We start from the raw sequence: 46,002 nt of genomic DNA, 5'->3' as shown, positions 1-46,002 counted from the left end.
CCCGGTCGGCGCCCATGGCAAGGGCGGTCCTCAGCGTCTCTTCGGCCTTGGCCGGACCGATCGAGACGACGATCACTTCCTCGCACCTGCCGGCTTCCTTCAGCCGCAGCGCCTCTTCCACCGAGATCTCATCGAACGGGTTCATCGACATCTTCACATTGGCAAGCTCGACACCCGTGCCGTCCGGCTTCACCCGGATCTTCACGTTGTAGTCGACGACCCGTTTTACGGGTACGAGAATCTTCATTTGCAAAACCCCTTTTATTTCCTAGACTGCCGGCCGTCAGTGCGGCCGTTCGGCAAGCAGCGCCCAGAAGGCGAAGAGCGGTGTGCCCACCGACCTCATGGCATGTTTGATTCCAGGGATATTGTAGAACGATCCGCCGATACCAGGCGAAAACCAGTCCCCTTCCCCTTGCTGAAACTCTCCCTCGGAAAGCACCAGATAGACTTCCTCGGGCGCATGGTCATGGTCCGGATAGCGCACCTGAGGCGCCATTAACGTCACACCGAGCCACAGGTCGTTCCGCTCCTCCAATCCTCCCCGGCCGATGATCATGGCATTGGCATGCCCATCGACGAAATTGTCGTCGGCCGTGTGGTCATACTTGGTGCGCCGACGCCATTCAAGCATCGGCTCGATGCCTTTGAAGGCCTCGATTAATCCCGTCAGCGAAGGATAGGACGTATCGATCGCGAGCGCCAGATCGAGGTGATGACACACCGGCAACCGGCTTCCCTCTCCCGCACGTGCGGCTCCCCGCCGTTCCAACGCCGCAAAAAACTGACCGATCGAGCGGCGTGCTTCCGGCGCCTTTGCGAATTGGTCGAAAGCGGCAGACGCCGCATCCACGAAAAGCTGCAGGCTTTCTCCGCGTAAACTCATGTCATCCCCCCGAAATGAGCGGCCGGCGAGCGGCCCCTCTTGCGATCATATATCCTTGGCGATGCGCAGGCCGTCATAGATGGCGGCATGCGTGTTGCGCGCAGCGACAGCATCGCCGATCCGAAACAGCTGGAACTTGCCCTCGGGATTGCGAATGACGGATTGAGGTTCCCCGGAAAGAAGCTGGTCGTGCGACATCTCGCCGAGATTGCTCGAGCTGGGTTTCAGCTCGAAATAGAGCTCGTCGAGCGGGATGGTCCCATGGTTGACGACGATCTGGTCGAAGCTGTGCTGCCGGGCAATCCCGCCATAATCGCTGCCGACATGAGCGACGAGCTGATTGCCGCTTTTCTCGACAGCTTCCAAGCGATAGGTGACGGTGAAGGTCACGTCGTGCTTCTGAAGCGAGCGCATATAGGGCACCAGGTTCATGGCCATAACTTCGGGCGCGAAGGACCGGTCCGGCGTCATGATCTCGACCTTGGCGCCGGCCTTGGCCAGAAACTCCGCCGCCTGAAGGCCGGCATGGTCGCCGGCATCGTCGAAGATCAGCACGTTGGTTCCAGGCTTCACGTCGCCGGAGATGATGTCCCATGACGAGACCACCAGCTCGTTGCCGCTCGAGAGAACCTCGGTATGCGGCAAACCGCCCGTCGCGATGATGACGACATCGGGATTCTCGGCTTCGATCGAGTGAGCTTCCGCCCAGGTGTTGAAATGGAAGGTGACGTCGTATTTCTCGCACTGGCTCATGCGCCAGTCGATGATGCTTATCATTTCCTTTCGGCGCTCGCTCTGGGCGGTGAGCCGGATCTGGCCGCCGGGATTGTTCGCCGCTTCGAAAACGACCACCTGGTGGCCGCGTTCTCCGGCAACGCGCGCTGCTTCCAGACCGGCCGGGCCGGCGCCGACGATGACGACCTTTTTCCTGGCGTCGGCCTTCGCCACCTTATGCGGCATGGTCAGTTCGCGGCCGGTGGCGGCATTGTGGATGCAGTAGGCGGCCCCGCCTTGATAAATGCGGTCGAGACAGTAATTGGCGCCGACGCAGGGACGAATGTCCTCTTCCCGCTTCTCGATGATCTTGCGGACGATGTGCGGGTCGGTCATGTGGGCGCGGGTCATGCCGATCATATCGACCTTGCCGGAGGCGATCGCATGGCGCGCGGTGGCGACATCAGGGATCTTCGCGGCGTGGAAAGTCGGGAAGTCTGTCGCGGCGCGGATTTCGCCGGCGAAATCGAGATGCGGCGAATTCGCCATGCCCTGGATCGGGATCACGTCGGTCAGGCCAGCGTCGGTATCGATGTGACCGCGGATTACGTTCAGGTAGTCGATAAGGCCGCTGTCCCTGAGGCGCCTGGAGATTTCGATGCCTTCGGCCTTGCCGGTGCCGCCCGGAAGACATTCGTCGGCCGTGTAGCGCACGCCCAGGATGAACTCGTCCCCGACCCTCTGCCGGATCGCCTTGAACACATCGAAACAGAAACGCAGCCGGTTGTCGAGCGAGCCGCCATAGGGACCATCGAGCTGGTTGGTGAGCGGCGACGTGAACTGGTCGATCAAGTGGCCGTAGGCCTCGAGTTCGACGCCGTCCATACCGCCCGCCTTCATGCGTTCGGCTGCGTCGGCGAAATCCTTGATGATGCGCTCGATATCCCAATCTTCCAACTTCTTCGGAAAGGCACGATGGGATGCCTCGCGATGATGCGATGGGGCGACAACCGGCAGCCAGTCGCCCTTGTCCCAGCGTGTGCGCCGGCCGAGATGGGTGAGCTGGATCATGATCGCCGCCCCCTCTTCGTGCACGGCGTCGGTCATTTCCCTGATCCACGGAACGATTTCGTCCTTGTAAGCCAGCAGATTGTTGAAAACCGGAGGACTATCCCTGGACACCGCAGCCGAGCCCGCCGTCATCGTCAATGCCACTCCGCCCTTTGCCCGCTCCACCGTGTAGGCACGATACTTCTCCTTCGGCATACCGTCTTCGGGATAGGCCGGCTCGTGGGAGGTGACGATAATACGGTTACGCAACTTCAAGTGCTTGAGCTGATAGGGCTGAAGGAGAGGATCGTTCGACATGGGCCGCGGTTCCGATTAAAAATACCAGAGGAGACGCTAGGCGTAATGTACATATGTGTCAATATTGAAAACATTATGGTCGTTATTTTTGACACTTCTGTACATTTTTCTTGTGCGCGACCTCGGAATTTGATAGGAGATAACCTATGGATCAGGCTTTGAACGACACCGGTTGGCGCGGATCACAGGAAGGATGGCTGGAAGCAGCTTACCACTCACTGCTGGAGTCCGGCGTGGATTCGGTGAAAATTCTGCCGCTGGCGAAAAAGCTAAATCTCTCGCGCACGAGCTTCTACTGGTTCTTCAAGGATCGGGAGGAGCTGTTGAGTGCACTCGTGGCGCTATGGCGCGACAAAAACACCGGCAACATCGTCAAGCGATCTGAGGCTTATGCGGAATCGCTCGCCGAAGCGATGCTCAATGTCTTCGATTGCTGGCTCGACAACGATCTGTTCGACGCGAAGTTCGAATTTGCCGTGCGCAGTTGGGCGCTGCAGTCCGACGAGCTTCTCGCAGAGGTCCAGAAGGCCGATCAGATTCGGCTGGAGGCGCTCAAGCGCATGTTCATGCGGTTCGGGTTACCAGAAACGACATCGGATGTCAGAGCGCGTACAACTTACCTCGTCCAGATCGGATACATCTCCATGCAATCAAGGGAGGAACTCGCCGTCCGCATGAAACGGATTCCCGAATATATCGCGATCTACACGGGCGAAGTGCCGCAGCAGAGGGAGCTCGATCGCTTCTTCTCCCGGCATGGCCACAAGCCCGATTAGAGGAAAGCCGAGATGAGCGTTTCCTTGAGGATCGGTATTATTGGCGGCAGCGGCTGGCTTGGCGGAGCCATCGCCGCCTCGATCCTCGACGCGGGTTTGCTAGAGCCTCGAAAGCTCTCTCTCTCCTATCGCGGTAAACAGCCGGATCGTTTCTTGAATTCTTTCTGGACGGCCGACAATCAGGCGCTGGCCGACCGCTCGGACGTGATCTTCCTCTCAGTCCGTCCTGATGACTGGCATCCCCTTGATGTCGATGCCGGCGGCAAGCTCGTCATTTCGGTGATGGCGGGGATTGGTCTCGCCGCCCTTTCGCAACACCACAAGACCGGCCGTGTCGTCCGCGCCCTGCCGAATGCGGCTGCCGAAGTGGCTAAGTCCTATACGCCGTGGATCGGCACAAGCGAGGTCACGGAAAATGACCGGGCCGTCGTCCGCGCCATTTTCGAGGCCTGCGGATCGCAGGACGAGGTCGCAAGGGAAAGCGACATCGATTACCTCACCGGCCTTTCCGGCTCCGGACCGGCGTTGCCGGCGCTGCTTGCGGCTGCCATGATGGATGACGCCGTCGCCCGCGGCCTGCCGGCGGAGATTGCGCGCCGCGCCGTCAATACGGTGATGACAGGCGCCGGTCGCCTTTTGGAGCGCCGCGACGAAAGTCCCGAAGACGTCGTTCAGACCTTTCTCGATTATCGCGGTACGACGGCGGCGGCCATCGAAAGCATGCGCGCTGCGGGATTCGACGCGTCGATCGCCAAGGGTTTGTCGGCGGCATTTGAGAAATCGGTGAGTATGGGAAAGGTTTCCTGACGACCGTTGGGGCGGGCACTGCGGCACCCCGCTCGGCAAGACCAGCCGCTAAACAGAGGGAACGACAATGAAAAAACTACTCGCAACGACATGTCTGACATTCGGCCTGATTGGCGGAGCGTCTTTCGCCAGCGCCGCCGAATGCGGCAGCGTGACCATCGCCAGCATGAACTGGCAGAGCGCCGAAGTTCTCTCAAACCTGGACAAGTTCATCCTGAACGAAGGCTATGGCTGCAGCGCTGACATCACCGTTGGCGACACCGTCCCGACGATCACCTCCATGGCCGAAAAAGGCCAGCCGGATATCGCGCCCGAAGCCTGGATCGATCTTCTCCCCGACGTCGTCAAGAAGGGCACGGAAGAAGGCCGCATCGTTCAGGTCGGTTCTCCACTGCCGGATGGCGGCGTGCAGGGCTGGTGGATTCCGAAATATCTCGCCGACGCTCATCCCGATATCAAGACCATCGGCGACGTGCTGAAGCATCCGGAACTCTTCCCCGATCCCGAAGACGCGAAGAAGGGCGCCATCTTCAACGGCCCGCAGGGCTGGGGTGGCACTGTCGTCACCTCGCAGCTCTACAAGGCCTTCGAAGCCGAGAAGGCGGGCTTCACCCTCGTCGATACCGGCTCGGCCGCCGGTCTCGATGGTTCAATCGCCAAGGCTTACGAGCGCAAGGAAGGCTGGGCCGGTTACTACTGGGCGCCGACCGCGCTGCTCGGTAAGTATCAGATGGTCAAGCTCGAAGCCGGGGTGCCGCAGGATGCCGCCGAATGGAAGCGTTGCATCACCGTCGCCGATTGCGCCGACCCGAAGCCCAATGCCTGGCCGGTCGATCATGTCGTCACCCTGGTTGCCAAGCCCTTTTCGGAAAAGGTCGGGCCTGAGGTCATGGGCTATCTGGCGAAGCGCTCCTGGAGCAATGACACGGTCAACAAGCTGATGTCGTGGATGACCGACAACCAGGCAACTGGTGAAGACGGCGCCAAGCACTTCCTGAAGGAAAACAAGGACCTTTGGACCAAGTGGGTCTCGCCTGAGGCGGCCACGAAGATCGAAGCTGCGCTTTAACATTGACTATCGCGGTGCGCGAAAAGCGCACCGCCTCTCACAGCCGATAAAATCAAAAAGACTGCAGCGGCTCTTTGAAGAAAAAGGGGATCCGAATGGAATGGTTTTATAAATTCCCACATATGGATGACGACGCGCTTCGCAATTTGAAGAAGGCGATCGATGACGGCTTTCGCGGATTTACCCGCGCCTACGGCGACGGCATCGAAACCCTCTTCATTCCGCTGCAGCATTTCCTCATCGCCGCCGAACGGTTCATGACGCAGACGCCGTGGCCGATCATCACCGCGATCATCCTAGCCATCGCATGGCTTGGGAGCCGCAGCCTGAAGGTCGTCTTCGGCTGTCTGGTGACGCTGCTGCTGATCGGCTATTTCGACATGTGGGACGATACGATGCGGACGGTCTCGATGATCTTCGTCTGCACGGTTCTTTCCATCGCCATCGGCATTCCGATGGGAATATTCATGGCACGTTCCGACCGGCTGCAGCGCGTGATCAATCCGATCCTCGACGTCATGCAGACCATGCCCAGTTTCGTCTATCTCATCCCTGTCGTCATGCTGCTCGGCATCGGCAAGGTGCCGGGACTGATCGCCGTCGTCATCTACGCCATTCCGCCGATGATAAGGCTAACGGACCTCGGCATCCGGCTGGTCGACAAGGATGTGCTGGAGGCAGCCGATGCCTTCGGGACCTCGAGCGCGCAGAAGCTGTTCAAGGTGCAGCTGCCGCTCGCGCTTCCCACCATCATGGCCGGCATCAACCAGACGATCATGATGGCGCTGGCCATGGTGGTCATCGCATCGATGATCGGCGTCCAGGGCCTCGGCCAGCCGGTGCTGAAGGCGATTGCAAACCAGTATTTCACCCTGGGTATTTTCAACGGCCTTGCCATCGTCGGCATCGCCATCATCTTCGACCGAGTCAGCCAGGCGTATGGCAAGAGGCTCCAGAAGCATCGGGAGATTGTCCATGGCTGATCAGCGTTTCGGCGGCATCAAGATCCGCCATCTCTACAAGATCTTCGGTCCCAACCCCTCCGCGCATGTCGATGCCGTCCAGAAGGGAATGTCAAAGACCGAACTCAACGAAAAGCACGGTCACGTGCTGGGCCTGAGGGATATCAATGTCGAGATTCCCTCCGGCCGCATCCAGGTAGTCATGGGCCTTTCGGGGTCGGGGAAATCGACGCTCATCCGCCACATCAATCGTCTGATCGATCCAACCGCCGGCGAAGTGCTGGTCGACGGCGTCGATGTCGTGAAGATGAACGAGACCGAATTGCGGGCGTTTCGTCGGCACCAGACGGCGATGGTGTTTCAGAAGTTCGCGCTTCTGCCGCACCGGAATGTTCTCGACAACACCATCTTCGGCCTCGAAGTGCAGGGCGTGGAGCGCGCGAAAGCGACCGACATCGCCATGCGCTGGCTGGAGCGGGTCGGCCTGAAGGGCTTCGAGCAAAGATATCCCAACCAGCTTTCCGGCGGCATGCAGCAGCGCGTCGGCCTGGCGCGCGCCCTTTCCAACGACGCGCCGGTCCTTCTGATGGATGAAGCCTATTCGGCGCTCGATCCTTTGATCCGCACGGACATGCAGACGGTGCTTCTCAACATTCAAAAAGAGATCAAAAAAACTATCGTCTTCATCACCCACGATCTCGATGAAGCACTTCGCCTGGGCGACCAGATTGCCATCCTGCGCGACGGCGAAGTCATCCAGCAGGGCACCAGCCAGGACATCGTTCTGCGTCCGGCGGACGAATACATCGCCAACTTCGTCAAGGAGGTCAATCGAGGCCGGGTCATCCATGTCGAAGCCGTCATGACGCCGCTGCACTCCGGTGCGGCGCCGGTTGGACTGGCGATTGCGGCAGGCACGACCGTCGAAGAGGCCGTCCGAATGCTGGCATCGGCGCCAGAGGGCGATGCCAGGGTCGTTTCGCCCTCCGGGGAAACATTGGGGCTTGTCACTTTCCGGCAGCTCGCGGGCGCGATGGTGAATTCGCAGGAGGTTGCCCCCCGACGCGATAGTGCCCTGTCGGTCGCCCTCTGACGCTCCAGATGCGGCCGTCTTTCCGTTTGCTGGCGACACCGATTCAGGCACGTCGCCAGCTCATGTCGGCGCGCATGGGGATTCCGATAGCTCATACCGCTCGCATCGGTCTCCGTCCGGCTTGCCGAGCTATCACGACAGCGACGGCTCGCATGCCATGAGCGAGGCCGAGATCTGGGAAATCATCGACGGATTCGTGCAGGCTGCCCGACAGCGTGCTGGAATGGCGTCAGCCTACTCGATAACAACACCAGTGAGCATTTCTTCGAGGAAGGCGACAGCCTGGTGCTGGCCACCACCGATGCGTCCGCGAACTGGCTGGGCGAGGAATTGCGCTCGCAGAGTATCGATGTCATAGAGATCGGAGATTGCGCCGCCCCGCGCCAGGCGCCCTATGCCTTCTATGAGGATAGGCGAGCTGCCTTGGAGCTGTGACGCCCGCTCCCGCTACGCCCTAATCGACCTCTTCCTGTGTCCGCAAGCCGCGCACGAACAACCTCTCGCCAGCGCTTGCGTATACATTTTGCGCAAGGCCAGTCCAGACTGCGTCGCGAAAAGCCGCTTAGCCGACTTTATCGGGCGCCGGCAATTGCTCCATCGCCACGGAGTAATAAGATGATTTTCGACCAAACCATGATGGTTCACGGTCCCAGAGCCAAGCCCCTCCACCCATCACCCCCAAAAAAGGATGGAAGGGATCATACATACGCACCCCATCCCGTGCGTATGCCTGCATGCCTGTCTGCTTGCCGAAGGCTATAAGCGGTCCACTATAGAACCTTCGGCAGGCGACTGCGCAGATCCCGGATTGGGGCGTTTTCCATAGCTTCAGATGATGATGCGCATCAAGGCCAGACTGTAGCGTTTGTGCCTTTCGTGGCCTCACGGATACACCCTATAAAATTGCCCCTCTGCGTAATCGTTTCATCACCGGCTTATCATTATAGCAGGTGGTGCGAAGGCTTGCCTATTGTTCAAAGGTCTGCCAGTTCCTGGCTTCAGGCTGCGGAGAGCTGACCGGATTGGATCTGTCGACAAATGCATTTAACCGCTTGGTTTCCTTGACGCATGCCACGCTCGAACTCGACCTGTGTCGACTTGCACATGGTGCTGATCTCTCTGCCGATACCACGCGGATATCCACATGCTCCGCCGAGGCGTGCTGCGTTCCAGGCCCCGTTCGGCTAAGATATAGCCAAGCATCGCCCATCACTCCCGCCCGCAGGCGCTGACAAAGCGGAGGACACCGATCGATGGCGACCGGCGGGGCCAATAGAGGTACGCACATCAATCCGTCGACACGGATCGCGTGTCGCGTCGAAATCTGCGAGCGGTTGAGAAGGACAAGTCAACGCAGCCACGTTGAACAATGGGGGCAGCATGTCGGAAAATAGCGCGCCGCAATTCTCATTTCGATTTCGCGGCTCGTCCTTCGACAACATGGTCGAAACCCTCGGAGGCGCTTTTGGCGCATTCGATGCAGAGCCTGTCGGCCGGGCTCAGGAGTTCCACTGGGGATTGGATTTTGCCGCGACTGACGATGCGGTACTGCTCACCGGTTATCATGAGGCCGAGTTTCAGTTCAATATCGAGCCGACCGTCGATACGGCGGAGTATCTGTCGATCGTTGTGCCACGCAGCGGCGGTATGGGGGTCACCTATGGCCCCCGCGTCGCCGAGGCCGGGCAAGGAAAACTGCTTCTTTACAATAATTTCGAACCCAACAGCGTCATCATGCACGGGCAAGCGAACGTCATCGACGAGCTGCTGGTCAACTGGCCCGTCATCCTGCAGACGATCGGCCAGACCTTCGAGATGCCCTTCAGCGGCTCTCTCGACCTGCTGCCAGAACTCGATCTATCCAAGCCGGCCGGCCGGATGATCGGCAGCCTCACGGAAACGATCATCCAGGGCATGCGCGACGATGGCCCCTTGCTGCAGTCGCCGATTGCCATGGCGCACCTGACGCAGGCGCTGGCCGATCTGGTCGTACGCCTGGTGCCTCACCGGCTGTCGCATTTCCTGGAGAACGGGCCTGCCCTGATCGCACCCCGGCATGTCCGCAAGGCGATCGAATTCATGCACGCCAATATCGATCAGCCGATCACCATGCCGAAGGTGGCCGAAGCGGCGGGCGTATCCAGTCGGGCGCTGGAAACCGGTTTTCGTGCCTTCAGGGATACCTCTCCCGCAGCATACCTGCTGACGCTCCGTCTGCGCGCAGCGCGCCAGGATTTGCTCGATCCAGAGAGCAAGGACACCATGAAGGCCGTCTGCCTCAAATGGGGTTTCTTTCATTTCGGCCGGTTTTCCGCGGTTTATAAAACGACATACGGGGAATATCCGTCCGACACCAGGAAGCGCGCGATGCGGCGATAATGGCCGTGCATTGCCGAAGTGAATAAACCATCCGGGGCGCTGGCGCGATGGTTCGACAGAAAAAACAGGATGAGCAGATTTGGCCGCGTCCGTTGATAGAGCGGCCTAGCCAGCTTCCTTTATCTCGTGCCGTTCGCCGCTGGGCGAATGGGCCATAATGCGATTGCGGCCTTGCGTTTTGGCGTCGTAGAGGGCGGCGTCGGCCTCGGTCAGGAGACGGTTCGGGTTGGCCCGCAGGACCGCTCCCGTCGCGCAGGATACGCCGATGCTGGCCGTCACCCTTCCGAATTCGCTGCCGGAATGAACGATACTCTCTTGGGCCAGGCGACGAGCGAACTGCTCGGCAACGATCATCGCTCCTTTGGCGCTGGTGTCGGGGAGGAACACCACGAATTCCTCTCCACCGTAGCGGGCAACGATATCCGCCGGTCGGCTGACCGACTGGCGCAAACACATGCTGACGACACGCAGGCATTGGTCGCCGGCGGGGTGGCCATAGGTGTCATTATAGGCTTTGAACCGGTCGATATCGACCATCAGAAGGCTGAACGGCGTGTTCTTCCGGGCGCTGCCTGCCGTCTCACGTGCGAAAGCTTCGTCGAAGGCCCGGCGGTTGACCATGCCGGTCAGCCCATCGGTCTCGGCAAGATTTTTCAGCTGTTCCGCCGATAGCCTGAGTGCGATTTCTGCCTGCTTCGTCGCCGTGATGTCCGAGACCACAGCCATTGCCGCACCGTCTTCCGCAAGCCTTGTCCGGATGCTGCGCCAGTCGCCGTTATGAAGCTGAACTTCTTCGTCCTTGTTGCTGTGCAGTGAAGCAGTAGCAGCCTTGATCCACTCCTCCACATCCCCTTCCGGAACACCGGGCCGCTCACCGGTTTCGGCGACGCGGCGCAGGATGTCGCTGATATGGGCGCCGACCACGCGGGCCTCTCCGGAGAGCGGGAACGCATTGCGATACTGATCATTGCAAAAGAGGATAAACCCTCTGCTGTCGTACATGGCGATGCCATCGGACATGCCGGCCATCGCATGCGAGAGCAGGTTCTTGCTTTCGCGCAATTCCCGCTCCAGGGCGGTGCGCTCCGTAACATCTCGCGTTACGCCTGCGAGGCCGATCACACGCCCCTGCTTGTCCCTCAGCGGAACCTTGGAGGCGAGCAGAAATCTGCCTTCGATACGCTCGGTGGAATCGATCAGCGGCACCCCGGTGTCAATGACCTGCTGCTCGAGATGATATAATTCCTCGGCGAGTGGTCGCGACATCAGATTGAAATCCGACAATCCGATCATCTCCGCCGTCGTCCTGAAACGGAAGAGGCGGGTCATGTTTTCATTGACGGTGATGAACCGGCTGTTTCGGTCCTTCACATAGAGATAGTCGGGTGACTGCGAAAATGCGGTCACCAATATGCTTCGTTCCAACTCCCATTGCTGCGTCTTCAGGAGAACGAAACCGCCCAGAACGGTCGCCAGGCAATTCAATACGGCCAGGGGAAAACCGACGCCGGCCAGCACATGGGCATTCACCAAGGTGGGAAGCATAGCCATCGACAGGACCAATGCAAAGCCGAGTGCCAGGCTCAGCAGCGCAACATCCATCGGTCCCGGAGATCTCTTGCGGGTCCAGACATGACCGGCCAAACCGATACCGGTGGCGATGGCCATTGTGATGATCCCGTCGACCATCGCCGTACCGCCGACGGCAAAACGAAAGGCAATCGCCAGCGCTGCGGCAAAAGCCGCCGCGATCGGCCCCCCGAACATGCCGGCCAATACAAGTGGCGAAAAGCGCAGGTCGACATAGATGCCGGGATGGAATTCAACGGCCAGCAATATGGATCCGATGGAGGCGCCGCCGGCTATGATTCCGAAGGCGATTTTTTCCTGCCTGAAGGCACGGCGCTGAAACTGGATGGAAAAAAGCGCCCACAGCGAGATCGCCAGGCACACGAATGAAAGGTTGCCACCGAATTGCGTCCAATTGCCATTCACCGCGCTGGATCCACCTTCCAAGCTATGTAACGAAGCTGTCATACGACAACACTAGTTTGAGCTTCGTTAAACCGGGGCCTGTCAGCCTCATTCTTTGGCTGATGCGCCCGCGAGCCTGGCACGAACTCCTAGCGCAGCAAGGCGTCGATCTCGGCGCGCGAAGGCATGGCGGGGGCCGTGCCTGGCCGGGTCACGGCGATTGCCGCCGTCGCGCAACCGAAGCGGACGGCCTCGATCGGCGCATATCCTTCGGAGATCGCTGTCGCGAAGCCGCCCAGGAAGGCATCGCCAGCGCCCGTAGTGTCGACGACGTTGCCCGCAGAAAAGGCGGGTACAAATTCGCTCTGACCGGCCGTGTGATAGAAAGCGCCGCGTGCACCGAGGGTGATGATGACCGCTCTCGCTCCGCGATCCAGCAGGGTACGGGCCGCGGCTCGTGCCTGGTCATCCGTTTCGATCGCATGCCCCGCCAATTCGGCCGCCTCCACCTCGTTTGGAACGATGAAATCGCACAGGCCATAGATGCTGTCCGGTAGCGTGCGGGCGGGCGCCGGATTGAAAATCGTGGTGCCCCCTGCCCTTTTCGCCATCGTCAGGCCATGGACAGCCGCGTCGAGCGGTTGTTCAAGCTGGGTCATAAAAATGGCGGCGCTTTCGATCTCCGCCCGGTTCGCATCGACATCTTCTATGCCGATTAGACCAGCAGCACCCGGCGCGACGATGATGGCATTGTCGCCGCTCATTTCGTCGACGAAGATGAAGGCAGCACCGCTGGAAACGCCGTCCATCTTCATCACATTGGCTTTGACGCCGGCCGCGGCATAGGCCGCAAGGGCCATCTCGCCGAACGGGTCGTTGCCGACCCGAGAGATGAAGGTTACCGTGCCGCCGGCCTTTGCCGCGGCTATTGCCTGGTTGGAGCCCTTGCCTCCCGGCCCAAGCGTGAAGCCCGACCCCATCAGCGTCTCGGCAATATGGGGCAGGCGCTTGGCCTTATAGGCGGTGTCGGCGGCAAAAATACCCAGAATGACGATTCCGCTTTTCCCGCTCATCTGACCGCCTCCTCCGCCGGGATGACGCCCTTGGTCAGAAGGAAGCATCCATAAAATCGCAGTTCTCCCGTTGCGATCACACAATAGGCTTTTTTGGCGATGTCGTAGAACGTCATCCGCTCGACCGGATACATGGGCGATGACTTGCCTTCGGCGCGATCGACGATGACCTGGACTTCCTGTTGAATCGGCGGGATTTCGTCAGGCTTGCCGATCACTTCCATGCGCCCCGCCGAAGGCTGAATCGGGGTGTCCAGCGGGAAGACGGAGAGGACCGCATCTATCGCCTGCGGCGCGGAAATGTTTTCCATCGTCAGAAGCCTACCCAGACGCGTCTGGCGGGCGATCGAATCCGACGGAAAGTTCGTGTCGGAGATGACGAGATAGTCGCCGTGTCCCATGTTGCAAAGTGCTTGAAGAATATCGCCGTTGAGTTCGGCCCTGATTCCCTTGAGCATTCGATCTTTCCATCCCTTATAATGGCGGCAGTGCCGGCCTTGCTTCAATTTTTATGCCCGGCGACCTTGGGCTGCGCGCACGGGCCACTCGAACCCCGCACGATCAGCGATCCGTCGATCATCTCGTCTCCTTTGCCTGGCGGCTCCTCAAGGAGAAGGCTGACCGCGCGCCGTGCCAGCGTGTCGGCCGGCTGGCGTATGGTTGTCAGCCGTGGCACGACGAGGTTAGCGAGCGAAATGTCGTCGAACCCCGTCACGGACAGCTTGCGCGGCACATCGATCTTGAGGTCGCGTGCAGCGCGCAGCGCGCCGATGGCCTGCTGGTCGCTGGCAGCCGCGATTGCCGTGGGTCGATCCTGTGGTGGGCGCGAAAGCAGGTCGCGGGCAACTTTCTCACCGGACTCATAATCGAATTTGCCGTACGCGATTTCGAGTTCAACTGCCTCGCCGGTCTTTCCAAACAGGTCAATGCGGCTGACAAAGCCCTCTTTACGCATGCGCCCCGCCTCCGTGTCGGGTGGCCCAGCGATGTAGGCGATGTGGCGATGGCCCAACCCATAGAGATGGTCTGCAATTAGCGCGGCAGCTTGCGCATGGTTGGTCGACACCAAGGGAAAGGTGCCGAAGCGCCGGTCCAGCGATATGATTGGAACCGCTCCCTCCAAGGGGAGGCCCGAACCGTCGCTCGAAGCCACCACGATGATGCCGCGCACCGACCGGTCGAGGAACGCGAAAACGTGGCTCTGCTCCGCCTCGCGATCGTCATGCGAACTAGCCAGCATGAGGCTATGCCCGCATTCGAGCGCGGCGCGCTCGACGCTTGCAGCAAGTTGCGCGAAGAACGGATTGGTGATGTCGGGAACGACGAGACCAATGACGTCGGTTTTGCTGGTGCGCAACGCTCTCGCGGTCACATTCGGCCGGTATCCGAGCGCAGAAATGGCGGCGCTGACCTTTTCGCGCAGCACAGGTTTGACCGCGGCTTCGCCCGACAGCACGCGCGAAACGGTGCCCACGGATACGCCCGCATACTCGGCGACATCCTTGACTGTAGGCATCTTTGACATTTTCGAACGTCCCGCAGCTACTTTACCGCTCCCGCGGTCATCCCGGCGATGATGTGCTTTTCCAGCATGACGCCGACAACAACCAGTGGCAGGATGCCGGCGGTGGAAAGAGCCGCCATCGACCACCAATTGATGCCCTGGCTGCCCGTCTGGCTGGCAATCATCACCGGCAATGTATTGGTATTGGTGGAAGTCAGCAGCGCGGCGAAAAAATATTCGTTCCAGCACAAGATCAGCGCCAGCAGAAAGGCGGCCACCATGCCCGGCAGAACGAGCGGCACGATGATGCGGGCAAACGCGCCCCAGATCGACAGTCCGTCGACAAGCGCTGCCTCCTCGAGCTCAACCGGAACCGTGGCGAACTGGTCGCGCATGATCCAGACGACAATCGGCAGGACCATCAGTGTATAGACGGCGATCATTCCCACATAAGTGTCCAGCAGCGCCAGTTCCTTGTAGAGAACGAGGAACGGCAGGGCGAGAACGACGGGCGGCATTATGAGCTGCGACAAGAAGAAGAACGAAATGTCGGAGTTGCGCATATGGCCGAACTTGTACGAAAAACGGCTGAGGCCATAGGCCGCGAGCGATCCGAGCACGACCGCAAGAGCCGATGCCGCGACCGAAATGATGACGCTGTTCCAGAGCCTGCGCATGAACTCGTCGCGCACGGTCGAGATCTGGAAAATCGTATCCGGGGAGAGCCCGAGCGAGCGCCAGCCAAGCCAGTTGGGGGCAAAATTGAACCAGGGGATCAGGTTGCCGCGCATGACGTCAGCCGCTGTCTTGAACGAGGTCGAGACCGTCCAGAACAGCGGGAAAATGCAGACAAATGCCCAGGTGACCAGCAGGCCGTAGATGGCGAAACGCATGGCCCACCAACGAATGCGCTGACCGCGCGCGTATTTTTCGAAATCGATCCGAACCATCAGAGCCTTCCTGTCATGCGCTTCACGATACGGTCGGAAATCTTCATCAGCCCGGTCATGCCGAAAACGATGATCACCAGATAGACGAGCGCGAGAAGGGTGCCGTATCCAACATTCGAACGGTCGCGATATTCGCGATAGATGAAACTGGTGACGGAATCGGTCGCCCCGCCGGGACCTCCCGATGTCACCGTTATGATGATGTCGGCGAGCTTGAGCTTGAAGATGATGCGGATCATCACCGCCGTTACCGAAACCGGCAGCATGAGCGGGAAAATAACCTTCCAAAAGCGTTGCCACTTGGTAGCACCGTCGACTTCGGCCGCCTCCAGCACTTCCCGCGACAGGCCCTGCAGCCCGGCGAGCAGCATGATCATCATGAACGGAATGAAGGTCCAGGCATCCATAATCATGATCGAGAGCCGCGCCACGAGCGGATCGCCGAAGAAGGAGGGATTTTCCCAGCCGAGCCAGCGGGCAAACCGCGCGACCGGGCCGAAGCGGGTTTCCATCATCGACTTGCCGACCATCCAGCTCACCGCGACCGGCGATAACATCAAGGGCACCAGAAAGGTGACGCGCCAGAACTTGCGGGCAAGGATTTCCTGATTGAGGAGCAACGCCAGGCCGAACGCGATTGCGTATTCGACGACGATCGCCAGGCAATAAAGGATCATATTGAGTAGGGCATTGCCGTAGAACGGATCGGTGATCATCCGGCGTACATTGTCGAACCCGTTGAAGCGCCGCCCTGCCGAAGAGGCGAGGTTCCAATCAGAAAAGCCGATCCAGAGCGCAAAGATCAGCGGAAAGACCACCATCGACACGACGAAAAGCGCAGCCGGCAGAACAAAAAGCGCCTTCTTGCCCGACTCGCCGTAAATGACGACGCGGGTGATGCAGAGAACGGCGGCCCAGAGAAAATAGGCATAAAGTACCGGGCGCCAGTTCGAAAAACCCCAATCGGTCCAGCCCAACGCATGGGCACCCTGCAATGCAAATGATGTTACGAACCATATGGCGCTCAGCCACAGAGCCGCTTGGCCCCAGAAACGACGGCTCGCGGAAATGGAGCCGGCTTCGACCGTGTGCAGCAGGTCGTCTTCGACTGTCGACATGATATTCCTCGCCCGAACAGAAGGGGCGCTGGCGAAATCGTTGCCGATCCGCCAGCGCGCTCACAGCGCCGCGCGTCTGAAAGACGCGCAAAGAGATGCTGTACACTTTGAATTGCTGCATAATTTTATCCCCAAATCGATTCCGATCTAAGGAATTATGCAGCAGTCACCGATCAGAGCCCGAGGCTCGTCCGGTAAAGTTTCAGCTGGCTATCGCGGCCGATCTGGTCGGTGATCTTTTCCCAGGCGGCCGCAATCGCATCCGCGGTCTCCTGTGCCGATTTGTACTGTCCGGCAAAACCCTTCGCCAGTTCGTCTTCGGCGACAGAGTAATATTGGAAGATGCCGGGGATACGCGGTTCGATGGCGGCGTTCGGGTGGTTGTAGCTATCGACGTTCGAACCCAGATAGTCCTCGATATAGGCGCGGTCGTAACCTGCCTTTTCCCATTCGTCATAGTTGAAGTTGGACTGACGATAGGGTTGGAAGCCGGAGGGATAGGCCGACGTCCACAGAGACAGATCCTTGCCGCCGAGATGGGCAGCAGCAGACCAGGCCGCCTTGCGCTTCTTCTCGTCGCTGGAGACCTGCTTGGTAACGTAAATGCCCCAGCCCAGATAGGCCATGTTAGGCGCTTCGTTATACTTGTCTTCCCACTGCCCGGTCTTGCGGTTGTAGACACGGTCGGAGCCGCGGTTGATGCCGAAGCCGACCACGTCGCCGACGACCGAGGTGTCGGAGGTGCGTGCGCTGGAGCCGACATCGCCCCACCACATCAACATTGCGCCGGTGCCGGCCAGGAACTGCGAGAAGGCCGTGGTGCCGGGATCGGCATTGATCTGGTCGGCCGGATAGGCCTTCGCCGCAATCAGATCCAAGACGTCCTGGATCGCCTGAACCCATGCCGGGTTATTGACCAGCGGCTTCATGTTTTCAGGATCGAACAGCCAGGCCGGGTCGCCCGGATATTTGGCATAGGCCGTTGCGCGGTTCTCGATGAAATAGAAGCCGAAACCGCCCCATCCCTTGAGGGGATCGAGATAGCCGTAGGCTGGCTGGCTGGTCAGCGGATCGGTCTTGCCGATCAGCGCCTGGGAAGCTGCGTTCACTTCCTGCCAGGTCTTCGGCGGCTCGGCCATGCCGCTGATCGAGCCTTCGCCGAAATAATCCTTGCGGTAGGCGAAGGTGTGGCAGTCGCCATCGATCGTCACGCGATAGGTCTTGCCGCCCCAGGTGCCGACCGGTGGCTTCAGGTAGCTGACCATGTCGTCGGTCTCGATCTGCTTTGCAACCCAGTCAGGCATCTCGTCCAGAAGCCCGCGTCCGGCGGTGTCGCCCTCGAAGGGTGCACCCATCTCCAGGAGGTCGAAGTCGACCGTGCCGGTTGCGATCGACTGCTGAAGGCGAGCGTTGTAATCAGCCTGAGCAAGGTCGATCCAGTTGATCTTGGCGCCCGTATAGGCTTCCCACGGCTTCAGGAAACCGCGAAACAGGAAGTTGTGGAGGTTCTGGTTGTTAAGCCCCATGAAGGTCAGCTCGACACCGGCGAACTCGCCCTGCTTGACATTGGCCTTCGTCGGACCGAGGCAAAGCTCGCCGACCTTCTGCCAGTCTGCATCCGTTGGCGAGCCCTTGCCGACACCTGGAATTTTCAAGATCTGAGCGCGCAGATCATCGGCAGCAAACGCCGTGCCGGCAATGCCGCCCATCGCGCCAGACAGCCCGAGCAGAGCTGCAGCACTTGCCGTTCCGCGCAAGACGTCGCGGCGACTTGCCTGACGGCGCATCAATGCATCATATATTTCAACTCTCATGCTTTCCTCCTCCACGTTTCGTTGTGCTGCCGCCACCTGGCCTTGCCGGGCTGGCTCCAGTGCGATTTTTACACTGGCCTCCTGCAGAACTATCTGGTAACAAGAAAATGAAACGTTTCATATCTTGCCTGAAACCGCTCCTCCCGGTCTCGATTTCGAGAATTAGACGGCAGGTGAAAAAAGTCAACAGGAAATGAAACGTTTCATGGAGGAGGCCTGACAGGTAGTTTCAAATCGGCAAAAGGCGGCTCATCGGCCCTCTTGCAGGAAGCACCTGTCGTGAGATGCACGGCCCTTGGGGAGCGCCCGGGGGCTGGCAGAAAGCGAGCGGGAGGCACATGGCTGAGGTCAATATTTCCGGGGCACGCAAGGCCTACGGCGCCGTAACTATCCTGCATGACGTCGATATAGAAATCCGCGATGGCGAGTTTGTGGTGCTTGTCGGTCCTTCCGGTTGTGGCAAGTCAACTCTGTTGCGCATGGTCGCAGGGCTCGAAAGCATCACCGGCGGCACCATTTCAATCGGCAAAAACGTCGTCAACAATCTCCCCCCGAAGGACCGCGATATCGCAATGGTCTTCCAGAGCTATGCGCTTTATCCGCACAAGACCGTTGCCGAAAACATGGTCTTTGCGCTTCGCCTACAGAAGCAGCCAGCCGACGTCATCAAACAGCGCCTGCAGGCGGCGGCCGAAACACTCGATCTCGTGCCCTATCTCGACCGTTATCCGCGCCAGCTTTCGGGTGGCCAGCGGCAGCGTGTGGCGATGGGGCGGGCCATCGTCAGATCGCCGCAGGTATTTCTGTTCGACGAACCTTTGTCGAACCTCGATGCCAAGCTGCGCGTTCAGATGCGCAAAGAGATCAAGGAACTGCACCAGCGGCTGAAAACCACGACCATCTACGTCACGCATGACCAGGTCGAAGCGATGACCATGGCCGACAAGATCGTGGTGATGCAGGGAGGCAAGGTCGAACAGATCGGCACGCCGCTGAAACTCTACGACCGTCCCAACAACACGTTCGTGGCAACCTTCATCGGCTCGCCGTCGATGAACCTCCTGAAAGGCCGGTACAAGGCCGATGGTGCTATCTTCGTCACGGACACCGGCGACGAGATCGGACTTGGTTTCACACCCGAAGCAACAGACGGGCAGTCCGTGCTCCTCGGCGTTCGCCCCGAACATCTGTCGCTCGCCGAACGCGGCTTGAAGGCAACGGTCAGCGTCACCGAACCCACCGGCCATGAAACGATGGTGTTCCTGCGCTACGGGCCGGGCGAACTTGTCGCGGTGTTTTCGGAACGCCATGAGTTCGAGCCCGGGCAAGTCGTGACGGTCGCTCCCCGCACGGAAAAGCTACATCTATTTGATGCTGGGTCGGGCAAGACGCTGCGGCTCGATTAAGCCGCCACGCCTCCGGATAACGGACGCTTGACGGTGTATTGAACGAACAGGGATCGATGGCCTCGCAATTATGCGATGCCATCGCTTCTCTGTTCTCTCGTCACTTGCAGATCGCCGCGGCCAGGAAGCCGCGCATTGCCTCGCCGAAGGGCGGGCGCATCATATATTCCGCTTCCACCATCTTGCTCTGGTGGTAGACGGCGCGCGGATGCGAGAAGGCGAGGAAGCCGAACTTTCCGTGATAGGCGCCCATGCCGGAATGGCCGACGCCGCCGAAGGGTAGGCCTTCCGCCGTGACATGGCTCATGCAATCGTTGACCGTCATCCCACCCGAAGTCGTATTGTCGAGCACACGGCGTTCCTCTTCGCCGTCCTGGCTGAAGTAATAGAGAGCGAGCGGGCGCGGCTTGGCATTGATGCGACCGATGACGTCGGCGATATCGCGATAGGCAATGACCGGCAGCACTGGCCCGAAGATTTCCTCCTGCTGCACGCGCATGTCTTCGGTGGGATCGAGGATCAGGGTCGGCGGAATGCGATGGGCCGATTGCTGGGAGAAATTCTCCGCCGCCGGGTTGATCTCGACGATGCGGGCGCCCTTGGCCCTGGCGTCGTCGATCAGGCCCTGGACGCGGGCATGATGGCGGGCATTGACGATCGAGGTGTAATCGGGATTTTCCTTCAGCCCCGGATACATCGCTCCGACCGCCGCGATCGCATGTTCGGCGAAGGACTCGACACTTTCCTCCGGAACATAGACATGGTCCGGTGCCAGGCAGATCTGGCCGGCGTTCAGCGTCTTGACGGTCATGACACGGCGCGCCGCGTCTGCGAGATCGGCCGAGCGGCCGATGACGACGGGCGACTTGCCGCCGAGCTCAAGTGTCAGCGGCGTCAGGTTTTCCGCCGCCGCGCGCATGACGTGGTGGGCGATCGCGGTTCCGCCGGTGAAGATCAGATGGTCGAAGGCAAGTGATGTAAACGCCGTGCCCGTCGCCGGTCCGCCCTGAACGACTGATATTTCCGTTTCGTCAAAGGCGCCGGCGATAAGTTCCGCCATCAAGGAGGAGGAAGCCGGCGTCACCTCCGACGGCTTGATCATGGCGCGGTTGCCGGCGGCAAGAATGCCGGCAAGCGGCGCAAGGGCCAGCTGATACGGGAAATTCCACGGGCTGAGGATTCCGACAACCCCCTTCGGCTGATAGACCACTTCGGCCACCGCGTCGGGAAATAATGCCTCGTGCTGCTCGGGCTTCAGCCATTCGGCGAGATGGCCCTTGGCATATTTGAGCGAACCGACGCAGGTGAAGACATCGAGAAGCAGGCTCGCCTCGACGCTGCGGCTGCCGAAATCCTGCGACAGCGCCGCGGCGATCGCATCCTTGTAGTCGACGAGAAGAGCGATGACGCGATCGATGCGATCGGCACGGGTTTGGATGCTTGGTGGCCCTTCCCTCAGGAAGGACGCCCTTTGCCGTTCGAGCAGCGCCTTCATGGCATCGGGACTGGTATCGGTAGCGATTGGGGCGACGGTGTTCATTCTTTCCTCCCTTGAACGGTGTCAGACGGCCGGCTGGCGCACGACCGGTTTCAGCACGATGCCCTTTTCGGCATCCTCCACCGCCCGGTTGATGTCGGCGAAATCATAGAAGGTGACGAGCCTGTCGAAGGGGAAGCGGCCCTGTCGGTGAAGGTCGATCAGCAGCGGGATCAGCACGTCGGGATTGGAATCACCCTCGACGATGCCGCGCACCCGGCGTCCACCGGAGAGAATATGAGTGAGATCGAGCGTCAGCGTCGCGCCATGGGGCGAAGCGCCGACAATGCCGCAGGTGCCGCGCGGCGCCAGCACCCGCACGCACTGGTCGATGACGGCGGGCACGCCGGAGGCATCGATCGCATAATCGACGCCCGCGCCCGTCAGCGCCATGATCGTGGCGACGGCGTCGCTCGCTTTGCCGTTGACGATATCGGTCGCGCCGAGTTCAGCGGCAAGCGCCAGCCGCGCCTCGTTGACGTCGACGGCGATGATGCGCGAAGCGCCGACGATCCGCGCCGCCATGACGGCGGCGAGGCCCACGGACCCCATGCCGAAAACCGCAAGCACTTTTCCCGGTTCGACCTTGAGCGCATTCATGACCGCGCCGGCGCCGGTCTGGATGCCGCAGGCAAGCGGCCCGAGCAGCGCCAGATCGGCATCGCTTGGCACTTTCACGATATTGCGCTCATGACAGAGCGCGTGGCTGGCAAAGGAGGATTGCCCGAAAATATTGCCGTTCACCCGCTCCCCTCTATAGGAGAGCCCGCTCGAACCATCGGCGCGCGAACCAAAGAAATTGCGCGGGAAGAATTCGTGGCAATAGGTCTCCTCGTGATCGTTGCAGCTCGGGCAATGACCGCAGGAATTGAAGGTCATGACCACGTGATCGCCTGGCGCTACCTTGGCAACGCCCGGCCCGACACGCTCGACGATTCCAGCACCTTCATGGCCGAGCACCACCGGCTGCGGCACCGGCAGATGCTGGTCGCGCATGACGATATCGGTGTGGCAAACCCCGGTCGCGACGACGCGAACCAGGATCTCCCCCTCGCGCGGCTCCTCCAGATCGAGGCTTTCCAGCGAAAACGGCATATGCGGCGCACGCGCCACCGCGGCATGAATCTTCATGGTTTCCTCCTCCTGATGATTTGCCCGCGAACCCTCAGCGGCCGCGCTTGTAGGCACCGAGCCCCGGCTGATAGGTCTTGTCGTCGAGGAACTGCTTCAGCCCCTCGTCGCGCCCCTTGGTCTTGTCGAGAAACAGCATCTGCTCCAGCTTGGCGTAGATGTAATCGTCGGCCAGATCCCAGGGCAGGTTGCGCACGCGCTTATAGGTATCCTTGGCGGCCTTCAGCGTCACCGGGTTCTTTTCGAGCAGGCTGGCGCAGATCTTGCGGACCCGGGTTTCAAGCTCGGCCAGCGGCACGGCCTCATTGACCAGACCCATTTCGGCGGCCTTGCGCCCGCCGAACAATTCGCCGGTCATGATGTAGTAGAGCGCGTCGCGATGGCGCATCACCTCGGCGACCGCGCGGGTAACGTTGCCGCCCGGCAGGATGCCCCAATTGATCTCGGAAAGGCCGAAATTCGCTTCCTCGGCGGCGATGGCGAGATCGCAGGAAACCAGCGGAGTGAAGGCGCCGCCGAAGCACCAGCCATTGACCATGGCGATCGTCGGCTTTTCGAAATACATCAGCCGGCCCCACCAGCCGCCGGATTGGCGCCGCGCCTTCAGCGTGGCATCGCGCGGCTTGTCGTCATTGTCGCGGAAATATTCCTTCAGATCCATGCCGGCGGACCAGGACTCGCCGGCGCCGCGCAGGACGAGAACGCCGCAGCGCTCGTCGCCCTCGAGTTCATCGAGCACTTCCATCATCCGGGCGTTCAAAGCCGGATTCATCGCATTGCGCTTTTCAGGGCGGTTGAGGGTCACGAAAGCGATGCCGTTATCGAATTCGACCAGAACCGGCGATTGATTTTCAGTCATGGGTCTACTCCATTGGTTTCGGCATTGAATGCCGGGGCCGCTTCATCAGGCCTGTCGTTGAAGGGTTTCGTCGGAATGCAACCGGCGCAGAACATGTTTCTGCACCTTGCCGGAGGCGGTGCGGGGAATACTCTCGATGAAGAGGATGCGGGCCGGGCGCTTGAAGGCGGAGAGCCTTGCCGCGCAATGGCCGGCAATCTCCTCGCCCGTTGCCGCGGCACCCGGCCGCTGCACGACATACGCAACGCCGCATTCGCCCCACCTGATATCGGGAATACCGACGACCGCGACGTCGAGGATATCGGGATGGCTTGCGAGCGCTGCTTCGACCTCGGCGGGATAAACATTCTCGCCACCGCTGATATACATGTCCTTCAGCCGGTCGACGATCTGATAGAAGCCGTTGGCTTCGCGGCGGCCGAGATCGCCGGTGCGGTACCAGCCGTCGGTGAAGGCGACAGCGGTCTCTTCAGGCTTGTTCCAATAGCCCGGCGTCACCGCCGGCCCGCGCAGCCATAATTCGCCGATCTCGCCTTCCCCGACGTCGCTGCCCTCTTCGCCGACGATACGGATGTCGAGAAGCGGTGCGGGAAGACCGACACTGCCGGGATTATCCTGGACGGCACGCCGGTCGATCGGCACATGCAGCACCGTTCCCGCCTCGCTCATGCCGTAACCGTTGACCAGTGCCACGCCATCGCCGAGATAGCTTTCGATCAACGGCTGGGTCAGCGGCGCGCCGCCGACGAAGAGCGCGTGCAGGCCGGAAAGAGCCGCGGCGCTATAAGCGGGGTCGCCGCGCAGGGCGAGCGCGATCTGCGGCACGGCGAAATAATGGCTGATGGCGCGTTGCCGATCGGCAAGGACTGCGAGTGTGCGCGCCGGCGTGAACCGGTCGGAGACGACAAGCGTGCCGCCCAGCATCAATGTTGTGCGCGCCACGGCGATCAGGCCGATCGTGTGGAAGAACGGCAGGTCGCACAAAGCGACCGATCCCGGCCCTATCTCGCCGACGAAGGAAAAATTGACGGCAGCAAAGAAGGCGTTGCTGCGGGTGATGACGACGCCCTTCGGCTGGCCCGTCGTGCCCGACGTATAGAGCAGGACGCAAGGCTGATCCGCTTCGACGGGCACGGGCTCCCCCGGGAGGCTCGCCTCGATCCGCGCGGCAAACCCGCCCGGGCCATCGGCCGTCGCGATCACCGCCATCTGGGGATCAACGTCCGCAAGGCTTGCCACGGCTGCCGAAAACTCTTGGTCGTGGACCAGGAGAGCTGGCGCGCAATCGGCAAGGATCGGCCGAAGCTCGGCGGCATTGAGGCGCCAGTTAAGCGGCACGTAGATGGCGCCGGCGCGCTGGCAGGCAAAGGCAAGCACGAGCGAATCCATCGAATTACGCGCCAGCATGGCGACACGCGCCCCGTCCCGCCGCGCTCCCAGCATATCGCGGAGGAAACCGGCGCAGCGGGCAATCCGCACATCGAGTTCGGCATAGGTCAGCTGCCGGCCGGTGGCGATCTCGAACAGAGCCCGACGATCCGGCGCGACGTGGGCGCGGTAGAGGATCGGATCATCCTTCACCAGTCCGCAATCCGCCGAAGAAGCCATCCCGGAAAAGGAATGCACCATTTTCACCTCCCATGCCCGCCGCTCCTCCGCCGCAAGCATCAAATTTGTATGCAACACATACTAATATCTTTTTCCGACGAGATGCAAGAGGCTGTTTTCGGCAAATCCGAGCCTTCGGAGGATCGCGGGAAAATATCCCTGCTGCCGCCAACAAGGATATTGACTAACCCGCTGATTTTGATGGTTATGATCCCGAACGAAGCGAGAGCGAACGATGCGCACAAACCCCCCGCCGGAGGATGTCGAAGCCGAGGAGGCCTCCTTTACGCCGCCGCTCGACGTCGGTCGGCTCGGCGATCTCCTGGGCTTTCATCTGCGCATGGCGCATGTCGCGATCTATCGCGACTTCGCTGAAACCATGGAGGAGCTTCGGCTGACGCAGAAGCAGCTCGCAGTGATGGAACTTGTCGCGGGCAATCCCGGCGTATCGCAGATCGACCTTGCCAATACGCTCGGCACCGATCGCGCGACCATGATGGCCCTCGTCAATCGGTTGGCGGCCCGTGACTTCATCGAGCGCCGTCCTTCCGCGGCAGATCGCCGGCGCCAGGAACTGCATCTGACGGAGGCGGGACGCGCCATGCTCGCGCGGGCACGCGCGCTGATCGCCATGCATGAACAGCGCTTCATCGAGCTGTTTTCGCCGGACGAAATGGATGCGCTGTTGGCCGCGCTGAAGCGGATCTATAAGGGGGGCTGAAACCCGCTTCCGCTTGTGAAGCAAGCAGCATTTAAGCCCATAGATTTCTATTGGGAAACTCCCGTGTTATGATCCCGGCCCTGGCGTTGTCCGCCGTGGGTTATGCACACGGAGACTTGTCTCATGAGTGAAATGGACGGGCTTTTTGCCACATTGCGACAGGCGGCTGACCCGCAGACGGTCGAGTGTATAGAAAACGTCGTCATGCATGGCTCGGATCGCGATCTCAATCGCATCAATGCGCTCGCCTTCGCCAAGACGCATCATCTCGATGAAGAGAAAACGATCGCAGCGCTTCTGCATGCAGCCCGCATAGGGGCGTTCGAGATGACCTGGAATGTCCTTTGCCCGGGATGCGGCGGAGTTCTTGACAGTGGCGCAACTCTCAAAGGGGTCGTCCATGAGACGTACCATTGTGCGCTTTGCGCCGCCGGATACGAACCCACCCTCGACGAGATGGTCGAGGTAACGTTCACAGTCAGTCCACGCGTTCGCAGGATCGCTGCCCACGACCCCGATCGGCTGACTCCGCTTGAATACTACCGCCAAATCTTCTTCAGCTCCGGCGTCGACTTGCCGGAGGATCTGGAAGCGAAGTTCGCCCGCATCATGTTGGAGATGATCGAGTTGGCTCCGGGCGAGAAGGCTTTCGTCTCACTGCAACTGCCGGCGCAATTCGTCATCATCTTCGATGCGGTAACGCACTCGGCGCAGTTCATCGACGTGAAGGGTGAGCCCACCGACGAACGTCAAAACCTCTCAATGGTCATCAGTCGGGGGCATGCGCTGAACGAAACGGTCACGCTGCGTCCCGGCTTGCTGCGGCTGACCCTTGAAAACCACACCGATAGCAGAGTCGTACCAAACGTTTGCATCGCTGGAGATGACCTGCACGATCTGCTGGGTAGCAGGCGCGCTTTTCTGACAGCCAAACGTCTGCTGACGAACCAGAGTTTCCGCGACATCTATCGGACCGACACGCTCGACGTCGACCAGCGCCTCAAAATCACCAGCCTGACTTTCCTCTTCACCGACCTGAGAGGCTCGACTGCGCTTTACGAGCGCGTCGGAGATCTTGCCGCTTTCGATCTGGTGCGGGCGCATTTCAGGGTTTTGCACGAGATCGTCGCCACGGAGGCCGGAGCGGTGGTCAAAACCATAGGCGATGCCGTGATGGCGACCTTTCCGAGCCCGGACCGCGCAGTGGCGGCCGCACTTCGGATGCGGGAGGCGATGCTTCGTCTAAATGCCGAACACGGCAGCGACGATCTCCTGCTGAAGATCGGCATCCATGAAGGACCATGCCTTGCAGTCAACCTGAACGACCGGCAGGACTATTTCGGCCAGACCGTCAACATCGCCTCCCGCGTTCAGGGCCTTGCCAATCCCAACGTGATCATGACGACGGAAGCAATTGTCGGGGATGCCCAGGTTTCGGAGATCCTGCGTGACAGCGGCATCAAATCCGCCTCTCGGATGGCGGAACTTCAGGGCATCGGGCGGGAAGTCAAAATCTTTGCCCTGTCGTGAGGTTGGTCTGCTCTTCGAGGTCAAGTGAACGTCAGCAGTTTCCGCTAACGGTCCATTGCGGACTTTCATTGGGCAATCAGTGTTTGGCAGCTTCGCGCTTTCGCTCCGGCCAGAAAGGCCGTGGAGTCACTTCCCAAGAGCAGACGTTCCCCGAGGCGAGTTTCCCGACCCGCGCTACTCGCCTAGGCTGGAAAGCAATTCGTCGAGCTGATCCAACTGCTCCGGCAATGCGGCCGCCGAGCCCTGTAGTGCTTCCTCAAGCGCCTCCTTGGAAGGATAGACTTCGCGGAAATTCAGTAGTGTCCTCCCGCCCTGGTCTTCGAAGGTCACGGTCGTGATCGCGCCCTCTTCGCCCTCGTCGTTGGTCCAGACGATGCGCTCGTTCGGCACCACCTCGAGATACTTGCCATAGAAGGCCATGGTGTCCGAACCGCCGGCGCCGAATTCCAGCCGATATTTGCCGCCGGTACGGACGTCCATATCGCACGATACGAGCGAAACGCCGGATGCCGATTTTGGCACCCACCAGCGCTGGAACAGCTCGGGCTGGCTCCATGCCTTGTAAACCGTGCTCGGCGGTGCATTGAATGTCCGCGTTACGACGAGTTCGCGGTCCCCTCTGCGCTCGACTGACGTGCGGTTCTGCGCACCGCCTGCACTGTTAACTTGCTGATTCATCGCTTCCCTCCTGTTTCATTTCGCTGATGAATGCGTCCAATGCTTCGAAGCGGGCCTCGAAGAGCCTGCGATGCGCCTCGATCCACTCGGCCTCCGCCTTGAGGCCGCGTTCCCCAAGCTTGCAGGTTCTTACCCGTCCGACCTTCTGCGTGACGACGAGCCCCGCCCGCTCGAGAACCTGGACGTGCTTCTTCATGCCGGTCAGCGTCATCTGGAACTTATCCGCGAGACTGGTGATCGACGCGTCGCCTCGCCCAAGCTGATCGATAATCCCGCGGCGGGTCGCATCGGACAGTGCCGCAAACGAGAGATCGAGAGGAGGACCTATATACTGAACCATCTAGTTCAGTATCTACCCTGTTCGCGCAGGAAGCACAAGCGTCCCGACCTTTCCACGCCGTAGACCGGGCATCCGAGGTCACACGCCGCGGCGGCGGCAGCAAAAATCGTCTGGCGTGGGCCGACAGCTGCAGAAGTGCTTCGGCAGCTTCGCGCCTTCATCCTCGCCGTTCCCAGGCAAAGTGAGCCGCCCCCGAAAGCGACCATTCGTTCCCATTGCCCATTTGCTGCCTTACGGAGATCGACGGGCGGCCCCGGATAAGGTTGCGAGCAACAGGATAGCTCCGAACCTGATACGGAATGGTTCTGTTGCATTGGCACGGCGTTGTGGAGACAGAAGGCGGAAAGTTTGAGGATATCTCTGTCAGATTTCAAAAGGTCGCCGGTTTCAGTGTCGCATTCTGTTGGACCGCCGGCCGCCGACCGGCAGACATAACTTCAGAATGTTGATTTCGAGGGCCGGATGAAGATGTTCGTCTCCTATTCCAGATACGGTGTCAGCACATCTTCGATCCATTTCATGAATGCGCGGACTCGGCGCGAAAGATTGCTCCGATGTGCTACGACGAGGGAAACGGCGAGCGCCCGGCGACGAAAATCGGGTATGATCTCCACAAGCGCTCCACTCTCTAAGTATGGGCCAATCCCCAAGAGTGGCGCCTGAATCAAGCCAAGGCCGGCGAGGGCAGCAGCTTCGTAGGTCTGCGCGCTGTTGACGTGTAGCGCACCTGGCAACTGAATCGTCGCGTAACTGTCGCCGTCCGGATATTCCCATCCATAGGGTCTTGCGCCTAGCATCGTCGAAAAATGAATTGTCCGGTGTTCCTGACGCTGGAGATCTTCTAGCGATCGAGGAGTGCCATAGCGCGCCAGATAGGCGGGACTGGCAGCGTTGACCATGCGCAACAGTCCCAATGGGCGGGCAATTAGCGTCTCGTCCCTTATGGGTCCAAGCCGCAATACACAGTCGAACCCCTCTTGAACCAGATCAACCTGGCGGTCCGTACTCGACACCTCCAGCTCCAATTCGGGATAAGTCGCCATGAAATCCGGCAAGACCGGCACGATCGTTGTGCGCGCCACCTCGGTCGGAAGATCGACCCGTAAACGCCCGCGAAGTGCCACGTGATCGCCTGCGAACATCGAGTGTAGGTCATCGACTTCAGCAAGCAGATCGCGGGCACGGGCATGAAATGCGCGCCCGTCCTCCGTCAACTGCACGCTGCGCGTCGTCCGGTGCAGGAGCCTGACACCGACATCTTCTTCCAGCTTCCGGACCGCCGTTGAGGCTCTTCCCTTTTGGATGCCCAGGCTATCGGCCGCGCGGGTGAAGCTCCCCATTTCTGCTACCGTTATGAAAATGAGGATGGGTTCGAGATTCTGCATTTTCGTGCCTCGGCATTGTCCTCCACAGAGAGAACAGTTAGTTCATTTCCTCGGTGTTTATCACACCTAGGTGACACAGTAAGCTCCGAATATGGGATCCACTCATCGGAGAATGACAAGTGTCCGAAACTATGAACCTGCATCAGGTGCCTGAAACTATGACCTTGCATCGCGCCCTGTGGGCCGGCCGGATAATGAGCGCGTTTGTCGTTCTCGCTCTGGTGGCAGACGGCACAATTCAGCTTTTCGCGCCGGCACAGATCGCGAGCATGTTGCAGGAAACCGGGTTCGCGATGGACCTGACCCGTGTCGTGGGTCCGATCATACTCGCCTGCGCCATCCTTTACGCCATCCCGGCCACTGCCGTCCTCGGCGCGATCCTAGTGACGGGCTTTTTGGGAGGTGCCATCTGCGCCCATGTCCGCATTGGTGAGTTGGGGTCGCCGCCGGAAATCATTTCCCTGCTTCTGGGCGCGATGACATGGGGCGGCCTCTACGCGCGCGATCCCCGAATCCGGGCCATTCTACCGCTCATTCATTGAACCAACAGGGGCAGTGCTCTGTCCCTCATCATCAGGAGAAAACACATGTTTTTAGTAATGGGAATCACGGGAAAAGTGGGCGGCGCAACGGCAGAACATCTGTTGACGCACGGCAAGGAAGTACGCGCGCTCGTCCGCAATCGCGAGAAGGCGGCTAACTGGGCGAACCAGGGCGTGGAACTGGTAGACGGCGATTGGAATGATTCGGCAGCCATCGAGCAAGCGCTCAAAGGCGTCGAAGGCGCGTTCGTCATGTTGCCGGCTGTCTGGGCGCCCTCGCCCGATTACAAAGAAGCAAAGGGCGTGATTGCAAACTATGTTGAGGCGCTCACCAAGGCAACGCCGCCGCGAGTGGTTGCCCTTTCGTCGATGGGTGCGAACAGAACCAGCGGGCTCGGGATGATCACGGCCTTGTCGCTTCTGGAGCAAGGTTTTCGCGACTTGACATCCCCAATCGCATTTGTGCGCGCAGGCGGCTTCTTCGAAAATTTCCTTTACGGCTTGCAGGTCGCCCGGGGCGGAACGCTACCGGTCTACTACAATCCGACAGACCGCAAATCGACCATGGTCGCGACGAACGACATCGGCGCGGAAGTCGCAACCCTTTTGACCGGGCCAGCGTGGTCAGGGCAGCGCGTCGTCGAGATTGGTTCGATGGTCACCGCGAATGAAGTCGCGGAGCAATTGGGTGAAGTCCTGAATCTCGACGTGAAAGCCTTTGCAGTCCCGCGTGCAGGATGGGCGGAAGCGTTCGAGCAATTCGGCATCCCGAAGGGCCACACCGAACCTGCCGAAGAAATGTTTGAGGCCGTGAATGCAGGATGGATGGACCTCGGAGTCGCGGGTACGGAGCACGTAGCGGGTACGATGTCCGCACGCGATGTATTCGAGGCCGCACAGAACGCCGCCAAAGCGTAAGTCCGGGACGGATCAGGCATGAGACGGAGACTGCCCGCTTCTGCGCCGGACGCATCGCGGGCAGAGCTCAACAGCTCAAAGCAACGCGAAGCGCCTCCACTCCCGCCTGCCAGGCTCAACCTTGCCGCGCAGGCGGTTCCTAGGCCAAATGCCGCTATCCACGTCTTTTCATTCCATAGCGGACCGGCAGCTTGCGGCCCCAAAGCGGTCGCTCACCCGATCCATTGTGACGGTTACTATTGGCGCATTTCAGTCCTACGTCTGTTGGGGCTTCCATATCAATGTGATTTGCGATCCAAGACCGGCAAATTCCGGCTTTGACCAATGAGCCCCGAGCCTAAGGCCAGTCGGCATAACCTGAGGAGAGCATGCTGTTTTCCGATCCGGCCGACGCGCGGGCGATCTCGCGGTAGCCGGCGGGGGAAAGGCCGGTCTTGCGTTTGAAGAAATGGCTGAAATAGGTCGGGTCGCGAAAGCCGAGGCCGTCGGAGATTTCCTGGATATTGCGGGCCGAGCGCTCCAATCTCAGCTTTGCCTCCTGCACCACGCGCTCATGCAAAAGCTGGATCGGCGAGCGGCCGAGCGCCCTTTGGCAGATCGAATGAAGCCGGTGGGCGGTGACGCCCAATTCCGCGGCGTAGTCGCTGATGGGCCGGTGCTGGCGGAAGCCGGCCTCGACGAGTTGCCGATATCTTTGCAGGATCGATCCGGTTTCGCCCTGCCCGCGCGGCTCGCTTCTCTCGCCATCCCCGCGCCACAGTGCCATCAGGATCAACCTGATATAGGCAGACGCGACCATCCAGGAGGAACGCGAGGGATCATTGAGTTCCCGCACGAAGCCCAAAATCAGCGGACTGATTTCGGCTATCAGCAGGGGATCCAATGCCTCGACCAGCCTGCGCTGCTCGGTGAAGATGCGCAGCGAATAGGATTCCACCTTGTCGCCGATCGCATCGACCATGATCTGCGGCGAGGTTCCGACGAGATGGGCAGCGGTTCCGGCAGAAATCGACAGGTCGCAGCGAGCCTGAGGCGGCAGGAAGGCAAGCAGCGGTCCCTGCAACGGCCGATCCTCGCCGCTGTCGAAGTGAAGCTCGGCCCGCCCCTCCCCGAGCAGAAGGAAATGGTGGAAATCGGCATAGAGTCCCTTCTGAAGACGGATGCGCCGATGCGATAGCGACGGCGCGTGCCACTCGCCCCTGGCATAATGATGAATGCCTCCGACCGTCGCCAACGCCTCTGCTCCGCTTCCACCAAACATTGCAGCAATCGCCGGATAATTACAATATTAACCCAATAAATCGCATTCCATCCGCCGATGATCGGCGTAACCTAACCGTCATCAGCCTTTGGGAGGAGGCATTCCGACAGACACACAGATGGTCAGGCGGCCTTGAGGCTGCGGCGTCGGCTCGTCTTTCTCCCCATGGCAACAATGCAAGCGCCAGCACATGGCGGGTGGGTGAAACAGTGTTTTCGGCAAAGCTGATGATCAATAACGAGGCGATGGAGGCTTTCGAGGGGGCCACCTTCGAACGCATGGATCCGCTGACCGGCGATGTCGCAACGATTGCTTCGGCGGGATCTGTCGCCGACATGACGCGGGCAGCCAATGCTGCCGCAGCCGCCTTTCCCGACTGGTCACAGACCGGCCCCGGCGAACGGCGCCGGCTCTTGAACGCCGCCGCCGATCTGCTGGAGGCCCGCACGCCGGAGCTCATTGCCGCCATGACCGGCGAAACCGGCGCCACCGCCCAATGGGCGGCGATCAATTGCGGGCTCGGCGCCGATATTCTTCGCGAGGCGGCGGCGATGACCACGCAAATATCAGGCGAACTCATTCCGTCGGGCATTCCCGGCAGCCTCGCTATGGCCGTGCGCCAGCCGGCAGGCGTCTGCGTCGGCATTGCCCCCTGGAACGCGCCCATTATCCTCGGCACCCGCGCCGTCGCCATGCCGCTTGCCTGCGGCAACACGGTCGTCCTGAAGGCCTCCGAACTCTGCCCGAAGACCCATGGCCTGATCGGCGACATCATGCGTGACGCCGGTTTCCCGCGCGGCGTCGTCAATGTCGTCTCCAATGCGCCGAGCGATGCCGCCGCAGTCGTCGCCGCCCTGATCGCCCATCCGGCCGTGCGCCGCATCAACTTCACCGGTTCCACGCGTGTCGGCAGGATCATCGCCGAAGCCTCGGCAAGGCATTTGAAGCGCTGCCTGCTCGAACTCGGCGGCAAGGCACCGTTCATCGTGCTTGCCGACGCCGATATCGACCAGGCCGTCAGCGCCGCCGCCTTCGGCGCCTTCATGAACCAGGGCCAGATCTGCATGTCGACGGAGCGGATCATCCTGATGGACGAGATCGCCGACCACTTCGTCGGCAAGTTCGGGACGAAAGCCGCGACCCTCGTTGCAGGCCACCCAGGGGACGGCAACACGCCGCTCGGGACGCTGATCAACGCAGAGGCCGTGCGCCGCGTCAGGTCGCTTATCGACGACGCGCTGCAGAAGGGTGCAGTCCTCGTCTGCGGCGGTCAGGCCCACGGGACGCTGATGGACGCGACCGTCATCGATCACGTGACGCCGGCCATGCGCATCTACCGTGAGGAGAGCTTCGGGCCTGTCGCGGCGATCGTCAGGGTCGGCAGCGTTGACGAGGCCGTGACGGTCGCCAACGACAACGAATACGGGCTCTCGGCCGCCGTCTTCAGCGCCGACGTCAGTGCCGCGCTTGCCGTTGCCATGCGGCTCGAATCCGGCATCTGCCACATCAATGAGGCCACAGTTTCCGACGAGCCGCAGATGCCGTTCGGCGGCGTCAAATCGAGCGGCTACGGGCGCTTCGGCGGCAAGGCCGCGATCGACGAATTCACCGAGCTGAGATGGATCACCATGGCATCGGGAAAACGGCACTACCCGATCTAATCACCAGATCGGGCGGGATGAACAATGGGAGCAGGCCCAAGAGGCCAGCATCAAGAGGGAGGAATGATTTCATGAACGGCATTTTCCGCAACGGAAAATTCAACGCAGCATCGCTCACCCGCCGCTCTTTCATCGCATCGGCCGCAGCGGGCGGAACAGCACTGGCGCTCTCCGGTCGCACGGCCTTCGCTCAGAGCGGCGATACGCTGAAGGTCGGCTTCATCAGCCCGCGCACCGGCCCGCTCGGCGGCTTCGGCGAGACCGACGGTTACGTGCTCGACCTCGCGCGCAAGGCGCTGGCGAACGGCCTGCAGGCGGGCGGCAAGACCTGGAAGGTGGAGATCCTCGACCAGGACACCCAGTCCGATCCCTCGCGCGCCGGCCAACTGGCGAAGGACCTGATCAACAACAAGGCGATCGACCTGATGCTCGCCGTCTCGACGCCCGAAACCATCAATCCGGTGGCCGACGCCTGTGAAGCGGCCGGTATTCCCTGCCTCTCGACAGTCATGCCCTGGGAAGCCTGGTATTTCGGTCGCGGCGCCAAGCCGGGCGCGCCTTCACCGTTCAAGTGGACCTATCATTTCGGCTTCGGCGTCGAAGAGTTCCACAAGGCCTATGTTTCGCAATGGAACCTGATCGAGACCAACAAGAAGGTCGGCGTCATGTATCCAAACGACGCCGATGGCAATGCGATCCGCACCCATCTGGCGCCGGCGCTTGCCAAGGCGGGCTTCACCATCGTCGATCCCGGCGCCTATGAAACCGGAACCACCGATTTTACGGCGCAGATCGCTCTCTTCCGGCAGGAGGGCGTCGAGATCTTCAACTCGTTCCCGATACCGCCAGATTTCGCCGCCTTCTGGCGCCAGGCCGCGCAACAGGGCCTCACCCAGCAGATCAAGATCTGCCAGGTCGCCAAGACGGGGCTGTTTCCTTCCGACATCGAGGCGCTCGGCGACCTCGGCTTGAACATTGGCAGCGCCGCCTACTGGCATAAGGCCTTCCCCTACAAATCGACGCTGACGGGCGTGTCCGGAACCGAGCTCGCAGACGGCTACGAAACGGCAAGCGGCAAACAGTGGACACAGCAGCTCGGCGCCAGCCTTGCACTTCTCGACGCCGGCTTCGATGCGCTGAAGGCCAGTACCGACGTCAAGAGCAAAGAGGCAGTGGCCAAAGCGATCAGCACGCTGAAGACGACGACGATCGCCGGCAAGGTCGACTTCACCAGCGGCCCCGTCGCCAACGTCTCTCCCGGGCCGATCATCGGCACGCAATGGGTGAAGGCGGCAGAGGGCTCGAAATTCGCGCTCGACTATGTCGTCACCGAAAACGCCACCGACCCCAATGTGCCGGTCGGCGCCAAGCTCATCGCTTATAACGGATAACGGATAACGGATAACGGATAGTGCAGCAGCTAGCTCAAAATCGGCCGGGGGGAGCCTTTCTCTCGGCCAAGGGGATCCACAAGCAGTTCGGCGCGCTCGTCGTCCTGGAAAACCTGGATTTTTCCATGGGCGATGGCGACGCGGTCGGCATCGTCGGGCCGAATGGCGCGGGCAAGACGACGCTGCTCAGCGTGCTCGCCGGCGCCTTCCCGCCAAGTGCGGGAACCATCACCTTCGATGGCGCCGATGTCACGAGCCGGACGGCGGCGGAGCGCTGCCGCTCCGGGCTCGTCCGGACCCATCAGGTTCCCAAACCCTTCAGCGGCATGACGACCTTCGAAAACGTCTTCGTCGCCGCATCGCACGGCAATGCCGCAAGCCGCGACGAAGCATATCAGCGGGTGGTGGATTCGCTGTCGCTCTGCGGCATGCTCGACGTCGCCAACCGCCCGGCCGACACGCTCGGCCTTCTCGATCGCAAACGCCTGGAGCTTGCCCGTGCGCTGGCCACGCAGCCGAGGCTGTTGCTGCTCGACGAGATCGGCGGAGGACTGACCGATGGCGAGGCGAGCGAGCTCGTCGAAACCATCCTCGAATTGCGCCGCCGCGGTATCGGCATCGTCTGGATCGAGCACATCGTCCATATCCTTCTGCAGGTGGCGGAACGGCTGATCTGCATGGACGCGGGCAGGATTATCGCCGACGGCGAGCCGAAAATGGTCATGAGCAATGCGGAGGTGGTCAAGGCCTATCTCGGAGGGACACCCGCATGAGCCTTCTCTCCATCCGCGACCTCGACGTCCGCCACGGCCTGCTTCAGGCGGTGCGCGGCGTCAGTTTCGATATTGCCAAGAGTGAGGTGCTGGCACTGGTCGGCGCCAACGGCGCGGGCAAGACGACGCTGCTCAGATCGATCGCCGGCGCCCATCTTCCATGCTCCGGCCAAGTCCTTCTCAATGATGAAGACCTGGCCGCCGTCCCTTCCCACAAACGGATCGCCAAGGGCATTGCCCTGGTGCCGGAAGGCCGGCGCCTTTTCTCGCAGATGACCGTGGAAGAGAACCTGCTTCTCGGAAAGAGCTGCGGCCGCAAGGGTGAATGGAGCGTCGACCGCGTCCTCGACGCCTTCCCGAACCTCAAACCCCGCCGCCACGCAAAGACCGGGCATCTCTCGGGCGGGGAACAGCAGGCGACTGCCATCGGCCGGGCGCTGATGAGCAATCCCGATATTCTTCTGCTGGACGAAGTCTCGCTCGGACTTTCGCCTCTGGTCGTCGATCGCGTCTACGCCCAACTGCAGGCATTGCTGACCTCGGGAACGACCATCGTGCTCGTAGAGCAGGACCTTGCCCGCGCCATGAGCGTGGCAAGCCGCGTCATCTGCATGCTGGAAGGACGCATCGTCCTCGACAGGCCGGCCGCAGCCGTCACTCGCGAGCACGTCACCCAGGCCTATTTCGGATTGCACCGGGCCGCCGGCGAAAGGAGCGCATCATGATCAACACTCTGATCCAGGGCATTCTGCTCGGGGGCTACTACGCCGTCATCGCCTGCGGCCTGTCCTTCATGTTCTCCGTCATGCGGATCATCAATCTCGCCCATGGCAGCCTGGCGGTCGCGGCCGCATATGGGCTGTGGCTGCTTGCCGCCAAGGCCGGCATTCCGCCTTTCGCCGGCCTGCTGATCGTGCTGCCCGTCATGGCGATCCTCGGCTGGCTGCTGCAGCGATTCATTCTGGAACGCAGCGCCCGTGGCGGGACGCTGCTGCCGATCCTCACAACCTTCGGCCTGTCGATCGTCATCGACAACCTGCTGTTTGAGCAGTTCGGCGCCGACACACGGTCGCTCGCGCCCTTCATCGGCAACCTGTCCTATGCGTCCTGGCAGTTGCCGGGCCACATCTTCGTCGGCAAGCTTGCCGTCATGATGATGGTGACGGCAGTCTTCATTCTCGGGGGGCTGCAGTTTTTCCTCGGCCGCTTTGCGCTCGGCCGCGCCATCCGCGCCACGGCCGAGGATCCCGATACGGCAGGGCTGGTCGGCATCGATGCGCGCAGGGTCAATGCCGTCGCCACCGCGATCACCATGGTCACCATCGGGATTGCCGGCGCCTTTCTCGGGATGCGGGCAACTTTCAGCCCCTATGCCGGCGGCCCGCAGCTTCTCTTCGCTTTCGAGACGGCTGTCATCGGCGGAGCGGGATCGCTGTGGGGCACGCTTGCCGGCGGCATCGTTCTTGGCCTTGCCCAATCGCTCGGTGCGCAATTGCATCCGCAAGGCTTCCTGATTGGCGGCCACGCCGTATTTCTGCTGGTACTTTTCATCAGGCTGTCCCGCTTCGGCATGCCTCAACTCGACAAGCTCGGTGCGTTTTTCAACCTTCGTGCACGTCTCCGGAGCCCGACATGACCTTTGTCTCCAACGGCATATCGATAGAACGCTGGACGAAATCGTCGCGGGTGGCGCTTGGCTCCATGGCCGCGGTGCTTGTCCTGCTGATCTTCGCCCCCGCCGTCCTCGGCGCCGGCGCGATCGACCGGATGACGGCCCTGTTCATCTACGTAATTCTTGCTGCCATGTGGAATGCGCTCGCCGGTTTTGGCGGGCTGGTTTCGGTCGGCCAACAGGTGTTCTTCGGGCTCGGCGCCTACTTCACCATTCGGCTCGCCGATGCCGGGCTCGATCCGTTCATCGCGCTCTTTGCGGCCGCGATCGTGACCGGCGCGCTGTCGATCCCGCTTTCGCTGTTCATGCTGCGGCTGAAGGGCGGCGAGTTCGCGATCGGCATGTGGGTCATCGCCGAACTCGCCCACCTGCTCGTCAACCTCGACCGGCTGATCCAGGGAGAAACCGGAACCTCGCTGATCTCGCTCAACGTCTATGACAGCGGCACGCGGCGGGCGACAATCTACTGGCTTGCGCTCGCGTCCATGACCGCCCTGCTCGGTGCGCTCTTCATGCTGATGCGCAGCCGCGCCGGCGCGGCCATGCAGGCGATCCGCGACAATGAAGAGGCGGCGACCTCGGTCGGCGTGCGTGTGATCGCCACCAAGAGGCTGCTCTTCGTGCTCGCCGCCTTCGGCATCGCGATCGCCGGAGGCCTGTGGCTGGCGACTGCCACCACCTTCCAGCCGAAGACTTATTTCAGCGTCCAATGGACGGCCTACATGATCTTCATGGTGCTGGTCGGCGGGATCGGCAAGTTCGAAGGCGCGATTATCGGCGCCGTCCTGTTCTTCATGATCGAGACCTTCTTCGGCGGAGCCGGCGTGTGGTACCTGATCGGCCTCGGCGCCACCGCCCTGATTTTCTCGCTCTACCTGCCGCGCGGCCTCTGGGGCGAAATCGAGCGCCGCTTCGACCTGCAACTTCTTCCCGTCGGCTACCGGCTGAAATTGCCCGGTCCGAATAAGATCAAATGGGAAGAATGAGCCGGCTTCCGGATTCTATTGTGAAAGGTGACGTTGATGCTTTTTGGTAAAACAATCCTGGTAACCGGAGTGGCTTCCGGCATCGGCGCCCGGACGGCGGAACTGGCCGGCCAGATGGGCGCCGAGGTCATCGGTGTCGATGTGCGCGAGCCGGCCAATGGAGGCGCCGCCTTCATCACGGGCGATCTGTCCACGCCATCGGGCGTTGCCGAGATCGTTGCACGGCTCCCGACGCGCCTGGATGCGCTCGCCAATGTCGCCGGCCTTTCCGGCAGCACCGGCGTCGTCGCGACGCTCGCGGTCAACTTCTACGGTCTTCGCGCCCTGTCGGAAGCCGTGGCACCCCGCCTGCGCGAAGGCAGCGCCATCGTCAACGTCGCCTCGATCGCCGGCTACGGTTGGCGCGCCAATCTCGAGCGAGCAAAGTCGCTGACATCAATCGAGGGCTTTCCCGATGTGGCGGCGATCGTTCGCGAACACGGCCTCAAGGACGAGCAAGGCTACCCGCTCTCCAAGGAACTGCTCCTACTCTGGACCATGCGCGCGGCCCACCAACCATTGTTCAAGAACCGTGGCATCCGGGTCAATGCGGTCAGCCCCGGGCCGGTGGAAACGCCGATCCTTAAACAGTTCCGCGCCGTGCTCGGCGACGCCAGGGTCGACAGCGACATTACCCGCGTCGGCCGCGCCGGCACCGCCGCCGATATCGCGCCCGCCGTGCTCTTCCTCTGCTCTGACGGCGGGCGCTGGATCAACGGCGCCAATCTAGCCACCGACGGCGGCCTCGAAGCATCCATCAACGCCGAAGTCCTCGGCTTCTAGTTCTTTCCCTCAGGAGACCCCAGATGAATATTTCCCTCCTCATCAACGGCGCGGACCGCGCAGCCTCCGGCGGCCGGACCTACGACCGCCTAGATCCCTTCACCGAGAAGCTCGCAAGCCGCGCCGCCGCCGCCAATCTGGAAGACGTTGCCGCAGCCGTCGATGCCGCCGCCGTCGCCTTCGGCGCCTGGTCAAAGACCGGCCCTGGCCAGCGCCGCGCCATCCTGATGAAGGCTGCCGACATCATGGATTCCAAAGTGGGCGAATTTACCCGGCTGATGATCGAGGAAACCGGCGCGACCGCGCGCTGGGCCGGCTTCAACGTCATGCTCGCCGCCAATATCCTGCGCGAGGCCGGCGCCATGACGACGCAGATATCAGGCGAAATCATCCCGTCCGACAAGCCCGGCACGCTCGCCATGGGCGTTCGCCAGGCGGCCGGCGTCTGCCTGGCGATCGCTCCCTGGAACGCGCCCGTCATTCTCGCCACCCGCGCCATCGCCATGCCAATCGCCTGCGGCAACACCGTCATCCTCAAGGCATCCGAACAATGCCCGGGCACACACCGGCTAATCGCCACAGTGCTGACCGAGGCCGGCCTGCCAGCTGGCGTCATCAACGTTCTTACCAACGCGCCCGAAGATGCGCCTGAGATCGTCGCCGCGCTGATTGCCCATCCCGCGGTCAAGCGCGTGAACTTCACCGGATCGACCAAAGTCGGCAGGATCATCGCCGAGACCTGCGGCAGGCATCTCAAACCCGCTCTCCTCGAACTCGGCGGCAAGGCGCCGCTGGTTATCCTCGACGACGCCGATATCGACGGCGCCGTCAATGCCGCCATTTTCGGCGCCTTCATGCATCAGGGCCAGATCTGCATGTCGACGGAGCGGATCATCGTCGACGCGACGATCGCCGATCAGTTCGTCGCCAAGCTGGCCGCCCGCGCCAGCCAGCTGCCGGCAGGCGACCCACGCGGCCATGTCGTTCTCGGTTCGCTGATCAGCCTCGATGCAGCCAAAAAGATGGAAGAGCTGATCGCCGATGCGACGGCCAAGGGGGCAAAACTCGTAGCCGGCGGCAAGCGCTCCGGCACCGTGGTCGAGGCGACGCTGCTCGATCACGTCACATCCGACATGCGCGTCTATGCGGAAGAATCCTTCGGCCCGGTCAAGCCGATCATTCGCGTCTCCGGCGAGGAAGAAGCGATCCGCATCGCCAACGATACCGAATACGGCCTGTCGTCGGCCGTCTTCAGCCGTAACGTGCAACGGGCGATGGCAGTTGCGGCCCGGATCGAATCCGGCATCTGCCACATCAACGGCCCAACGCTGCACGACGAGGCGCAGATGCCCTTCGGCGGCGTCAAGGGCAGCGGCTACGGCCGCTTCGGCGGCAAGGCGGCGATCGCCGAATTCACCGACCTGCGCTGGATCACGATCGAGGATTCCGCCCAGCATTACCCCTTCTGACGACGAAACACATCACCGTGCCACAACGGCTATTGCAGTTGTGGCGCGGTCAATGTTCAGGCTGAGAAGCCATCCAGCGCATCGGCAAGTTTCAGCCAGAGATCATGGGGAGGCGAAGGAATTGGCCGTGAATCTTCATCGGAGATCCGGATTTCGAAAGCGACCCCATTCGATCTGAAGCCCGCCAGCATCCGGCGAAATTTCGTCGCCTTCTCCGTGAACGGGCCCGAACCCTGTTCGCCCAGCACGGTGCGGACCGTCGCCAGGGCGAGATTGAAGTTCTTCTGCAATTGTCCGAAGGCGCCGCGATGTTTGTCCCGCATGCCTCAATGGAGATCCCCGTGGGCGAGAGCGGCCATCGCATCGTTGAAATCGGACAAGTTATCGTCAATCGACACGATCAGCTCATTGAGGATGACAGCCGAACGGGAGAGATCCGGATCGGCGTAGTCGGCATTCATCCGCCGCGTCAGATCTCCGCTCAGGACAGCCGTCGCCAATGCCGCGATCTCCGCGCAGAATCTGTCTTTCTGATCTTTGAGATGAGTTGGCGCTTCAATGCTGCCGGGATCATCGGGAACTCGATCCTGATGCGCCGCATTCCAACCCGAACCGTTCGTTGTCTCGACCATGCACATCGAGCCTTAACGCAATACACCGCAGCCGTAGAACCAGCGGCGGATCATAAGTGCACAACTGCTATGGACCATGTCGTATTCCCGTATCCCTGCCGACCAATCGTGCCGCTGTCCCCGTGACAAGCGCGATCCCATCCAAGGCGGCAAGGCTTAGAAAAAGTGCTTCGGCGCCATCCCCGGTCGGATGTTTTGCGCGCGAAACGGATAGCATCGACGTATTTTTGACTATGATTGGGCGGCCTGCCACGCGTTTCGAAAGCTGCTGGTGATCCGAGGGGCTTGGCGGCGGCCGACGCCGATGAGGCGCCGCTTGCCTGCAAAAATTTCCGGGAACCTTTTCGGCCGATCTGCATCCAATGCCTGCTTCCAAAGGCGCCACCGCCGCAGAAGCCATTCCGTCACATGGACACAAAGGAGACAGATCATGTTGAAACAGATTCTCGGCGCAACCCTCCTGGCAGCCTCGCTCGGCACGGCTTCGATCGCCGCCGATGCAAAGCCGACCGACCCTCAGATTGCTCATATCGCCTATACGGCGGGGCAGATCGACGTCACCGCCGCGGATCAGGCGTTGAAGAAAAGCAAGAATGCCGAAGTCATTGAATTCGCCAAGACCATGGAGCGCGACCACAAGGCCGTCAACGATCAGGCGCTCGCCCTCGTCAAGAAACTAAAGGTGACGCCTGAAGACAACAAGATCAGCCAGTCGCTCTCGACTCAAGCAAGCAAGGAGTTGAAGACGCTTGACGCTCTCGACGGCGCGGCTTTCGACAAGGCCTATGTCGAAAACGAAGTCGCCTATCACAAGTCGGTCAACGATGCGCTTGCCAAGGTGCTGATCCCCTCGGCGCAGAACAACGAGCTCAAGTCGCTCCTGGAAACGGGCCTGACCCTGTTCAAGCAGCACCAGATGCATGCCGAGCATCTTGCCTCGACGATGAAGTAGACTGGCGATGCATTTGCTGACGAAATCGCTGCCGCTGCTGTGTGCGCTACTCTGGACAGGCGGCGGCGTCGCCTCTGCCGCGGAATACCAAGTCACCATTGCAGGGATGAAATACAGCGCGCCGCCTGCCGAACTGCATGTGGGCGACGTGATCGTCTGGCGAAATGATGATATCTTCCGGCACACGGTGACGGCCCGCGACAAAAGCTTCGATATCGACCTGCCGCCGAAATCGGAAGGTCGCATGACGATCAGCCGAGCGGGAGCAGTCGACTTCTATTGCCGCTTTCATCCGGCCATGACGGGCAAACTGGACGTCCGGCCATAGGGCCGGGCTTCAATCAAATACGGCAGGCGGAGGATTCCCATGACAGCCATTCCGGTTCCGACCGAGCGACAGCAGCAGCACCAGCAGCAGATGTCGACATTCTCCGACGCAGATCTCGTGCCCTTGGCGAAAATCGGCGACGAGCCCGCCATCCGCACCATCATTCAACGCCACAACCAGCGCCTGTTCCGCACCGCGCGCGCCATCATCCGCAACGATGCCGAGGCGGAAGACGTCGTTCAGGCCGCCTATATCAAAGCATTCACCAATCTGGCGGCGTTCCGAGCCGATGCGCAGTTTTCGACGTGGCTGACCCGAATTGCGATCAACGAAGCGCTGGGCCGCGTGCGGCGCCGAAAGAACACAGCTAGGCTCGAGGAAATCGACATGCAGACGACATCGCCGGGCGGTGAAGTACTACAATTTCCTTCCTCCTTGTCCGCAACCGATCCAGAAACCGAGCTGTCGCGGAGCCAGGCGCGGCATCTCCTCGAACATGCGGTCGACGAACTTCCGGATGATTTTCGCGCCGTCTTCGTACTGCGTGATGTCGAGGGCATGAGCACCGACGAGGCCGCATCCTATCTCGGCATAAGACCCGAAACTGCCAAGACCCGATTGCACCGGGCGCGGAAGATGATGCGTCAGTCGATCGAAAAACGGCTCTCCGGCGCATTCTCGGCGCTGTTTCCGTTCAATGGCGCCCGGTGCGCTTTCATGGCCGATCGCGTCATTGCCGCCCTAGGCTCAGGACTCACAACGGGGTAGCCAAATAGGAGGATGGCGGCGAGGGTGATTGCGCCCATGAAGGTGTCGAGGTACTGACCGAGTATTGGGATTCGGTGGTTGCTACCTACGGCCCGATCTTGGCCGATCACAACATGGCGCCGCTCGCGCGTATCGCGCGCTATTTCGCGAGCCTAGCAGAGTTTCACGAGCGCCGCGGTTACGCGGTTGGCTCCCTGATCGGGAATATGGCGCTCGAGGTCACGCCGTCGAGCGAGCATGTACGCATTACGCTGGCGGCACTCTATCGCCAATGGATGGCCTCGCTCACCGAATGCCTCCGGGAAGCCCAGGCCCAGGGCGAATTGCCGGCCGGAAAGGACCCGGGACAGGTTGCCGTCGCGTTGATCGACGCGTTCGAAGGCGCGGTCACGCGTGCCAAGGTCGAACGTAACCGGTCGCCATTCGACAGCTTTGAAGGTTTCGTTTTGCCCGCCCTTGTAACCTGAACAATTTTGGCCGGTAAATATACGACCGGTCATGTATTTGACAAGTTTCTCGCTGGAACGCCGCGACAACGAGTGCTGACCTTTATCCGCGGCAATCAAAGGAGCAAATCATGTCCACGATAATTACTACAGACGGCGTAAATATCTTCTACAAGGACTGGGGATCAGGTCAGCCGATCGTTTTCAGCCACGGTTGGCCGCTGACAGCGGACGACTGGGATGCCCAGATGACATTCTTCCTTCATCACGGGTATCGGGTGATCGCCCACGACCGGCGCGGCCACGGCCGGTCCGACCAGCCCAGCACCGGCAACGACATGGACCACTGGGTTGCCGACCTCGCGGCGCTGACTGAACACCTCGACCTGCGCGACGCGATCCATATCGGGCATTCGACGGGTGGCGGTGAGGTAGCTCGCTATGTCGCTCGCCACCAGGAGCGGGTTGCGAAGGCGGTGCTGGTCGCTTCGCTGACGCCGAACATGTACCGGAGCGAGGACAACCCGGCCGGTCAGCCGCCGGAGTGGTTCGAAGAGATCCGGGCCGGCGTGCTGGGCAACCGGTCGGAGTTCTACCGTTTCGTCCCTGAGAACCCGTTCTACGGCTACAACCTCGATGGGGCGAAGCCTTCGGAGGCAATCATTGCGAACTGGTGGCGCCAAGGCATGGCCGGCGGTGCCCTCGCTCATTACGCGACCGTCGACTCTTGGCTCGAAGATTATACCGAAGACCTCAAGAAGATCACTGTGCCGGTGCTGGTGATGCATGGCGAGGCTGATCAAGTCGTCCCGTTCGCAAGTTCAGTGCCGCGTGCGGTCGACCTGCTTAAGAACGGGTCGCTGAAGACTTATCCGGGCTACCCCCACGGCATGCTAACCACACATGCGGATGTCCTCAACCCTGACCTGCTGTCTTTCATCAGGTCTTGACGACACCTCTTGTCCATCATCGTATAGTGGTAACACTTGGGTTCGTAAATTGAGGAGGGTTCGGGTTTCGTCGTAGTGATGAAGGAACGAACAAGAAGCTCAAACCCTCCTCGAGAATTCGTCGGCCAAGGCCCCTATCGAAGCGGCGGCCTTGGCAGCGTTGCTCGGCCTTGGCGGAGGTCCACTCCGACGTCGGCCTCGCGCCCTACCTGCCCTGGACGATGCCCGACAGCACCGCCGGTCGTCCACCCGCGCTCGACCACGCGACAAGGGGAAGTAGGGCTCGATCCGGCGCATCTGCGCCTCGTTCAGCAGGAACATGTCGGCCATCGGCAGCGCCACCTCGACGCCGCCACTGAATCAAACTGGCCCCGCTCCACAAGTCCGTTTATGGGTCCTGAGCCTAATCCAAAAGACATCATGACTGGCGATGCAGCTCAAAACTCAATCTGTCGAGTTCGTCCAAAACCTGTTGGATCCGGGCGCGCGCCTCCCGATCGGCGGCGTCCGTCATTGGCGCGGCGTAATCGGCGCCCTCTTGCCGCGGCCCCACAGGATGAAAGCTGAAAGGGCAAGCAGGATGACATTGAGTGGCAAGGCGGACGCTTCGCCGCGGGAGAGATGAAAGATCATCGCAGTGATCTGCAGCAGCACGCAGCCAAGCGCCGCAAGCACGGTCAGACGCGGCTGAATCCGAGTTAGGGCCGGCAGCAACACGCCCACTCCGCCGGCGAAATCGATAATACCCA

General features: G+C 61.0%; 46 protein-coding genes (1 of these 46 cut by a window edge). 25 read left to right on the top strand and 21 right to left on the bottom strand.

Going from position 1 to position 46,002, the window contains the following annotated elements:
- From HJB89_RS26955 to HJB89_RS26945, 3 genes are all read right to left on the bottom strand, one after another.
- The coding region (locus tag HJB89_RS26955) for an electron transfer flavoprotein subunit beta/FixA family protein (RefSeq protein WP_409201834.1) at positions 1–247 on the bottom strand (247 nt) is incomplete at its 3' end.
- A gap of 36 nt (positions 248–283) precedes the next feature.
- Positions 284–886 (bottom strand): dimethylsulfoniopropionate lyase, encoded by a 603-nt coding sequence (locus HJB89_RS26950; protein WP_221117227.1) that lies wholly within the window; start codon positions 884–886, stop codon positions 284–286.
- A gap of 45 nt (positions 887–931) precedes the next feature.
- Complete coding sequence (locus HJB89_RS26945) at positions 932–2,968, bottom strand: NADH:flavin oxidoreductase (RefSeq protein WP_221150804.1); 2,037 nt, start codon at positions 2,966–2,968, stop codon at positions 932–934.
- Positions 2,969–3,114: 146 nt separating this feature from the next.
- Here HJB89_RS26945 and HJB89_RS26940 point away from each other — a divergent pair, with 146 nt between their 5' ends.
- From HJB89_RS26940 to HJB89_RS26910, 7 genes are all read left to right on the top strand, one after another.
- Positions 3,115–3,744 (top strand): TetR/AcrR family transcriptional regulator, encoded by a 630-nt coding sequence (locus tag HJB89_RS26940; protein WP_207584604.1) that lies wholly within the window; start codon positions 3,115–3,117, stop codon positions 3,742–3,744.
- Positions 3,745–3,756: 12 nt separating this feature from the next.
- Positions 3,757–4,551: a pyrroline-5-carboxylate reductase gene (locus tag HJB89_RS26935; RefSeq protein ID WP_221117226.1), complete on the top strand. Its 795-nt coding sequence runs from the start codon at positions 3,757–3,759 to the stop codon at positions 4,549–4,551.
- A 67-nt stretch (positions 4,552–4,618) separates the two neighbouring features.
- Positions 4,619–5,620 carry an ABC transporter substrate-binding protein gene (locus tag HJB89_RS26930; RefSeq protein ID WP_207584602.1) on the top strand — a complete coding sequence of 334 codons (1,002 nt, stop codon included), beginning with the start codon at positions 4,619–4,621 and terminating at the stop codon, positions 5,618–5,620.
- Between the two features lie 95 nt (positions 5,621–5,715).
- Positions 5,716–6,603 carry a proline/glycine betaine ABC transporter permease gene (locus tag HJB89_RS26925; protein ID WP_207584601.1) on the top strand — a complete coding sequence of 296 codons (888 nt, stop codon included), beginning with the start codon at positions 5,716–5,718 and terminating at the stop codon, positions 6,601–6,603.
- Complete coding sequence (locus HJB89_RS26920; RefSeq protein ID WP_221117225.1) at positions 6,596–7,675, top strand: glycine betaine/L-proline ABC transporter ATP-binding protein; 1,080 nt, start codon at positions 6,596–6,598, stop codon at positions 7,673–7,675. The genes HJB89_RS26925 and HJB89_RS26920 overlap by 8 nt, the downstream gene beginning before the upstream one ends.
- A gap of 285 nt (positions 7,676–7,960) precedes the next feature.
- A complete protein-coding gene (locus HJB89_RS26915) occupies positions 7,961–8,110 on the top strand; it encodes a hypothetical protein (RefSeq protein WP_246762881.1) in 150 nt (49 codons plus the stop codon).
- 945 nt (positions 8,111–9,055) lie between these two features.
- Positions 9,056–10,054, top strand: coding sequence for a helix-turn-helix domain-containing protein (locus HJB89_RS26910; protein WP_207584599.1), 999 nt, complete (start codon positions 9,056–9,058; stop codon positions 10,052–10,054).
- Between the two features lie 105 nt (positions 10,055–10,159).
- On the opposite strand, the gene HJB89_RS26905 is transcribed toward HJB89_RS26910, so the two are convergent.
- The 7 genes from HJB89_RS26905 to HJB89_RS26875 all read right to left on the bottom strand — a co-directional run bounded on the left by HJB89_RS26905 (position 10,160) and on the right by HJB89_RS26875 (position 18,487).
- On the bottom strand, positions 10,160–12,091 hold the full coding sequence (locus HJB89_RS26905; protein WP_207584598.1) for a diguanylate cyclase: 1,932 nt from the start codon (positions 12,089–12,091) through the stop codon (positions 10,160–10,162).
- A gap of 86 nt (positions 12,092–12,177) precedes the next feature.
- On the bottom strand, positions 12,178–13,101 hold the full coding sequence (gene rbsK / locus HJB89_RS26900) for a ribokinase (RefSeq protein ID WP_207584597.1): 924 nt from the start codon (positions 13,099–13,101) through the stop codon (positions 12,178–12,180).
- Positions 13,098–13,559 carry an RbsD/FucU family protein gene (locus tag HJB89_RS26895; RefSeq protein ID WP_207584596.1) on the bottom strand — a complete coding sequence of 154 codons (462 nt, stop codon included), beginning with the start codon at positions 13,557–13,559 and terminating at the stop codon, positions 13,098–13,100. Before HJB89_RS26895 ends, rbsK begins: the two co-directional genes overlap by 4 nt.
- Positions 13,560–13,603: 44 nt before the next feature.
- Positions 13,604–14,626, bottom strand: a complete 1,023-nt coding sequence (locus HJB89_RS26890) for a LacI family DNA-binding transcriptional regulator (RefSeq protein WP_221117224.1) — start codon at positions 14,624–14,626, stop codon at positions 13,604–13,606.
- A gap of 17 nt (positions 14,627–14,643) precedes the next feature.
- Positions 14,644–15,555, bottom strand: coding sequence for a carbohydrate ABC transporter permease (locus HJB89_RS26885; protein ID WP_221133074.1), 912 nt, complete (start codon positions 15,553–15,555; stop codon positions 14,644–14,646).
- On the bottom strand, positions 15,555–16,673 hold the full coding sequence (locus HJB89_RS26880) for a carbohydrate ABC transporter permease (protein WP_221150803.1): 1,119 nt from the start codon (positions 16,671–16,673) through the stop codon (positions 15,555–15,557). Before HJB89_RS26880 ends, HJB89_RS26885 begins: the two co-directional genes overlap by 1 nt.
- A gap of 173 nt (positions 16,674–16,846) precedes the next feature.
- Positions 16,847–18,487 carry an extracellular solute-binding protein gene (locus tag HJB89_RS26875; protein ID WP_221150802.1) on the bottom strand — a complete coding sequence of 547 codons (1,641 nt, stop codon included), beginning with the start codon at positions 18,485–18,487 and terminating at the stop codon, positions 16,847–16,849.
- Between the two features lie 338 nt (positions 18,488–18,825).
- Between HJB89_RS26875 and HJB89_RS26870 the strand changes: the two genes are divergently transcribed.
- Complete coding sequence (locus HJB89_RS26870) at positions 18,826–19,893, top strand: ABC transporter ATP-binding protein (protein WP_221150801.1); 1,068 nt, start codon at positions 18,826–18,828, stop codon at positions 19,891–19,893.
- 100 nt (positions 19,894–19,993) lie between these two features.
- Here HJB89_RS26870 and HJB89_RS26865 read toward each other — a convergent pair whose 3' ends face one another.
- From HJB89_RS26865 to HJB89_RS26850, 4 genes are read right to left on the bottom strand one after another with little or no spacing between them, the layout of a single operon-like run.
- Positions 19,994–21,433: a coniferyl aldehyde dehydrogenase gene (locus HJB89_RS26865; RefSeq protein WP_221150800.1), complete on the bottom strand. Its 1,440-nt coding sequence runs from the start codon at positions 21,431–21,433 to the stop codon at positions 19,994–19,996.
- A 21-nt stretch (positions 21,434–21,454) separates the two neighbouring features.
- Positions 21,455–22,561, bottom strand: a complete 1,107-nt coding sequence (locus HJB89_RS26860) for an NAD(P)-dependent alcohol dehydrogenase (RefSeq protein WP_221150799.1) — start codon at positions 22,559–22,561, stop codon at positions 21,455–21,457.
- Between the two features lie 34 nt (positions 22,562–22,595).
- Positions 22,596–23,420: a p-hydroxycinnamoyl CoA hydratase/lyase gene (locus HJB89_RS26855; RefSeq protein WP_207584588.1), complete on the bottom strand. Its 825-nt coding sequence runs from the start codon at positions 23,418–23,420 to the stop codon at positions 22,596–22,598.
- Positions 23,421–23,465: 45 nt separating this feature from the next.
- Entirely contained in the window at positions 23,466–25,049 is a 1,584-nt protein-coding gene (locus tag HJB89_RS26850; protein WP_221150798.1) for an AMP-binding protein, read from the bottom strand.
- A gap of 214 nt (positions 25,050–25,263) precedes the next feature.
- Here HJB89_RS26850 and HJB89_RS26845 point away from each other — a divergent pair, with 214 nt between their 5' ends.
- Both HJB89_RS26845 and HJB89_RS26840 read left to right on the top strand, forming a co-directional pair.
- On the top strand, positions 25,264–25,749 hold the full coding sequence (locus HJB89_RS26845) for a MarR family winged helix-turn-helix transcriptional regulator (RefSeq protein WP_221150797.1): 486 nt from the start codon (positions 25,264–25,266) through the stop codon (positions 25,747–25,749).
- Between the two features lie 123 nt (positions 25,750–25,872).
- Positions 25,873–27,279 (top strand): adenylate/guanylate cyclase domain-containing protein, encoded by a 1,407-nt coding sequence (locus HJB89_RS26840; RefSeq protein ID WP_221150796.1) that lies wholly within the window; start codon positions 25,873–25,875, stop codon positions 27,277–27,279.
- 174 nt (positions 27,280–27,453) lie between these two features.
- Here the strand turns inward: HJB89_RS26840 and HJB89_RS26835 are convergent, their stop codons facing one another.
- From HJB89_RS26835 to HJB89_RS26825, 3 genes are all read right to left on the bottom strand, one after another.
- Positions 27,454–27,957, bottom strand: coding sequence for an SRPBCC family protein (locus HJB89_RS26835; RefSeq protein ID WP_221142226.1), 504 nt, complete (start codon positions 27,955–27,957; stop codon positions 27,454–27,456).
- Positions 27,941–28,297, bottom strand: a complete 357-nt coding sequence (locus tag HJB89_RS26830; RefSeq protein WP_221150795.1) for a helix-turn-helix transcriptional regulator — start codon at positions 28,295–28,297, stop codon at positions 27,941–27,943. Before HJB89_RS26830 ends, HJB89_RS26835 begins: the two co-directional genes overlap by 17 nt.
- A 479-nt stretch (positions 28,298–28,776) precedes the next feature.
- Positions 28,777–29,682: a LysR family transcriptional regulator gene (locus tag HJB89_RS26825; protein WP_221142230.1), complete on the bottom strand. Its 906-nt coding sequence runs from the start codon at positions 29,680–29,682 to the stop codon at positions 28,777–28,779.
- A 119-nt stretch (positions 29,683–29,801) separates the two neighbouring features.
- On the opposite strand from HJB89_RS26825, the gene HJB89_RS26820 reads away from it, so the two are divergent.
- Entirely contained in the window at positions 29,802–30,224 is a 423-nt protein-coding gene (locus HJB89_RS26820; protein WP_221150794.1) for a DoxX family protein, read from the top strand.
- 45 nt (positions 30,225–30,269) lie between these two features.
- Positions 30,270–31,142 carry an NmrA family NAD(P)-binding protein gene (locus HJB89_RS26815; RefSeq protein WP_221150793.1) on the top strand — a complete coding sequence of 291 codons (873 nt, stop codon included), beginning with the start codon at positions 30,270–30,272 and terminating at the stop codon, positions 31,140–31,142.
- A gap of 337 nt (positions 31,143–31,479) precedes the next feature.
- Here HJB89_RS26815 and HJB89_RS26810 read toward each other — a convergent pair whose 3' ends face one another.
- Complete coding sequence (locus HJB89_RS26810; protein WP_221150792.1) at positions 31,480–32,376, bottom strand: AraC family transcriptional regulator; 897 nt, start codon at positions 32,374–32,376, stop codon at positions 31,480–31,482.
- A 254-nt stretch (positions 32,377–32,630) separates the two neighbouring features.
- Here HJB89_RS26810 and HJB89_RS26805 point away from each other — a divergent pair, with 254 nt between their 5' ends.
- The 8 genes from HJB89_RS26805 to HJB89_RS26770 all read left to right on the top strand — a co-directional run bounded on the left by HJB89_RS26805 (position 32,631) and on the right by HJB89_RS26770 (position 41,177).
- Entirely contained in the window at positions 32,631–34,064 is a 1,434-nt protein-coding gene (locus tag HJB89_RS26805) for an aldehyde dehydrogenase (RefSeq protein WP_259671691.1), read from the top strand.
- A 71-nt stretch (positions 34,065–34,135) separates the two neighbouring features.
- Entirely contained in the window at positions 34,136–35,455 is a 1,320-nt protein-coding gene (locus HJB89_RS26800) for an ABC transporter substrate-binding protein (RefSeq protein WP_207584577.1), read from the top strand.
- A 20-nt stretch (positions 35,456–35,475) separates the two neighbouring features.
- Complete coding sequence (locus HJB89_RS26795) at positions 35,476–36,228, top strand: ABC transporter ATP-binding protein (protein WP_405049117.1); 753 nt, start codon at positions 35,476–35,478, stop codon at positions 36,226–36,228.
- The gene (locus HJB89_RS26790; RefSeq protein WP_207584576.1) at positions 36,225–36,953 is read left to right on the top strand and encodes an ABC transporter ATP-binding protein; all 729 of its coding nucleotides are present in this window, start codon (positions 36,225–36,227) and stop codon (positions 36,951–36,953) included. Before HJB89_RS26795 ends, HJB89_RS26790 begins: the two co-directional genes overlap by 4 nt.
- Positions 36,950–37,864 (top strand): branched-chain amino acid ABC transporter permease, encoded by a 915-nt coding sequence (locus HJB89_RS26785; RefSeq protein WP_207584575.1) that lies wholly within the window; start codon positions 36,950–36,952, stop codon positions 37,862–37,864. Before HJB89_RS26790 ends, HJB89_RS26785 begins: the two co-directional genes overlap by 4 nt.
- Positions 37,861–38,886, top strand: coding sequence for a branched-chain amino acid ABC transporter permease (locus HJB89_RS26780; RefSeq protein WP_207584574.1), 1,026 nt, complete (start codon positions 37,861–37,863; stop codon positions 38,884–38,886). The genes HJB89_RS26785 and HJB89_RS26780 overlap by 4 nt, the downstream gene beginning before the upstream one ends.
- A gap of 36 nt (positions 38,887–38,922) precedes the next feature.
- Positions 38,923–39,708 carry a coniferyl-alcohol dehydrogenase gene (locus HJB89_RS26775; protein ID WP_207584573.1) on the top strand — a complete coding sequence of 262 codons (786 nt, stop codon included), beginning with the start codon at positions 38,923–38,925 and terminating at the stop codon, positions 39,706–39,708.
- A 23-nt stretch (positions 39,709–39,731) separates the two neighbouring features.
- Positions 39,732–41,177 carry an aldehyde dehydrogenase gene (locus tag HJB89_RS26770; RefSeq protein ID WP_221117214.1) on the top strand — a complete coding sequence of 482 codons (1,446 nt, stop codon included), beginning with the start codon at positions 39,732–39,734 and terminating at the stop codon, positions 41,175–41,177.
- Between the two features lie 56 nt (positions 41,178–41,233).
- On the opposite strand, the gene HJB89_RS33445 is transcribed toward HJB89_RS26770, so the two are convergent.
- Positions 41,234–41,500: a hypothetical protein gene (locus tag HJB89_RS33445; RefSeq protein WP_246762830.1), complete on the bottom strand. Its 267-nt coding sequence runs from the start codon at positions 41,498–41,500 to the stop codon at positions 41,234–41,236.
- A gap of 3 nt (positions 41,501–41,503) precedes the next feature.
- Positions 41,504–41,809 carry a hypothetical protein gene (locus HJB89_RS33440; RefSeq protein WP_259672133.1) on the bottom strand — a complete coding sequence of 102 codons (306 nt, stop codon included), beginning with the start codon at positions 41,807–41,809 and terminating at the stop codon, positions 41,504–41,506.
- Positions 41,810–42,239: 430 nt separating this feature from the next.
- Here HJB89_RS33440 and HJB89_RS26760 point away from each other — a divergent pair, with 430 nt between their 5' ends.
- From HJB89_RS26760 to HJB89_RS26740, 5 genes are all read left to right on the top strand, one after another.
- Positions 42,240–42,761, top strand: a complete 522-nt coding sequence (locus HJB89_RS26760; RefSeq protein ID WP_221117213.1) for a DUF4142 domain-containing protein — start codon at positions 42,240–42,242, stop codon at positions 42,759–42,761.
- A 7-nt stretch (positions 42,762–42,768) separates the two neighbouring features.
- On the top strand, positions 42,769–43,089 hold the full coding sequence (locus HJB89_RS26755; RefSeq protein ID WP_207584570.1) for a cupredoxin family copper-binding protein: 321 nt from the start codon (positions 42,769–42,771) through the stop codon (positions 43,087–43,089).
- Between the two features lie 39 nt (positions 43,090–43,128).
- Positions 43,129–43,857: an RNA polymerase sigma factor gene (locus HJB89_RS26750; protein WP_221150790.1), complete on the top strand. Its 729-nt coding sequence runs from the start codon at positions 43,129–43,131 to the stop codon at positions 43,855–43,857.
- A 98-nt stretch (positions 43,858–43,955) separates the two neighbouring features.
- A complete protein-coding gene (locus HJB89_RS26745; protein WP_259672132.1) occupies positions 43,956–44,324 on the top strand; it encodes a TetR family transcriptional regulator C-terminal domain-containing protein in 369 nt (122 codons plus the stop codon).
- Between the two features lie 110 nt (positions 44,325–44,434).
- Positions 44,435–45,253 (top strand): alpha/beta fold hydrolase, encoded by an 819-nt coding sequence (locus HJB89_RS26740; protein WP_221150789.1) that lies wholly within the window; start codon positions 44,435–44,437, stop codon positions 45,251–45,253.
- Positions 45,254–45,763: 510 nt separating this feature from the next.
- Here HJB89_RS26740 and HJB89_RS26735 read toward each other — a convergent pair.
- A protein-coding gene (locus HJB89_RS26735; protein ID WP_207584566.1) for a DoxX family protein crosses the window boundary here: on the bottom strand, positions 45,764–46,002 show its 3' portion. The gene runs 190 nt beyond the window's last position; 239 of the gene's 429 nt are visible here — the last part of the coding sequence; its start codon lies beyond the right edge, outside the window — the gene reads right to left on this strand; the stop codon is at positions 45,764–45,766.

It is taken from the genome of Rhizobium sp. NZLR8 (assembly GCF_019685025.1).
GTDB lineage: Bacteria > Pseudomonadota > Alphaproteobacteria > Rhizobiales > Rhizobiaceae > Rhizobium.
This window is presented reverse-complemented; position numbering and strand designations above follow the sequence as displayed.

Coding starts and splice junctions, on each gene's coding strand:
- HJB89_RS26845 (WP_221150797.1), top strand. CDS start 25,264: ATGCGCACAAACCCCCCGCCGGAGGATGTCGAAGCCGAGGAGGCCTCC.
- HJB89_RS26790 (WP_207584576.1), top strand. CDS start 36,225: ATGAGCCTTCTCTCCATCCGCGACCTCGACGTCCGCCACGGCCTGCTT.
- HJB89_RS26910 (WP_207584599.1), top strand. CDS start 9,056: ATGTCGGAAAATAGCGCGCCGCAATTCTCATTTCGATTTCGCGGCTCG.
- HJB89_RS26840 (WP_221150796.1), top strand. CDS start 25,873: ATGAGTGAAATGGACGGGCTTTTTGCCACATTGCGACAGGCGGCTGAC.
- HJB89_RS26930 (WP_207584602.1), top strand. CDS start 4,619: ATGAAAAAACTACTCGCAACGACATGTCTGACATTCGGCCTGATTGGC.
- HJB89_RS26755 (WP_207584570.1), top strand. CDS start 42,769: ATGCATTTGCTGACGAAATCGCTGCCGCTGCTGTGTGCGCTACTCTGG.
- HJB89_RS26760 (WP_221117213.1), top strand. CDS start 42,240: ATGTTGAAACAGATTCTCGGCGCAACCCTCCTGGCAGCCTCGCTCGGC.
- HJB89_RS26890 (WP_221117224.1), bottom strand. CDS start 14,626: ATGTCAAAGATGCCTACAGTCAAGGATGTCGCCGAGTATGCGGGCGTA.
- HJB89_RS26875 (WP_221150802.1), bottom strand. CDS start 18,487: ATGAGAGTTGAAATATATGATGCATTGATGCGCCGTCAGGCAAGTCGC.
- HJB89_RS26945 (WP_221150804.1), bottom strand. CDS start 2,968: ATGTCGAACGATCCTCTCCTTCAGCCCTATCAGCTCAAGCACTTGAAG.
- HJB89_RS26860 (WP_221150799.1), bottom strand. CDS start 22,561: ATGAAGATTCATGCCGCGGTGGCGCGTGCGCCGCATATGCCGTTTTCG.
- HJB89_RS26870 (WP_221150801.1), top strand. CDS start 18,826: ATGGCTGAGGTCAATATTTCCGGGGCACGCAAGGCCTACGGCGCCGTA.
- HJB89_RS26920 (WP_221117225.1), top strand. CDS start 6,596: ATGGCTGATCAGCGTTTCGGCGGCATCAAGATCCGCCATCTCTACAAG.
- rbsK (WP_207584597.1), bottom strand. CDS start 13,101: ATGAGCGGGAAAAGCGGAATCGTCATTCTGGGTATTTTTGCCGCCGAC.
- HJB89_RS26855 (WP_207584588.1), bottom strand. CDS start 23,420: ATGACTGAAAATCAATCGCCGGTTCTGGTCGAATTCGATAACGGCATC.
- HJB89_RS33445 (WP_246762830.1), bottom strand. CDS start 41,500: ATGCGGGACAAACATCGCGGCGCCTTCGGACAATTGCAGAAGAACTTC.
- HJB89_RS26750 (WP_221150790.1), top strand. CDS start 43,129: ATGACAGCCATTCCGGTTCCGACCGAGCGACAGCAGCAGCACCAGCAG.
- HJB89_RS26940 (WP_207584604.1), top strand. CDS start 3,115: ATGGATCAGGCTTTGAACGACACCGGTTGGCGCGGATCACAGGAAGGA.
- HJB89_RS26775 (WP_207584573.1), top strand. CDS start 38,923: ATGCTTTTTGGTAAAACAATCCTGGTAACCGGAGTGGCTTCCGGCATC.
- HJB89_RS26905 (WP_207584598.1), bottom strand. CDS start 12,091: ATGACAGCTTCGTTACATAGCTTGGAAGGTGGATCCAGCGCGGTGAAT.
- HJB89_RS26935 (WP_221117226.1), top strand. CDS start 3,757: ATGAGCGTTTCCTTGAGGATCGGTATTATTGGCGGCAGCGGCTGGCTT.
- HJB89_RS26885 (WP_221133074.1), bottom strand. CDS start 15,555: ATGGTTCGGATCGATTTCGAAAAATACGCGCGCGGTCAGCGCATTCGT.
- HJB89_RS26865 (WP_221150800.1), bottom strand. CDS start 21,433: ATGAACACCGTCGCCCCAATCGCTACCGATACCAGTCCCGATGCCATG.
- HJB89_RS26805 (WP_259671691.1), top strand. CDS start 32,631: ATGATCAATAACGAGGCGATGGAGGCTTTCGAGGGGGCCACCTTCGAA.
- HJB89_RS26800 (WP_207584577.1), top strand. CDS start 34,136: ATGAACGGCATTTTCCGCAACGGAAAATTCAACGCAGCATCGCTCACC.
- HJB89_RS26770 (WP_221117214.1), top strand. CDS start 39,732: ATGAATATTTCCCTCCTCATCAACGGCGCGGACCGCGCAGCCTCCGGC.
- HJB89_RS26835 (WP_221142226.1), bottom strand. CDS start 27,957: ATGAATCAGCAAGTTAACAGTGCAGGCGGTGCGCAGAACCGCACGTCA.
- HJB89_RS26740 (WP_221150789.1), top strand. CDS start 44,435: ATGTCCACGATAATTACTACAGACGGCGTAAATATCTTCTACAAGGAC.
- HJB89_RS26815 (WP_221150793.1), top strand. CDS start 30,270: ATGTTTTTAGTAATGGGAATCACGGGAAAAGTGGGCGGCGCAACGGCA.
- HJB89_RS26950 (WP_221117227.1), bottom strand. CDS start 886: ATGAGTTTACGCGGAGAAAGCCTGCAGCTTTTCGTGGATGCGGCGTCT.
- HJB89_RS26925 (WP_207584601.1), top strand. CDS start 5,716: ATGGAATGGTTTTATAAATTCCCACATATGGATGACGACGCGCTTCGC.
- HJB89_RS26830 (WP_221150795.1), bottom strand. CDS start 28,297: ATGGTTCAGTATATAGGTCCTCCTCTCGATCTCTCGTTTGCGGCACTG.
- HJB89_RS26785 (WP_207584575.1), top strand. CDS start 36,950: ATGATCAACACTCTGATCCAGGGCATTCTGCTCGGGGGCTACTACGCC.
- HJB89_RS26780 (WP_207584574.1), top strand. CDS start 37,861: ATGACCTTTGTCTCCAACGGCATATCGATAGAACGCTGGACGAAATCG.
- HJB89_RS26880 (WP_221150803.1), bottom strand. CDS start 16,673: ATGTCGACAGTCGAAGACGACCTGCTGCACACGGTCGAAGCCGGCTCC.
- HJB89_RS33440 (WP_259672133.1), bottom strand. CDS start 41,809: ATGGTCGAGACAACGAACGGTTCGGGTTGGAATGCGGCGCATCAGGAT.
- HJB89_RS26850 (WP_221150798.1), bottom strand. CDS start 25,049: ATGGTGCATTCCTTTTCCGGGATGGCTTCTTCGGCGGATTGCGGACTG.
- HJB89_RS26825 (WP_221142230.1), bottom strand. CDS start 29,682: ATGCAGAATCTCGAACCCATCCTCATTTTCATAACGGTAGCAGAAATG.
- HJB89_RS26895 (WP_207584596.1), bottom strand. CDS start 13,559: ATGCTCAAGGGAATCAGGGCCGAACTCAACGGCGATATTCTTCAAGCA.